Annotated in this window: 46 protein-coding genes (1 of these 46 running past the window's edge); 24 read left to right on the top strand and 22 right to left on the bottom strand. The window is 40.7% G+C overall.

Annotated features, from left to right (window positions below):
* Positions 1-174: the 3' end of a hypothetical protein gene (locus tag BUE31_RS28950; protein ID WP_073407375.1), read on the top strand. The gene continues 384 nt to the left of window position 1, outside the view; the window shows 174 of its 558 coding nt (coding positions 385-558); its start codon lies off the left edge, out of view; the stop codon is at positions 172-174.
* 4 nt (positions 175-178) lie between these two features.
* The gene (locus tag BUE31_RS28945; protein WP_073407374.1) at positions 179-757 is read left to right on the top strand and encodes a non-canonical purine NTP diphosphatase; all 579 of its coding nucleotides are present in this window, start codon (positions 179-181) and stop codon (positions 755-757) included.
* A gap of 9 nt (positions 758-766) precedes the next feature.
* On the opposite strand, the gene BUE31_RS28940 is transcribed toward BUE31_RS28945, so the two are convergent.
* On the bottom strand, positions 767-1,096 hold the full coding sequence (locus BUE31_RS28940; protein WP_073407373.1) for a type II toxin-antitoxin system RelE/ParE family toxin: 330 nt from the start codon (positions 1,094-1,096) through the stop codon (positions 767-769).
* Positions 1,086-1,292 (bottom strand): hypothetical protein, encoded by a 207-nt coding sequence (locus BUE31_RS28935; RefSeq protein ID WP_073407372.1) that lies wholly within the window; start codon positions 1,290-1,292, stop codon positions 1,086-1,088. The genes BUE31_RS28940 and BUE31_RS28935 overlap by 11 nt, the downstream gene beginning before the upstream one ends.
* A gap of 216 nt (positions 1,293-1,508) precedes the next feature.
* Here BUE31_RS28935 and BUE31_RS28930 point away from each other — a divergent pair, with 216 nt between their 5' ends.
* Positions 1,509-1,904, top strand: a complete 396-nt coding sequence (locus BUE31_RS28930) for a tautomerase family protein (protein WP_073407371.1) — start codon at positions 1,509-1,511, stop codon at positions 1,902-1,904.
* Between the two features lie 357 nt (positions 1,905-2,261).
* Here the strand turns inward: BUE31_RS28930 and BUE31_RS28925 are convergent, their stop codons facing one another.
* The gene (locus tag BUE31_RS28925) at positions 2,262-4,868 is read right to left on the bottom strand and encodes an OstA-like protein (protein WP_073407370.1); all 2,607 of its coding nucleotides are present in this window, start codon (positions 4,866-4,868) and stop codon (positions 2,262-2,264) included.
* Between the two features lie 50 nt (positions 4,869-4,918).
* On the opposite strand from BUE31_RS28925, the gene tilS reads away from it, so the two are divergent.
* A complete protein-coding gene (gene tilS / locus BUE31_RS28920) occupies positions 4,919-6,259 on the top strand; it encodes a tRNA lysidine(34) synthetase TilS (protein WP_073407369.1) in 1,341 nt (446 codons plus the stop codon).
* 125 nt (positions 6,260-6,384) lie between these two features.
* Entirely contained in the window at positions 6,385-6,867 is a 483-nt protein-coding gene (locus tag BUE31_RS28915; protein WP_073407368.1) for a hypothetical protein, read from the top strand.
* A 167-nt stretch (positions 6,868-7,034) separates the two neighbouring features.
* Here the strand turns inward: BUE31_RS28915 and BUE31_RS28910 are convergent, their stop codons facing one another.
* The 4 genes from BUE31_RS28910 to mutL form a co-directional block, all read right to left on the bottom strand.
* The gene (locus tag BUE31_RS28910; RefSeq protein ID WP_073407367.1) at positions 7,035-8,144 is read right to left on the bottom strand and encodes an endonuclease/exonuclease/phosphatase family protein; all 1,110 of its coding nucleotides are present in this window, start codon (positions 8,142-8,144) and stop codon (positions 7,035-7,037) included.
* Positions 8,134-8,991 carry a rhomboid family protein gene (locus tag BUE31_RS28905; protein WP_073407366.1) on the bottom strand — a complete coding sequence of 286 codons (858 nt, stop codon included), beginning with the start codon at positions 8,989-8,991 and terminating at the stop codon, positions 8,134-8,136. The genes BUE31_RS28910 and BUE31_RS28905 overlap by 11 nt, the downstream gene beginning before the upstream one ends.
* 107 nt (positions 8,992-9,098) lie before the next feature.
* Complete coding sequence (locus tag BUE31_RS28900) at positions 9,099-9,833, bottom strand: rhomboid family intramembrane serine protease (protein WP_073407365.1); 735 nt, start codon at positions 9,831-9,833, stop codon at positions 9,099-9,101.
* 28 nt (positions 9,834-9,861) lie between these two features.
* The gene (mutL, locus tag BUE31_RS28895) at positions 9,862-11,718 is read right to left on the bottom strand and encodes a DNA mismatch repair endonuclease MutL (RefSeq protein ID WP_073407364.1); all 1,857 of its coding nucleotides are present in this window, start codon (positions 11,716-11,718) and stop codon (positions 9,862-9,864) included.
* A 593-nt stretch (positions 11,719-12,311) separates the two neighbouring features.
* Here mutL and BUE31_RS28890 point away from each other — a divergent pair.
* The 4 genes from BUE31_RS28890 (at position 12,312) to BUE31_RS28875 (ending at position 17,206) form a co-directional block, all read left to right on the top strand.
* Complete coding sequence (locus tag BUE31_RS28890) at positions 12,312-13,943, top strand: amidohydrolase (RefSeq protein WP_073407363.1); 1,632 nt, start codon at positions 12,312-12,314, stop codon at positions 13,941-13,943.
* Positions 13,930-15,750, top strand: coding sequence for a serine hydrolase domain-containing protein (locus BUE31_RS28885; protein WP_073407362.1), 1,821 nt, complete (start codon positions 13,930-13,932; stop codon positions 15,748-15,750). Before BUE31_RS28890 ends, BUE31_RS28885 begins: the two co-directional genes overlap by 14 nt.
* A gap of 187 nt (positions 15,751-15,937) precedes the next feature.
* Complete coding sequence (locus BUE31_RS28880; protein WP_073407361.1) at positions 15,938-16,744, top strand: helix-turn-helix domain-containing protein; 807 nt, start codon at positions 15,938-15,940, stop codon at positions 16,742-16,744.
* Positions 16,745-16,825: 81 nt separating this feature from the next.
* Positions 16,826-17,206 (top strand): VOC family protein, encoded by a 381-nt coding sequence (locus tag BUE31_RS28875; RefSeq protein ID WP_073407360.1) that lies wholly within the window; start codon positions 16,826-16,828, stop codon positions 17,204-17,206.
* A gap of 133 nt (positions 17,207-17,339) precedes the next feature.
* On the opposite strand, the gene BUE31_RS28870 is transcribed toward BUE31_RS28875, so the two are convergent.
* Positions 17,340-19,802: a TonB-dependent receptor gene (locus BUE31_RS28870; protein WP_073407359.1), complete on the bottom strand. Its 2,463-nt coding sequence runs from the start codon at positions 19,800-19,802 to the stop codon at positions 17,340-17,342.
* Positions 19,803-19,915: 113 nt separating this feature from the next.
* Here BUE31_RS28870 and BUE31_RS28865 point away from each other — a divergent pair, with 113 nt between their 5' ends.
* The 3 genes from BUE31_RS28865 to BUE31_RS28855 all read left to right on the top strand — a co-directional run bounded on the left by BUE31_RS28865 (position 19,916) and on the right by BUE31_RS28855 (position 22,444).
* Positions 19,916-20,569: a metal-dependent transcriptional regulator gene (locus BUE31_RS28865; RefSeq protein ID WP_073407358.1), complete on the top strand. Its 654-nt coding sequence runs from the start codon at positions 19,916-19,918 to the stop codon at positions 20,567-20,569.
* A 174-nt stretch (positions 20,570-20,743) separates the two neighbouring features.
* Positions 20,744-21,886, top strand: coding sequence for an N-acetyl-alpha-D-glucosaminyl L-malate synthase BshA (gene bshA / locus BUE31_RS28860; protein WP_073407357.1), 1,143 nt, complete (start codon positions 20,744-20,746; stop codon positions 21,884-21,886).
* 69 nt (positions 21,887-21,955) lie between these two features.
* On the top strand, positions 21,956-22,444 hold the full coding sequence (locus tag BUE31_RS28855) for a hypothetical protein (protein WP_073407356.1): 489 nt from the start codon (positions 21,956-21,958) through the stop codon (positions 22,442-22,444).
* Between the two features lie 229 nt (positions 22,445-22,673).
* Here BUE31_RS28855 and BUE31_RS28850 read toward each other — a convergent pair whose 3' ends face one another.
* Positions 22,674-23,813 (bottom strand): lactonase family protein, encoded by a 1,140-nt coding sequence (locus BUE31_RS28850; protein ID WP_073407355.1) that lies wholly within the window; start codon positions 23,811-23,813, stop codon positions 22,674-22,676.
* 146 nt (positions 23,814-23,959) lie between these two features.
* Positions 23,960-25,477, bottom strand: coding sequence for a pseudouridine synthase (locus BUE31_RS28845; protein WP_073407354.1), 1,518 nt, complete (start codon positions 25,475-25,477; stop codon positions 23,960-23,962).
* A 234-nt stretch (positions 25,478-25,711) separates the two neighbouring features.
* Between BUE31_RS28845 and BUE31_RS28840 the strand changes: the two genes are divergently transcribed.
* Both BUE31_RS28840 and uvrA read left to right on the top strand, forming a co-directional pair.
* A complete protein-coding gene (locus tag BUE31_RS28840) occupies positions 25,712-26,524 on the top strand; it encodes a lytic transglycosylase domain-containing protein (protein ID WP_073407438.1) in 813 nt (270 codons plus the stop codon).
* Between the two features lie 208 nt (positions 26,525-26,732).
* The gene (gene uvrA / locus BUE31_RS28835; protein WP_073407353.1) at positions 26,733-29,579 is read left to right on the top strand and encodes an excinuclease ABC subunit UvrA; all 2,847 of its coding nucleotides are present in this window, start codon (positions 26,733-26,735) and stop codon (positions 29,577-29,579) included.
* A gap of 36 nt (positions 29,580-29,615) precedes the next feature.
* Here uvrA and BUE31_RS28830 read toward each other — a convergent pair whose 3' ends face one another.
* Positions 29,616-30,419: an SDR family oxidoreductase gene (locus tag BUE31_RS28830; protein ID WP_073407352.1), complete on the bottom strand. Its 804-nt coding sequence runs from the start codon at positions 30,417-30,419 to the stop codon at positions 29,616-29,618.
* A 194-nt stretch (positions 30,420-30,613) separates the two neighbouring features.
* On the opposite strand from BUE31_RS28830, the gene BUE31_RS28825 reads away from it, so the two are divergent.
* Both BUE31_RS28825 and BUE31_RS28820 read left to right on the top strand, forming a co-directional pair.
* Positions 30,614-31,597, top strand: coding sequence for a FecR family protein (locus BUE31_RS28825; RefSeq protein WP_073407351.1), 984 nt, complete (start codon positions 30,614-30,616; stop codon positions 31,595-31,597).
* A 170-nt stretch (positions 31,598-31,767) separates the two neighbouring features.
* On the top strand, positions 31,768-34,566 hold the full coding sequence (locus BUE31_RS28820; RefSeq protein ID WP_073407350.1) for a TonB-dependent receptor: 2,799 nt from the start codon (positions 31,768-31,770) through the stop codon (positions 34,564-34,566).
* A gap of 94 nt (positions 34,567-34,660) precedes the next feature.
* Here BUE31_RS28820 and BUE31_RS28815 read toward each other — a convergent pair whose 3' ends face one another.
* From BUE31_RS28815 to BUE31_RS28805, 3 genes are all read right to left on the bottom strand, one after another.
* A complete protein-coding gene (locus BUE31_RS28815) occupies positions 34,661-37,138 on the bottom strand; it encodes a M1 family metallopeptidase (RefSeq protein WP_073407349.1) in 2,478 nt (825 codons plus the stop codon).
* Positions 37,139-37,378: 240 nt separating this feature from the next.
* Positions 37,379-41,086 carry an ATP-binding protein gene (locus tag BUE31_RS28810; RefSeq protein WP_073407348.1) on the bottom strand — a complete coding sequence of 1,236 codons (3,708 nt, stop codon included), beginning with the start codon at positions 41,084-41,086 and terminating at the stop codon, positions 37,379-37,381.
* A 163-nt stretch (positions 41,087-41,249) separates the two neighbouring features.
* Positions 41,250-41,636 (bottom strand): hypothetical protein, encoded by a 387-nt coding sequence (locus BUE31_RS28805; RefSeq protein ID WP_073407347.1) that lies wholly within the window; start codon positions 41,634-41,636, stop codon positions 41,250-41,252.
* 118 nt (positions 41,637-41,754) lie between these two features.
* Here BUE31_RS28805 and BUE31_RS28800 point away from each other — a divergent pair, with 118 nt between their 5' ends.
* Positions 41,755-42,018 carry a hypothetical protein gene (locus tag BUE31_RS28800; protein WP_073407346.1) on the top strand — a complete coding sequence of 88 codons (264 nt, stop codon included), beginning with the start codon at positions 41,755-41,757 and terminating at the stop codon, positions 42,016-42,018.
* 205 nt (positions 42,019-42,223) lie between these two features.
* Here BUE31_RS28800 and BUE31_RS28795 read toward each other — a convergent pair whose 3' ends face one another.
* The 4 genes from BUE31_RS28795 to BUE31_RS28780 form a co-directional block, all read right to left on the bottom strand.
* Positions 42,224-42,412, bottom strand: a complete 189-nt coding sequence (locus tag BUE31_RS28795; protein ID WP_073407345.1) for a hypothetical protein — start codon at positions 42,410-42,412, stop codon at positions 42,224-42,226.
* Between the two features lie 172 nt (positions 42,413-42,584).
* Positions 42,585-43,472 carry an ACP S-malonyltransferase gene (gene fabD, locus BUE31_RS28790; protein ID WP_073407344.1) on the bottom strand — a complete coding sequence of 296 codons (888 nt, stop codon included), beginning with the start codon at positions 43,470-43,472 and terminating at the stop codon, positions 42,585-42,587.
* A 110-nt stretch (positions 43,473-43,582) separates the two neighbouring features.
* Positions 43,583-44,221: a GTP cyclohydrolase I FolE gene (folE, locus tag BUE31_RS28785; protein WP_073407343.1), complete on the bottom strand. Its 639-nt coding sequence runs from the start codon at positions 44,219-44,221 to the stop codon at positions 43,583-43,585.
* A 9-nt stretch (positions 44,222-44,230) separates the two neighbouring features.
* Entirely contained in the window at positions 44,231-44,647 is a 417-nt protein-coding gene (locus BUE31_RS28780) for a 6-pyruvoyl trahydropterin synthase family protein (protein WP_073407342.1), read from the bottom strand.
* 76 nt (positions 44,648-44,723) lie between these two features.
* Here BUE31_RS28780 and mqnB point away from each other — a divergent pair, with 76 nt between their 5' ends.
* The 6 genes from mqnB (at position 44,724) to BUE31_RS28750 (ending at position 50,007) form a co-directional block, all read left to right on the top strand.
* Entirely contained in the window at positions 44,724-45,443 is a 720-nt protein-coding gene (gene mqnB, locus BUE31_RS28775) for a futalosine hydrolase (RefSeq protein WP_073407341.1), read from the top strand.
* A gap of 107 nt (positions 45,444-45,550) precedes the next feature.
* A complete protein-coding gene (locus BUE31_RS28770; protein WP_073407340.1) occupies positions 45,551-46,435 on the top strand; it encodes a menaquinone biosynthesis family protein in 885 nt (294 codons plus the stop codon).
* Positions 46,436-46,527: 92 nt separating this feature from the next.
* Complete coding sequence (gene truB, locus BUE31_RS28765) at positions 46,528-47,247, top strand: tRNA pseudouridine(55) synthase TruB (RefSeq protein WP_234997930.1); 720 nt, start codon at positions 46,528-46,530, stop codon at positions 47,245-47,247.
* Between the two features lie 34 nt (positions 47,248-47,281).
* On the top strand, positions 47,282-47,656 hold the full coding sequence (locus tag BUE31_RS28760) for a GxxExxY protein (RefSeq protein ID WP_073407338.1): 375 nt from the start codon (positions 47,282-47,284) through the stop codon (positions 47,654-47,656).
* An 82-nt stretch (positions 47,657-47,738) separates the two neighbouring features.
* The gene (locus BUE31_RS28755; protein WP_073407337.1) at positions 47,739-48,671 is read left to right on the top strand and encodes a bifunctional riboflavin kinase/FAD synthetase; all 933 of its coding nucleotides are present in this window, start codon (positions 47,739-47,741) and stop codon (positions 48,669-48,671) included.
* A gap of 289 nt (positions 48,672-48,960) precedes the next feature.
* On the top strand, positions 48,961-50,007 hold the full coding sequence (locus BUE31_RS28750; protein ID WP_073407336.1) for a DUF2157 domain-containing protein: 1,047 nt from the start codon (positions 48,961-48,963) through the stop codon (positions 50,005-50,007).
* 63 nt (positions 50,008-50,070) lie between these two features.
* Here BUE31_RS28750 and BUE31_RS28745 read toward each other — a convergent pair whose 3' ends face one another.
* The 4 genes from BUE31_RS28745 to ileS form a co-directional block, all read right to left on the bottom strand.
* Positions 50,071-50,694, bottom strand: a complete 624-nt coding sequence (locus tag BUE31_RS28745) for a LysE family transporter (RefSeq protein WP_073407335.1) — start codon at positions 50,692-50,694, stop codon at positions 50,071-50,073.
* A 433-nt stretch (positions 50,695-51,127) separates the two neighbouring features.
* Positions 51,128-51,733, bottom strand: coding sequence for a lipoprotein signal peptidase (locus tag BUE31_RS28740; RefSeq protein WP_073407334.1), 606 nt, complete (start codon positions 51,731-51,733; stop codon positions 51,128-51,130).
* The gene (locus BUE31_RS28735) at positions 51,734-52,117 is read right to left on the bottom strand and encodes a TraR/DksA family transcriptional regulator (protein ID WP_073407333.1); all 384 of its coding nucleotides are present in this window, start codon (positions 52,115-52,117) and stop codon (positions 51,734-51,736) included.
* Entirely contained in the window at positions 52,118-55,498 is a 3,381-nt protein-coding gene (gene ileS, locus BUE31_RS28730) for an isoleucine--tRNA ligase (RefSeq protein WP_073407332.1), read from the bottom strand.
* A 517-nt stretch (positions 55,499-56,015) separates the two neighbouring features.
* Between ileS and BUE31_RS28725 the strand changes: the two genes are divergently transcribed.
* A complete protein-coding gene (locus tag BUE31_RS28725; protein ID WP_073407331.1) occupies positions 56,016-57,230 on the top strand; it encodes a Shedu anti-phage system protein SduA domain-containing protein in 1,215 nt (404 codons plus the stop codon).
* Positions 57,231-57,671: the final 441 nt, after the last annotated feature.

Genomic DNA, 57,671 nt, shown 5'->3' with positions numbered 1-57,671 from the left:
CAAAAACTACTCTTACTCGGCAAAGGCAGCCTGCCTGCAAGCATTGAAGCATTTGAGCTAAATAAACCATCGCAATTAAATGGCTGTCAGGTGCTGTTAACTTTTAGCTTTGACGAGATGATGGAGAGCGTTGAAAACAAAAAGGTGTTTTGGGAGCAAATGAAACAATTATAACAGCATGCACCAATTAGTTTTTGCAACAAATAATACCCACAAACTGCAGGAAGTTTCTGCCAAAATTGATGGGCAAATAAAATTATTAAGCCTTGATGATATTGGCTGCTTTGATGATATTGCCGAAACGGGGTTAACCTTCCGTGAAAATGCATCTATAAAAAGCCGTTATATCCGTGATAAATATAAGCTGGACTGCTTTGGTGATGACAGCGGACTTGAAATTGATGCTTTAAACGGCGAACCCGGTGTTTATTCGGCAAGATATGCAGGTGAGCATGGCAATCACGCAAATAATATTGATAAGGTGCTTAAAGGACTGCAGGATCAAACAAATCGCAAAGCACGTTTTCGTACGGTGATTTCCCTGATATGGAATGATGAGGAGCACTTTTTTGAGGGTACCGTTGAAGGTGCTATCCGCCATGAACGTTCAGGCAACGAAGGTTTTGGATATGATCCTATATTTCAGCCCGATGGCTACAATGTAACTTTTGCAGAAATGAGCCTGGATGAAAAAAACAAGATTAGCCACAGGGCAAAGGCAATGGAAAAGTTGGTGGAGTTTTTGGGGAGAGTGTAAGTTTTTTACTTAGTCAGACAATTGGCCGAGTAGTTCGTTAAGTTCTTTTTCTGTTATGTTTTCCTTTTCGGCCTTATCGTAAATCGTTAATAAGAAAACAATTTTTTCCTTAATTACGATATGTGTTATTACTCTTGCTCCGCCCGATTTACCTTTCCCTTTCGAGGCGATGGAAATTCGTATTTTATAACAATTATTGCCTAGTGAAATGCCTTGCTGCGGGTCTTTCTCCAGCTCGTTAATTAGTAAAGTATACTCGTTCTTTATAGACAAATACTTTTTTGCAAGCTTCTTTATATCACGTTTAAAGCGTGGGGTAGCAATTATATCATAACTCATTCAGCAGTTCTCTTGCGGGTATTCCTTTTAATTTACCTTGTTTAATCAGGTTTACTTCTTCAACTGCCTCCTTTATTCCCTCAAGCACATCAGCTTTGTAATTTGATAATGGGGTAGCCTTTACATCTTTGAAGTTTCTTAGTACTTCCAATATAAATGGCGCTTTTTCGTCTTTTATCTCTAATATTATTTTCATTGCATTACTCCTCAATGGTTTATTGGTATCGGCAAATTATAAATAAATATTTGCACCATATCGTAATAACAAATTTAACGGAAATTTTTCAGTTGATAGGGTTTATAATCTATCATTCTGATTTTTCATAGATGGGGATCTCTTTTTCACCTTTAACGCTAAACTTAATTTATTCAAATTTGTTATTCACTAAATAAAAAAATAATCCGCCGCCATATGCCATTTGTACAAATCTACCTGCCCGCTACTTTTACATCTGCACAAAAGAAAACTATCTCCGTATCTATCCAGGAAAGCCTGGTAGCTATTTTTAATGTCCCGGAGAAGGACTATTTCCAGGTGATCAATATTTTAAGTGACGGACACCTTATCCATTCAGATAGTTACCTGGACATTCCTCATACTGATCAAATGGTATACATTTATATTACATGCGCTTTGAGCCGCACCAAAGAAATGAAGCAGGCACTTTATGCCTCCATCGCTCAAAAAATTGCGGCCGGTGCAGCGGTCAATATCAATGATGTGTTTATTATACTAAATGAAATCCCATGGGAAAATTGGTCTTTCGGGCAAGGTAAAGCACAGATGATCCATAAAAGTACCGGTTGATTTTAGTGCGATTTCCTGTATTTCGGCGGTAACCCTGGTTAGGCGCAGGTTTTAAATCGGATACGTGATATGACAAGGTGAATTATTTTCCTTAAATATTAAAATTATGGAAACCACCCGCTCCTGTTTTCCGTAAAACAGGAAAATACCTATTCTTGAAAACAATTATAAAATTAAACTACATACATTTTTGTCCTTCGTGCGGTGAAGATTTTAACTGCAAAAAACATAGAGGCTGGTTTATTAAAACATTTTTATTTTTCCTGGAGATCAGGAAGTATTACTGCACTTTTTGCCGCAAAACATATATCGTTCATAAACGGGAAACTCAGAACGCATAATTGCTTTTGAGTTGCTCTAATTGTTAGGGTTCCCGGGCTTCTTAACCACTCCCGGCTTCACCCCAACACTATCCTTAACCGCTGGCAACTTAGTTGGTGTAGTTTTTAACAAACTATCTTTTACTGCTTTTAAAAGCGGCGATTTTGAAAGAGCCTTATTTAAGCTGTCGGCAGCCGCTTTTATACCCGGTAATTTTGCAGGCATTTTATTCAGGCTATCCTTAACGGTTTTTATACCAGGCGGTTTTGGCGGACTGCTACCGGTGCTATCCTTTACCGTTTTTCCATCCGGCAGTTTTTTATCCGTGACTTTACCAGCTTTCGCCTTATCCTTTGCTGCTTTTGCTGCTGCCTTTTTAGTGAATGATGGTATGATAGATTCTTTTGAAACCGGCCTTTCCTTTGGTTTCCATATAAAGCCTTTTAAGATCTTATCATCATCAACTACTTTAGCAATAGGTGTATATTTATGTTCGGGCTTAAGGTAAAAACCAATATTGGTGGCCTGGTTCTTTTCAAAATCAACACGGATACGGGTACTTAATGAGCGTTCCATACCGCTTACTTCGGTTTTTCCACTGTCGCGTGCAAAATATATACTCTCGGCATTGCCATCAATAAACATTCGGTGCAGCTTATCATCCTTAAAGTAGCCGCGCATTTTTTTTCCGGCAATCTGGTTAAAATGCACGGAATCGCCCTTCTCAATATTTACAATGAGGGCATGCGGAAACATAGTCATGTTATCCATCTTTTTATGCTTCATCTGTAAATAAATAGTATCGCCGGATAATTGCGAACCCTCCGTCCATATTAAGGGGTTAACAAAACAACGTATGGTTGAATCGCTGTTACTATAAAACATCGAGTCGGATTTTGCCTGCATATCCGATTTAAAAAGCTTAAAGTTATGGTGTGCAATAACAATCCTTATCCTTGCCGTATCGCTAGGCTCCAGTTTTTTGGCTATTGTAATTGAATCGTCAAGGCGTTTTTTTCGCACACTATCAGCCGCCAGTTGTTTTTTGCTTATAACTATCGGCGGCTTTTTAGCTTTGGGCTTTGGCTTTCCAAAAAATTCACGGTGGTGGAAAGTGGTATCCAGGGGTACACCCGCCAACTGACCTGTTAAAAATTTGGAATCGGGCTTTTTAGCTTTAGGCTTTGCCGTGGTATCCCTTATATGGGCCAACCGCTGTTTTTCCTGGTAGATCTTCAGATCTTTGTAAGTCAGGATCTGTGTTTCGATAGTGTCTGCCGACATATAAACCGAATCGCGTTTAATATGGCTGGTGTCCTTTACTGCCCTGGGTTCCTTTATATTTTTAGGCTGACCGCGCACCAGTGGACTGCTATCCTGTTTCTTAGTGTCTTTAGCCTTTGATTTGCCCGGAATTATTTGCGCCTGCACCGTTTTTAAATTGATATTTTTCATATCAACAGGCGGTTTCTTTATAACGGAATCAATTTTTTTATGAAGTGCATTTGTATCAACCGGCAATTTTTTAAGTACTGAATCAATTTTTGATTTACCATCCTTTAATAATGCCGGGTTGTATTTACGGGTATTAACAACAGAATCAGTTTTACCAGGGATGGTTTGCATTATCAGCCTGGCCATGTTCATTGTACTCTTATTTTTTTCAGGATTTATCCTAAACAAAGAGTCGGCTTTTCGTACAGAATCAGCTTTGGCTACAGAGTCGGCATTAGTGGTATCTTTTTGCTCGGTAACTATAATTATATAAGGGTCCTGAGTCATTACGGTCCGTTCCTCGGCTTTATAGTAAGTACCCAAATCGCCCTTTATGGTAGTTTTTTGTTCCCTGTCGGTAAAAGTAACATGCTTAACCGCGCGGCCATAGCCCTTAAGCTTATCATAAAATAAGCTATCGCCTTTTAATGATTTTGTTCCTGACGTATACAAATTATTTTTTCCGAATGCGGCCTGTTCAACTACCGTGTTATATGTTCCGTTCTCGGTATATAGGGTATCGTTATCCTTTTTATCCTTCTCTTTTTTAATGCCGTAAATATGGGTTGGCCCATAAAAATAAGAGATCTTATCTTTGGTGTTATACCGCATGGTATCGGTTTTTATCAGCGCATCAGGTGTGGTGAGCGATACATCATAGCGGAAATAAGAATCGTGTGAAAAGGCAAAGTAATAGCCGTTTTTACTCAGCAGCGTATTGTCTTTATTTACCAGCTTGCCACCATCTACATAAGTACCTATGCGCGTTGCGGTATTATAATTAAGATGATTAGTGGTTAATACAGCATCCTTATCAACCATCTTCACATTATCGGTAAGCAGGGCAATTTTTGTGTTACCGTCATAATGCAGCTTGTCTGAATAAATGTTTAAGGTATCGCCCTGGTTAATAACCACATGACCAAAGGCATCAACTAAATTCTCCTGCACATAAAAGTAGGCGCTATCAGAAGTGAGGGTCGAAAAATCCTGCCTGAATGTGCCCTGGTAAACCTTCACCAAATCCTTGCCATTAATTTTTACACCATAGCTTTCTTTTGATTTGATCAGGTTAACTACCGATTTTTTCTGGCACATAGCTGCCACTGCAATCAGTAATAAAAAAACAGATAAAACATATTTCCTCACGTTGGCAAAATTAGTTTTTTGTTGGGGTTTTAAATTAATAATTTTGACGGATGCTGCCGGTTAAAAATTTCGTTGATTTTATTGAGCAAAATAACCTTTTTAATCAGGGCAGTAAAATACTTGCTGCAGTTAGCGGGGGTATGGATTCTGTTGTTATGGTTCATTTACTTAAGGCAGCAGGTTTTAATTTTGGCATAGCGCATTGTAATTTCCAGCTTCGCGGTGATGAATCAACCAGCGACGAGCAATTTTGCCACCAGCTGGCCCAGCAACTTGATGTACCTTTCCACACCATCCGTTTTGATACTTTAAAACATGTTGCCGATAATAAAGTTTCAACCCAAATGGCTGCGCGCACGTTACGTTACCAATGGTTTGAACAGGTAAGGCAGCAAGCTGGTTATTCTGTTATTGCGCTTGCGCACCACCAAAACGATGCAATTGAAACAATATTGTTAAACCTTACCCGTGGTACGGGCATTGCCGGCCTGCATGGTATTTTGCCGAAAAACGGATTGCTGGTGCGCCCTATGTTATTCTTAAACCGGGATGAGATCCGGCATCTTATTGAAGAAGTACAGATAACATACCGCGAAGACAGTTCAAATACTTCGGTAAAATATGCCCGTAATAAATTACGGTTAGAGGTTATCCCAAAGTTAAAAGAGCTAAACCCCGACCTTGAGCGCACCTTTGAAAGCAACCTTAACCACTTTCGCGAACTGGAATTATTGTTGGCGCAAAGAATAACCGAATTGAAAGACAAGCTTTTTATCCCTCACGGGGATGAGATCCATATTTTACTAAAAGAGCTTAAAGAACTGCATCCCCAACACCTGCTGCTTTTTAACCTGTTACAGGAGTATGGTGTTAACGAAACGCTTATTAATGACCTGATCTCTGCCTTAGACAAACACCCGGGCAGGGTTTTTGAAACAGGAGAATTCAGGCTGATACTTGACAGGGAGAAACTCATCGTAACAAAAAAAAGGATTGAAGTTCAACAGGAAGTACAAATAAATTTAAACGACCATACAATTAACTACGGGAGCTATAAGCTGCAAATTTTGCATGATGATAGTCCGCTTATTGTAAAAAACAATCCGATGGCAGTTTCTGTCGATGCTGATTTGTTGATATATCCGTTAACTTTGCGCCGGTGGAAAACGGGCGACTATTTCTTCCCCTTTGGGATGAAGGGCCGCAAAAAGGTGAGCGATTTTTTTATAGATCAGAAAGTTCCCCTGCACCAAAAAGATGAGATCCCATTGGTAATAAATGGTAACGGCGGGATAATATGGATTGGCGGATACCGTTCTGATGATCGTTACAAAGTTACCGATAACACTAAAAAAGTAACTATATTCGAATTAACGAATTTGAAGATGTGATGATTTGGAGATTTGAAAATGCACTAATTTGAAGGACCAGGTTGAGTGATCACTAATCTTCAAATTTTCAAATCAACAAATTTTCAAATTGTTTTATCTTCAAATCACCAAATCTTCAAATCAAAATGAGCGATAAACCGGCTTTTATTGAAAAACAATACCTCGGCAGGGAATTTATTCCAATTACCATTCGCCTGGTTTTAGCTATGTTTTGCTTTGCGGCTTATTTTTTTACCGATGAGCGCGAACGCAATGGCAACCTGCTGATCGTAGTTGGCTTTGCTATTATCATCATTTCAATTATAATGGGTTTTTTGCTCCATTTTCGTACCCGGATTGAAAATAAAAGCATTTTACTAAACGGGTTATGGACAACCCGCCTGGTAAAAATAGACCTTAACAGCATTGTTAAAGCAGAAAAAGGCGTATACAGCAGGTATTTATTTAATAACCCGGTGTACAACCTGCACACAAAAGGAACCATCCGTTTTTACACCGCCGGTAATGACGCTATCCACCTAACCGACAGGGATGGCCTTATCTATATTATCGGCTCGCAACATGCAAACGAATTTTTAAGAGCGATAAAAGAAGAGGTGAAGAAGTAGGTTAGGCATTGGTCATTTGGCATTAGTCATTGGTGAATTATCTGAAAGGACAAACTTTGGCAATGACCATCATTATCAAACTACCCCACAAATGACTAATGACACAATGACCAATGATTATCATTAGCAAACTACCCCACAAATGACTAATGCCAAATGACCAATGATTACCGAAGAACCAGGTCACTCCGCACCGGATAATGATCTGAGAGCTTTTTTTCGATGATCTGGTAGCTGCGCACATCAAATTGCGGACTTGCCATGATATAATCTATCTGGTAATTTGGGAAATCACCATTATAGGTACGGCCAAAGCCGGCGCCGCCTTCACGGAAGGCATTCTTTAAACCTTTCGCCATTTGGTTAACGGCGTATGATGCCGGGGTATCATTAAAATCGCCGGATATAATATATGGATATGGGCACTGCGCCGCGTGTTCTTTTATTTTAACCACCTGGTCGCTCCGTTTTATAAAGGCGATTTTTAATTTGCCTCCCAGCCTGCGGGCTGATGAGCCTTCTGCCTTGCCCTGCTTGGCTATGCTGTTCAAATACTTATAATCTTCAGGATCAAACCGAATAGACTGCAGGTGTATGCTATAAACCCTGAACTGCTTGTTGCCTTTTTTTATATCGATATACAAACAGGCGTTCTCTCCCACCTTGTTGGCAAACGGAACAATGCCATGTGCAGTTATAGGGAACTTTGAAAAAATGGCCATGCCAATAGCCTCCTGGCTGTTAGCTGTAGCAGGCTCAAAATAGTACCAGGTGGTTCCCATTATTTTCAAAATGGAATCGCGCATATCATACTGCCCGGCTTTACGGGTATAAAACTCCTGGATCCCTATCACGTCAGGCTGATTTTCGTTAATTAGCTGGAGGATCTCGTGCTTGGTTGAGATATCATTATTTGAGCCATAACGCTTAAAATTATGCACATTATAGGTCATAACATTTATAACCGTTTGGCCTGGACCACTTGAGTAAGATGAAGGTCCGTGTAACTGGAAATTATTAAGCAACACATTATATCCAATGGCTATGCAAACCACAGATATCATAAAATACCAGCTTTTTCGCAGTGCCCAGTAAACGATGAAGATAAGGCTGATCAGTAACAATAAGGGATAAGCCAACCCAAAAAAAGCAATTATCCAGATCGTTTTGGGATCAACAACCGGAGCAAGGTAGCTGATCAATAATGCAAAGCACAACAGGCCGTTTAGCCATAGGATGATTTTATCAATAAAGGATAGCTTTTTTTTAACCTTCATTATTGCTGGCCCGGAATAATATTTCTTTTTCCTGTTTATTCAGGCTGTCATATCCCGATTGTGAAATCTTATCTAAGATAACATCTATTTCTTCTTGTCGCGGCTTTCCATCCGTTTTTCCTGATGAATTTTTTGAAACCACTTTTAATTTGGGCCTTGCTTTAAAAATATTTGCAATCCCGGCAACCCAGTCGTTACCTTTTTGCACCTGTTTAATATATACAAAACCCATTAGCGCGCCGCCCATATGTGCAATTTCGCCACCGGCATTTGGGCCCACTATTCCAAAAAAATCAATAAGCAAAATAAATAACGCAATCCATTTTAGTTTAACCGGTCCTATTAAAATTAAGGAGATGGTATAATTGGGCAGCAGGGTAGCTGTGCCAATAATTATGGCCATTACACTTGCAGAGGCACCTACCAGGGGCGCACTTTCACCGGCAAACAATGGCAAGGTATTATAACACAAAATAAATAAAAACGCACCTGCCAAGCCCCCCATAAGATACAAACCTACAGTTCGTTTTTTGCCAAGATATTCTTCAAAGATCTGCCCAAACCAGTAAAGCCACAGCATGTTGAACAGGATATGGAAAATACCCGCATGCATAAACATATAGGTTATGGGCGTCCAGAAATGAGTAAGAAGGACGCGTAAATTGGATGGTAATAAAAGATATTCCGTACTGTAAAATTCAATTATACCGGTTTTGAAAAAAAATTTACCTAAAGTGTCTGCAATATTTATCAGCAAAAAAACAAAAACATTGATACCAATAAGCAAGTTCAGTTTACTGTCAGACCGCAGCACTTTGTATTGTATATTTTGCCAGAGGGTGCTCATGATATTTAATCCTTATAGCTGATAACTAATATTTTAGAAAAAAGTTGTTGGCTATTTTCTATTTTACAATTTGTAAACAGTTAATGCCTTTATTTTGATTGAAAAAATTATTGGAGCCGCCGTAAGCCCCATGCTTTTATCAGGATAAAACCAAATAATGCGCCGCCTATGTGTGCAAAGTGGGCAACGGAATCGCCCGTGTTCTGTTTAAAGCCTAAATAAATTTCGAGTAGTAAATAAAAGGACACCAGGTATTTGGCCTTTATCGGGACCGGAATAAAAAGTATCATTAATTCCATGTTGGGATAAAGCATCCCAAAAGCAACCAATATCCCGAATATTGCCCCGGAAGCACCCACAAGTGGCGCCACATAGATGCCATAGAGTTTTTCCGCTTGGTAAACTTGCAGTGAATCGGGAACGCGAAGCTGACTGAGCAGATGCTTATCGGTAGCAGTGATAGTAAATGCCCCTACAATATTATGCACCTCAATAGCCTGAACAAACATTTGAAGCATGCCGGCACCGATGCCACAAATGAAGTAAAAGTTCAGAAACTTTTTTGGGCCGATTGAATATTCCAAAATAGGCCCAAATGAAAACAAGGCGAACATATTAAACAAGATATGTTCAAAGCCTCCATGCATAAACATATAGCTAATAAATTGCCATGGCCTAAAACCCGGTGAGTCAAAGTAAAATTCGCCGAATAGCTGAGTGACAGGCCCCCTAGATGATTGATGGTCAATCAGTAAATAGGCAAGAAAAAATATGATATTAATGATCAGCAGGTTTTTTACAACCGGTGTTAAATTGGCGAAAGGTGATTGCCTTGAATTCATAATATAAATATAGTATTAGGCCCCGGGGCTATTTTTCAAATCGTTCTAAAAGTTCGTTCAGTGTAAAAGTAGTAATTACCAGCTTACCGTTCAATGCAAGGTTTGGCATCTGGCAGGCAAAAAGCTGATCAATCAATATATTCATTTCTTCTAATGACATCTTTACTCCTGCTTTTGTTGCAGCGTTACGCGCCAGCGACCGTGCAAGGCTGTCGCGCTTATCCAGCTTTAATATCGACTGGTTATTTTTAAAGCCTTCCAGCAACTGTTCCAAGATCTCGTGTTCCGAGGCATTGTTTAAATCGGCCGGAATACCCTCAACCACTACCGTATTTTTGCCAAATTCCCTAATATCAAATCCCAGCGCACGAATATCGGGTAAAAGTTCTTTTAAAAGCTCAAAATCACTGCTATTTAATGTAACTGATTGCGGAAACAAGCTTTGCTGGCTAACCCCCGAATGATTTTGCAGTTGCTGTAAAAAACGTTCGTACAAAATACGTTCGTGTGCCGCCTGCTGGTGGATGAGCATAAAGCCCGATTTTATCTGCGAAAGGATAAACCGGTTCTGAATCTGGAAAAGCTGCCGCTCACTTGGTTTATTTATTTCCTGCTCATCCGCAACAATGCTTATTTCTTCATAAACCTGATGTTGTATGCTATCCTCTTTTTTACTGATCTCGTAAAGCGTATCCCAATTTTTAGGGATCGGTGAGCTGCGGTAATCGCCGTTGCTGCGTAAGGATGGCGCTTCCCGTTCTGCCCGGTTATCCGTATTAAAAGGATTAAAATCCGGGTTGAAGGTAATGGTAGGCGGAATAATTTCTTCCAATGGTTTAAGGGTAACCAGGTGCTCAATACTGTTTTCCTGGTCAAAGTCCAGGCTTGGCGTAATGTTATACCGTCCCAAAGAACGCTTTACAGCCGACCTAACTATAGCATAAATGGTTTGCTCATCCTGGTATTTTATTTCCGTTTTTGTGGGATGAACGTTAATATCAATCTTAGCCGGATCAATCTCCATAAACAATACATACAGCGGAAAGGTATCTTCAGGTAACAATTCCTTGAAGGCCATCAGTACCGCATGGTTTAAATAAGCATCCTTTATAAACCGGTTGTTTACAAAAAAGAATTGCTCGCCGCGTGTTCTGCGGGCAAACTCGGGTTTGCCAACAAAGCCCTGCAGCTTAACCACCATGGTATCTTCCTCAACCGGTACCAGCCGCTCATTATAATTATTGCCAAATAAATGGATAATGCGCTGTTTAACGGTTGTGGCTGGTAAGTGATAAACCTCCTGTCCGTTATGGTGCAGGGTAAAAAATACCTGCGGATTAGCCAAAGCTATCCGCTGCAGCTCATCAATAATATACCGCATCTCAACCGCATTACTTTTTAAGAAGTTGCGGCGGGCGGGTGTGTTGTAAAATAAATTTTTGATAGATATAGAAGTTCCCGGGTTAGCCGAGCAGGCCTCCTGGCTTATCACTTCCGATCCTTCAATAAATATGCAGGTGCCCAGTTCATCCTCTACCCTGCGGGTTTTTAGCTCAACCTGCGCAATAGCGGCTATTGATGCCATGGCCTCGCCCCTGAAACCCATAGTACGGATGGCAAAAAGATCTTCGGCCTTGCGGATCTTTGAAGTAGCATGCCGCTCAAAGCACATACGGGCATCGGTAACACTCATGCCACAGCCATTATCAATGATCTGGATCAATGATTTCCCGGCATCTTTTATGATCAGCTGGATCTTATCTGCCCCTGCGTCTATCGAATTCTCTATAAGTTCTTTTACCGCTGATGCCGGCCTTTGAACCACTTCGCCTGCGGCTATCTGGTTGGCAACGGAATCCGGTAAAAGCTGTATGATGTCTGACATTTCGTAAAAGTTCCCTTCAATTGCGTTTTCGGTGCTAAATTAATTATTTCACCGCATAACTTCAACGGATTAAAATCCGTTGCTACAATATTGGCCGAGGCTATGCCTCTGGATCGATCGCTTTATGAAATAAATCTAAACCCGAATCTAAAGAGCCCATAGGCCCCGGCATATTTTGTGACAACGGATTTTAATCCGTTGCAAACAAGGCATTCGGGATCTATGCCATATGATCAATGTCAATAATTTAATCATTTCCTTCTCTCTTTACCGTTTGCGGAAGAGAGGGAAGGTCCACGAAGCGTTGACCGGGTGAGTAAATTCTGCGAACGATATTCACACAATTGCATATACGCTACTGCATGTCGCAGAGTTGACTCACCCGACATTGCTTCGCTCGTCGACCTCTCTTCGCTGCGCGTAAAGAGGTAAGGAATTACCAGTTCCTGCTTCTTTAGCAAAGACGCCTCGAGCAGGTAACAACGCATTTTTCAACCCTAAATACCAAATTAATTATTTCACCGCATAACTTTATGTATTTGAATTTGTATATAGTTTTGTAGTTTACATGTTTTATTATTTAATCCGTCCCTATGAAGAAATTATGGCCCGTTCTTTTACTGCTGACACTTGCTTGTAAACAAAAAGATTATAACGCTGATCTGTTGGTTAAGAATGCATTAGTATATACTGTCGACAGCAAATTCAGTACAGCTGAAGCTTTTGTAGTAACTGCCGGAAAGATAGTAGCGGTTGGCAATGCGGATACTTTGGAAGAAAAATATTTGGCCCGCCAGGTTATTGATGCGGGTGGTAAAGCGGTGTATCCTGGTTTTATAGACGCTCATGCTCATTTTTATGAATACGGACTGAGTTTGCAGGAAGCTGATTTGGACAATACCAAAAGCTGGCAGGAGGTTATTGATTCTGTAGGATCATTCGCACGAAAAAATCCTGAAGGCTGGATAGTTGGCCATGGATGGGATCAAAATAAATGGACAGTAAAACAGTTTCCTGATAAGGCAAAACTTGATTCCATGTTCCCGGCAAGGCCGGTAATGTTAACCCGGATTGACGGGCATGCCATAATGGTTAACCAGGCAGCCTTAAATATAGCAGGAGTTAAACCAGGCCAAACCATTATAGGTGGTAAAATTGAAACTATAAATGGCAAGCTTACCGGTTTGATGATCGATAATGCAGAAGGCATAATCACCCGTAAAATACCACCGCCTACTGAACAGATCACTCAATCGGCATTTTTGGGAGCGCAAAAAAACTGCTTTGCAGTAGGCTTAACCACTATTGATGATTGCGGACTGCCATACGCCATGGTAAATACCATAGCGCAATTACAGCACAAAGGCGCATTAAAAATGCGGATGTATGTGATGCTTTCAGATGCCCCGGAGAACTACGAATATTTATTTAAACGCGGCGCTTATAAAACGCCATCGCTGGATGTACGAGCGTTTAAGGTTTATGCTGATGGTGCGCTTGGCTCAAGAGGGGCCTGCCTGTTGCAGCCCTATGCCGACCAAAAAAACTGGAGCGGATTTTTACTGAGCCAGCAAAAGCATTTTGAAGAGGTAGCAAAAAAGATAGCAGATCATGGCTTCCAGATGTGTACCCATGCCATTGGCGATTCGGCAAATCGGGTGATATTAAAGGTGTACGCAAGTGTGTTAAAAGGTAAAAACGATAAGCGCTGGCGCGTTGAACACTCGCAGATCATATCGCCGGAGGATGTTAAGTATTTTGGCGATTACAATATTATTCCCTCAGTACAGCCAACCCATGCTACATCTGATATGTATTGGGCCGGTACACGCTTGGGCAAAAAACGTTTAAAAACAGCATATGCCTATAAGCAATTGCTTGAACAAAATGGGTGGATGCCTTTAGGCACTGATTTCCCGGTTGAAAACATTAACCCTATGTATACCTTTTATGCAGCAGTTGAACGCAAGGACCTGAAAGGATACCCCGAAGGCGGTTTCCAAATGGAAAATGCGATTAGCCGCAAAGAAGCGTTACAGGGTATAACCATTTGGGCAGCCAAAGCAAATTTCGAAGAAAAAGAAAAGGGAAGTATTGAGCCCGGCAAATATGCCGACTTTGTAATATTGGACAATGATATTATGAAGGCAAAGGGTTCGGCCTTACCTAGTGTTAAAGTTTTAAAAACATTTATAAACGGAGAGCAGGTATATGAGAAAAAATAAATGGCGTTTATACCCATTAATAATTTTAACCGGATTCATATTATTTAATTCTGCCTGCGCACAAAATCCGCCATTCACAGGCCTGGCATATGTAAACGAAGAAAAGCTGGCCGAAAAAGCCACCGTATTATTAAACAACGCATCGTATTTAATCCCGCTGCAAAACCTGGAGGAGCAAAAAATTGCCAGCATCCATTTTACAAATTTGTATGCAGCGGGTTTTGATAGCCTGTTAAATAAATACGCTAAGGTTGCCATATATAAGGGCAGTGATTATTCAGGCTTAAAAAGCCTTGATGACCTGTCGTCTGACCTGAAATTTTACAATACCATCATCGTTCAGCTAAATGATGCCGATCTGAACAATCCGCAGGTTACAGACTTTATCAATACCAATAAAAAAGTTAAAAATGTAATTGTAGCCTTGTTTGGCAGCAGTAATGCCCTGGCAAAATTAACCAACGCCGGTGTACCGGTTGTGTGGTGTGAGCGGATCTCGCCTGTTACCGCATTTTATAGCGCCCAGGCTATATTTGGAGGTGTTGCGGTTACGCAGAAGTTAAGTAAGGATCTATCTCCGTTATACAAAAAGGGGATGGGTTTTATCACCTCAAAAATCCGTTTACAATATACTGTGCCGGAAGATGCCGGGATCAGTTCGTCAAATCTTATTGGCATTGATAATATAGCAAGCGAAGCCATGCTTAACCAGGCTACCCCGGGTTGCGTGGTTTTAGTTGCAAAAGATGGCAAAGTGATATTTAATAAGGCATATGGCTACCATACTTATAGCAAAACCCTGCCCGATAAGCTGACCGATATTTTTGATGTGGCATCAATGACCAAGATCTCGGCAACAACCATGGAAGCCATGATGTTAACCGACCAGGGTAAACTAAATGTTGACTCTACTGTTGGCAATTATCTGCCGCAGGCACGTAAAACCAATAAAAACGACATTAAAGTGCGTGAGATTTTGGAACACCAGGCCGGCCTGATCCCTGATATTCCAACCTTTGATAATATAAAACCAACAGACCATACTACAGATTCATCTACTCTTTTTCCAACCAGGGTTAATGACAATTATTTTTTGCGAAAAGACTATTTTAAAGAGGTGATGTGGCCTGAAATGCTGAACTCTCCGCTTAGAACAAGAGGACAGTACGTTTACAGCGACCTCAGCATGTGTTTTATGCAGCAGATTGAGGAAACACTCACCTCAACACCGCTAAATGTTTTTGTTCAGGAACAATTTTATGAACCACTAGGGATGCAAACTGCAGGTTTTTTACCCCTTTACCGTTTTACACCTGATCAGATTCCTCCAACCGAGGACGATAAAAAGGACAGGCATGCATTGCTTGATGGTTATGTGCATGATCCAACCGCTGCTTTAATGGGTGGTGTCGCCGGTCATGCAGGCTTGTTTGCCAGTGCAAATGACTTGGCTATTTTATACCAGATGATGCTGAACCGGGGTACCTATGGCGGTGTTGAATACATAAAACCCGGAACGGTAGATCAGTTCACAGCCAAACAATCAGCTGTAAGCCGCCGTGGTTTAGGCTTTGACAGATGGGACCCAATAGCCGACAGGCATTACCCATCACAATTGGCATCAACCGAGACCTACGGGCATACCGGCTTTACCGGCACTTGCGTTTGGGTTGACCCTAAATATAACCTGGTTTATATATTTTTATCAAACCGCGTACACCCGGATGTGAGCAGCAAGCTATCCAGCCTGAATATCCGGCCAAGGATCCAGGACGTGGTTTACCAGGCCATTCAGAAAGGAATGTAGAGGGGGGATTTCGGATGTTCGATTTCGGATTTTATTTTTGAACCATGATTTGCTTGATTAAAAGATTTCTTGATTCTCTTCAGCAACATGAATCAGGTAATCCTAAAATCCTTTAATCATGGTTCAAATAAGATTAGTAAATTTGAATAGATAAACCAATTTCCAAATCCGAAATCGAACATCCGAAATGAAATATAGCACCATCCCGCCCCCATTAACCCTAAAGCCTTATGTAAGGTGCTTTTGGGTGCTGGAGCATAATTTTGGTGCGGATGAAGATTCATACATCTACCGTTCAATTGCGGACGGTTGTGTAGAGATGGTGTTTCATTACCAGGCTGCGTTTGATGAGTTGATTACTAATGAGCCTGCACACAACTGGCAGTCGGGCATTCACTTTCAATCGAGTAAATACAGGCGGTTTGAAACCAGGCAAAGCTTTGGCATTTTTGGCGCATATATTTATCCTTTTGCTGTTCCTTATCTTTTTAATACTCCATCCGAAAAAACCAGTAATGAAATGCTCGACCTGGATACATTTTTAGGGTTGGCAGGCAAAGAACTCGAAGAAAAAATAATGACGGCCGGTAATAATAACAAAAGGGCCGAAATACTGGCAACATTCCTGGAGAAGCGTTTGCAACATGCCCGTTTAAAAGATGATACCATCGCAGCCTCAATAAAACACGTAATTCACTCCGGCGAAATAAGCTCGGTTGAGCAGCTGGCATACCGGTTTAACCTCTCCACCCGGCAGTTCGACAGGAAATTTAAGGAGTATGCGGGCTTTAGTCCCAAAATGTATATGCGGTTGGTACGTTTAGGCAATGCGCTGAAACAACAGGGGAACAATAAATCATTAAGCCGTATAGCCTATGAATGCGGTTATTATGATCAATCACACTTTATACATGATGTTAAGGCCTTTACAGGCTATCATCCCGGCTTTTATTTCTCAGGCAAAGCCGAAGGGACAGAATACTTATATGTTTAAAACGTCTGGTTTTTACAATTTATTTGATATTGGGTTTGATAAATTTGACTAAAATTAAATCCGAAATAAATCAAATCATTTATGAAAACAGTAAATATCCCCGAAGGCTATCAACAAATAATGCCTTACCTGATAGTTGAAAATGCAGCCGCATTTATCAGCTTTACCCAAAAGGTGTTTGACGCCACAGAAAAATTAAAAACCATGCGCGACGAGCATACCATTATGCATGCCGAAATAAGGGTTAGTGAAAGCGTAATAATGTTGGCAGACGCTACCGACCAGTTTAAACAACAAAACGCAGGTTTATTTATTTATGTAGACGACTGCGATACCGTTTTTCAAAAAGCTCTGGATAATGGCGCAACCACTGTAATGGAACCCGCAGACCAAAGCTATGGCCGCAGCGGTGGTGTTAAAGACGCCTTTGGCAATACATGGTGGATAACAAGCGTAGCCTGATTCCTGTACAATTGCCCAAATCGGAATTTATTAACCCTTTCGCCAGTTCAGGTGCCCCCGCTTAAATTAACTCATGGAGCATAATTAAGCGTGGGCACTTAAAAGGCGGGGCAGCATTTAACGTACTTTGTAATTAAAACGGCACAATTACTTTAAAACTAATGTTCCTGCCTATATTATAAATGCCTAAATGTCCATTTGGCGAAGCTGAATAATATTCAAAGTATTTTAACCGGTTTAAGTTGGATTGATAAACGATGTTAAACAGGTTATCGGCCTGTAAAAACAGTTCAAAAAGTGTTTTATCTGCCCTGTTTTTGATGGTGGCGCCTGTGCCAGCGTTAAACAGCGTATAGCCGGGGGTGGCAGTTTCTGTATGATCGAGGGCATAAAAATGATTTTGAGCTGCGTAAGCATCCATTTCTGCTTTGAAATAGATTTTTGAAAACGGGCCTAATGACCGCTGGAGTGTTGCCTTTATCTCTGACCGGGTATGTAGCGGAGGAATAAAAGGCAAATATTTGCCCGCACCGTTTGATACATCAACCAATTGCTGATTTTCATTGATACCTGCAACATAAGCCAGGCTGTTATTCAGGGCCAGCCATTTTATGGTATGCGGATGCAGGTTAATAGTCAGTTCAGCGCCGTAGAGGCGGGCTTTGGATTGCTGGTACTCATATGTGCTGTTGCCCGGCACAATCACTACCGGCGTACCGTTGGCATCGGTTAATTTAGCCTGGTAAATGTAATTATCAATATGGTTATTAAAAAGCTCCGCTACCAGGTCAACATCCTTTAAATAAGCGATAAACCCAATGTCTTCCTGTAAACTAAACTCAGGATTAAAGCTCCGGTTGCCGAGGTAAACTATATGGGCGCCTGGGTCAAGCCCGTTCGAGCCAATCTCCGTAATATTGGGCGCACGGTAACCGCGTGCTACGTTGGCTTTTAACAATAAGCGGTCGCTTATGTTATAAGTTAAACCCAGGCTACCTGAAAATCCCTGGTAAACATGTTTAAACGCCGGGAACTGTAAATGCGCACCCGAAGTGTCCGGCAGCCTAACCTGCTGCTCAAACCCATTTTGTGGATTGGGGCCCACGTAGAAATTGCTCCAGTGGATGTGCCGGTTATCATAACGGACCCCACCGGATATATCCACCTTACCTATAGTTTTCCTTGCAAAAAGAAAAGCGCCCGCATCAAATAAATTGTAATCCGGTATTGGAAAATCAGTTGCTGCCTTGCTGCGATTGGCCTGGTACATCCCGTTTATTCCAATGGTGCTTTCTATCCCGGTGATGGCCGGCAGGTTATACCTCAGGTCATAATTCAGCGTATTCAATACTACGTATAATCCGGCTTGCTCAGGTAAGGTTGGATGATCGTATTCCCTGCGGATGCTTTGCTGTAACCCGAGTGAGGCATTCAGGCTGCTTTCTCCCAATTTAATTTCGTTATGGCTGTAAATGCGATAATGCTGAATGTGCTGGTGCAGGGGCGATATGGCGTAGCTTTTAAATTCATTATTACTAACTATGGGGCGGTTTTTGATATCATCATTAGCAATTTCATTTACCTGTTTGGTAAACTGCCGGGTTAGCGAATCGCGGCTGCCATCGGGTATTTCCTGTTGATTGTCATAAAGTGTGGCGCCTACCTGGGCGTAACCCCACTTTTTATCTGTCCTGGCTATAGCCGAGAGGTTATATTCCCTGAAACCTGTATTGTAAACGGGACCGTCAATCTTATTGGAATAATCATAAGCCATTTTACTTGTAGCCCTGAAAGCATAGTTCCAGTCGTTGTTTTTATAGGATAAGCCAACTGAGGCACCGATCATACCGTTATTGGAGTGACGGTCGAAAACCCAGTCGCCCTTCAAAACGCCATCTTTGCCATTCGGGATAGCAGGGATAAGGTTAATAACTCCGGCAAGCGCATCCGATCCATAGGTTAAACTGGCTGGCCCTTTAATTACTTCGGCCCTGTTAATGGCATACTGGTCAATTTCTATACCGTGTTCATCGCCCCATTGCTGCCCTTCCTGTCTGATCCCGTCATACAAGGTGAGCACCCGGTTATAACCCAGGCCACGGATAAAAGGCTTGGAGATATTTGGCCCCGTGGTTACTGCGTTTACACCGGGCACACCTTTTACAATTGCATCAATGATGTTGTTATTTACGTTCTCATTCATTTCTTTTTTGGTCATTACCGCTATTGGTACCGGGTTACGGCGTAATTCTGTAGCCCTTGACACACCGGTTATAACCACCTCGCTCAGTTTTGAGCTATTCCCTTTCAGGTTAGCATTCAATAGGGTAACCAGCCCGGCATGGATCAGTATTTTAAATTTTTCGGCAGTATATCCTACTGCTGAATACATAACTTCACAAGTGCCCGGTGTTACGTTTTTAAGTTCAAAGTAACCCTTTTCATTAGCAGTGGTACCTATTGATGTGCCGGTTAACACCACAGTAGCAAAGGGAAGCGGCTCGCTGCCCGAAGTTATTACGCCCTTTAATGAACCATTTTGTGCAGAAACAATTGCGGGCAGGAATAATATAAAGTATAGATATAGTTTTTTCATTTTGTAACACATATATTAATAATTACACAAAACAAATAAATAAAATTAGGTATACCTAATTTTATTTATTTAAATTTATTTAATTACTTTTGTGATGAGTCAAATTAATCCGAATGAATACCTTTTCTGAAGAAAACTATCTGAAAGCGATCCTGCGCCTGTCACAAAAAACCGGTGAAAAGATCAGCCTGACAGCCATTGCGGAAGTACTGGGTAATAATGCTGCCTCTGTAGTTGATATGATCCGTAAACTGAGCGATAAGCAGCTAATTGAGTATGATAAGAAAAAGGGTGTCAGGCTAACACCCCAGGGATTAAAAGATTCTATACTTATTGTGCGAAAACACCGGCTCTGGGAAGTTTTTTTACTTGAAAAATTGGGTTACCATTGGGATGAGATCCATGACATTGCCGAAGAACTGGAGCATATAAGCGACGCAACGCTAGCCGACAGGTTAGACCAATTTCTTGGTTTTCCTGAATATGACCCGCATGGCGACCCTATCCCCAAAGCTAATGGTAAACTCCCTAAAACATACACTGTGAGCCTGGCCGATGCCAAAACAGGTGCTTTATGCAGGGTAGCTGCCGTTAGGGATACAAGCGCTTCCTTCCTGCAATACCTTGTAAAGTTGGGCATTGGTATCGGTACACAAATACAGGTATTGGAAAAGATTAGCTTTGACAATTCACTGGTCATCCGTATTAACGAACAGGAAAAAACTACCGTATCGCAAAAATTTGGGGATAATATTTTGATCAGTTAAGCTCCAATAAAAAAATCCGAGATCGAACATTCGGCATCCGAAATCAATCCAAATCATTTTACATCCGCATAACACTATTCCAATAAATTGCTGTTAAACTTGTACTAATGAATTAGCTTGGGCAAAAAACGTAAATTAGCTTAACGCTGGTTCATTATCACTTAAAAAACATCAATGAAAATTGGAATAGTTTGTTACCCAACCTTTGGTGGGAGCGGGGTTGTAGCCACTGAGCTGGGCAAAGCCCTTGCCGACCGTGGTCACCAGGTTCATTTTGTAACCTATAACCAGCCCGCAAGGCTGGACCTGTTCTCCGAAAATCTTTTTTATCACGAAGTTTCCGTATCCAATTACCCGCTTTTTGATTTCCCGCCCTATGAGCTGGCCCTTGCAAGCCGCCTGGTTGATGTGGTAAGGTTTGAAAAACTGGATATCCTGCACGTGCACTACGCCATTCCCCATGCTTCTGCGGCATTTATGGCCAAGCAGATCCTGATGACCTACGGCATTTATATCCCCGTAGTTACTACCCTGCATGGTACAGATATTACACTGGTAGGGAAAGACCGTACTTTTAAACCGGTAGTTACATTCTCTATCAATAAATCAGACGGAGTTACCGCTGTTTCCGAACACTTGAGGAATGATACATTTAACTTTTTTGAGATCGAGAACGATATTAGGGTGATCCCCAACTTTATTGATCTTAAACGCTTTAATCTTAAGGCTAAGGATCACTTTAAAAAGGCAATAGCTCCATCGGGCGAAAAGATAATTGTGCATACCTCAAACTTCCGCAAAGTAAAACGCACGCCTGATGTAATAAAAATCTTTGCTGAGATCGTTAAAAAGATCCCTGCAAAATTGCTGATGGTTGGCGATGGGGGTGAACGTTCCTATTGCGAACAACTGGCCCGCGACCTTAATGTATGCGATGAAGTACGCTTTTTAGGCAAGCAGGACGCCATTGAAGAGATCCTGTCAGTATCCGATCTGTTTTTGATGCCCTCTGAATCAGAAAGTTTTGGCTTAGCAGCATTAGAAGCTATGGCATGTAAGGTGCCTGTTATCAGTTCAAATGCAGGTGGCTTGCCCGAACTGAACATTGATGGCGAAACAGGCTTTTTAAAAGATGTAGGCGATGTTGACGGCATGGCCGAAAAAGCGATCTATATACTGGAAGATGAAGAACGCCTGAAAACTTTTAAAGAAAATGCCCTTACCCGTGCAAAAGTATTTGACCTGGCTGCTATTTTGCCGATATATGAAAATTACTATATAGAGGTGCTTGACCGCGTAAAGGAAAAAGCGGTATAATGAAAATTTTGAAAGCAAAAACTGATACTTTGGCAGGATTTATGCTTAGTCAAGTGAAATAAATATACAATGAAAAAATTAGTTCAATTTTCTTTTGCAGTTTTAGCCGTTACACTGATATTATCGGCCTGCTCTCCTTCTAAAAATGCAATAACAGGTGCAAGTAATGTTTCACGCGGCAAATTCACCGGTACGTGGACATTAAATAACGTTAGCTATGATGGTATTGTGCAGCAAGCCGTTCAAAATGTATTTGACCAGGCCCCACCACAGGGCTTTGTGGGCAGTACCTGGAAGCTGACTAACAGTGGCAACGGGATCTACACTTTACAAAACGGTACATCGCAAACTATATTCTGGTCAGTAAATAACAATTCGGGCAGCAATCAGTTGTTCCAGTTTAAAAAACTTTACCAGGGTGATAAGGCACAAAAAGTAACAGAAGGGTACCAACTGGTTGTAGCCGCTAATGACGGTAACAGCATGACCTTGAAATCGCCAATAGCTGTGGGCGATAAAACCGCTTATATTATTTACTCGTTTACAAAAACGCAGTAAAAGAGCTGAAAGCGAAAAGCCGAAAGCAAAAAGCTTATTTTACATTGCAATAGAAAAAGCATAAAGGAGAAAGCATAAAGCCGAAAGCATAAAGCTTATTTTACATTGCAATAAAAAGCATAAAGTCTAAAACCTAACCAGCTTTGGACTTTATGCTTTTTGCTTTTAGCTCCCTTAAGAAGCTTTAGTCTTTGTGCTTTTTCGCTTTCAGCTAAAAATTTCAGCTCCCTTACTCCGCGGCTGTAAACTTCAGGCAAACCGGATTTCCTATATCAAGGCTACCCTGGATCCGGAATAATTTACCGGTGGCTTTATTTATTTTATATATAAAAATGCTGTCGCTGTCTTGGTTGGCTACAATTAAGAAATTGCCGTTTGGGTCAATTGCAAAATCGCGCGGATTTTTACCAAAGCTCGAAATTTGATCCACCTGGGTAAGCTCGCCGGTTTCTTCATTTACTGCAAAGCCGGTAATATTATTGGTTTCTAAACGGTTTGACGCATAAAGAAATTTCCCATCTGGTGTAAAATGTATGGCAGCTCCTGCGGTTTGGCCCTTAAAGCCCGCCGGTAAAAACGAGATCTTTTGTTTTTCTTTTAACTTACCATTGTCATAATCAAAAACATGTACGTTTGATCCCATTTCGGTTATCAGGTAAACATGTTTTTTATCGTTCGAAAACACTAAATGGCGTGGGCCATCTCCCGGAGTTATGTTTACAAAAGGAGGCTTAGCATCTGTTAATGGGTTTTCCTTACTTGCCTTATAACGGGTTACATGCAGCTTATCAGTACCAAGGTCGGTATAAAGTACATATTTTTCATCCGGGGAGAGTACAGCAGTATGTACGTGTGCCGCTTCCTGTCTTTCTTTATTTATACCATGACCATCATCATGCATACTTTGAATACCGTTTGCCAATGATCCATCTTTGTTTATCGGCAGCACAGCTATGGATCCGCTGCTATAGTTTGCTATAAAAGCGTTTTTCTGGTCTTTATCAACCGAGATATAACAAGGATCGGCACCTAATGACGATTGTTTATTAATAAACTCCAGCTTACCTTGTTTGGCATCAAACTTAAATGCGCTAACCTCGCCCAGCTTACCATTTTCATTTACCGCGTAAACAAACTTGTTATTGCTGGCAACGGTAAGGTATGATGGATTACTTACGCCATCAATTTCATTTAAATAAGCTAAACGGCCTGTTTCTGCATAAAAGCGGTAAACATAAATACCTTTGCTTTTACCCTTTGTATAAGTGCCTATAAGTAAGTCGAAAGTTGAAGGGCCTGCCGGTTTCTTCTTTTGTGCATATATAAGCGCCGGAAACAGCAGCATAATCAGTATCAGGAATTTTTTCATTGCAGGATAAATTTGGTTACAGCCTGCAAGATAGTGATTGGAGGTGAAAGCGTAAAGCAAAAAGCTGAAAGCTTCGCCTTAACCGGCAACAACTTTCAGCTTTAACTTTTTGTGTTTTATAGCTTTGGCCTTTTAGCTTTCTGCTTTTAGCCTTGAATCAAGTGCTTCAACTGTATTACTTCTTTCTCCTCTAAAAATCTCCAGCGGCCGCGTGGAAGGTCTTTTTTGGTAAGGTTGGCATATACTGCCCTGTCAAGCTTTACAACTTCGTAGCCTAAATGTTCAAACATGCGGCGTACAATCCGGTTTTTTCCACTGTGGATCTGGATGCCTATCTCTCTTTTTGAACCACCGGCAACGTATGAGATTGAATCAGGTTTTATTAAACCGTCTTCCAGCTCAAGTCCGAAACCAATTTTGTTCATATCGCCCTGGGTTAAGCTCTTATTCAGCTCAACCTGGTATAATTTAACAATGCTGTTGCGCGGGTGTGAAAGTTTGTCAGCAAGATCGCCGTCATTGGTCATTAAAAGCAAGCCTGTGGTATTCCTGTCAAGGCGGCCAACCGGGTAAATGCGTTCTTTACTGGCTTTTTCAACCAGGTGCATTACGGTACGGCGCTCCTGTGGGTCTTCGGTAGTTGTTATATAGTCTTTAGGTTTATTAAGCAGCACATAAACCATTTTCTCGCGTTTCAGCAATTCGCCGTTATAGCGGATCTCATCTTTCTGCGGGTCAACCTTGTGCCCTAATTCATTTATCACTGTGCCGTTAACTGATACAACACCTGCAGCAATCAATTCATCAGCCTTACGGCGTGAGCAGATGCCTGCATTTGAAATATAACGGTTAAGCCTGATCAGGCCGGTATCTTTTGTTTCCGGGCCTTTTTTACGGCCACGCAAAGTTTTTGCGGGCGCATCCTGGTCCTTAGTTATTTTATCGTAACGTGGTTTTGAACGATGTGGTTTATCAGCGTCAAACGGTTTATCGCTGCTTGGTCTTTTAAAACCAGCACCTGTTGATGGTCTGTCGCCGAATTTTTTATCGCCTGTTCTTTCACCGCCAAAGCTTCTTTTTGGTTTGTCATCAGCATTAAATGAACCTGTTGATGATTTGCTGCGCGATGTAAAAGGCTTTTTATCACCTGTTCTTTCACTGCCGAAGCTTCTTTTTGGTTTATCATCAGCGTTAAATGAACCTGTTGATGATTTGCTGCGCGATGTAAAAGGTTTTTTATCGCCTGTTCTTTCGCCGCCAAAGCTTTTTCCTGGCCTTGGATCATTGTCAGCAATTCTGCCGGTATATGGCCTGCTCTTTGGCGCGAACGCTCTTTTCTCGCCTGATGACTCACCATCTGATGGCCTGCCGCTGTATGGCCTGCTTTTTCCGGTAAATGCTTTCTTTTCGCCCGGGCCGCCGCTAAAGCTGCTTGCCGGTTTGTCATAACTACTTTTTCCGGGTGACGAAAAAGATCGTTTTTCGCCGGAGCCTTCACTGTTATATTTTTTTGATGGACGGGAACTTTTGGTTTGATCAGAACCTGGTGTAGAATTTCCTCTTGATGAGGTTGATCTTTTGGGCCTGTCACCGGCCTTTGGAGCCCTGTTTGATGATCTGCCGGATTTGTCGTCGCGACTGTTCCCTGGTCTGTTAAATGCCATAATTTTTTCTTTTGCGCTTTCGCAGCGTGAGGGTCAAAGTTAAGGTTTTTTGAGGGATTTCTATAATTTTTTTATTGTAAACAAAATCGCCGTTTAAACGTTTTAAAGCCAGTTTTTGAACCGAAAACCAGGTTTTAAAAATGCGCTAAAAAGCTAAGTATTTGATAATCTGACTTGTATAACTTATCTTTGCAGCACATTCTACCAAATGTATAATTTATGGATAAAAAAGAAATGACAAAGAGACACCTAATTACGTGCTCCGTAATAGTGTTGCTGGTTATCATTTCGGTGTTCAATATTTGTGGTACAAAGGCTGTGCCAACTGCAAATATCAGCAACGCCAAGGCACCTTTACCCGTTAATAAAACGGAAAAATTAAGCCCCCGCATCTCATCATTCATTTACAAAACCGCAGAGGCTGTAAATGATTATACCTTCGCTAATGAAGCTATACCACTCAGAGATGCCAGTGTAACCCGCAAATTGAAGTATTCGCTTAGAAAGCATAGTTTTAAATGCGTTCAATCAAATGTTCTGCAAAATAAGGCGGAAAAATTATTCCCCATTATTGAGCCCATTTTAAAAGCGTATGGAATTCCTGACGATTTTAAATACATCCCTTTAGTGGAATCGGGTTTATGTGAAGGTACTTCTGCAAAAGGTGCAAGAGGCTTGTGGCAATTTATGCCGGGCACAGCACGCACTTATGGCCTTAAAGTAGGACATGGGGTTGATGAACGTTTAAATGTTCGCAGATCAACAACCGCTGCCTGTAAGTACATCAAAGAATTGTACACAGAGTTTAATAGCTGGACATTGGCTGCCGCTGCCTATAACAACGGATCTATTAAATTAGAAAAGGTTATTAATAAGCAAAATGAGGATAATTATTTCCGCATGCATTTAAACCGCGAAACCGGCGCTTATGTTTATAACCTGATTGCTATGAAAGCAATTATTACGCAGCCAAAAAAGTATGGCTATGATTATTATAAAGTAGGAAATAATGGCAGCGGAATACTTGAGCTGCTGGCTATTAACTAATACACGGATTTTAATCCGCACAAAGTAAAATTATATTACGGAGCACTTTGAGGCCGGCCTTCCTGATGGATGGTCGGCCTTTTTTTGCGTATATTTGTAGCATTGTAAGTTAATTGAGTTGATTAAGTGAGTGGTTGATTAAGTTGAGGGAAAATCTTAACCTAATCAACTTAATCTAACCCAATCAACCCAATCAACTAATTAAAACATGAACAAAACATCCATCGACCTGGGCGAACAAAACGAAGTTGAAGTATACGGGGCCCGGGTACATAATTTAAAAAATATTGATGTTTCTTTTCCGCGCAACCAGCTGGTGGTAATAACCGGTTTAAGCGGCAGCGGAAAATCATCGCTGGCATTTGATACCATTTATGCCGAGGGGCAGCGCCGTTATATGGAAACATTTTCGGCCTACTCACGCCAGTTTATGGGTGGCATGGAACGGCCTGATGTTGATAAAGTATCAGGCCTTAGCCCGGTTATTGCTATCGAACAAAAAACAACCAGCAAAAACCCGCGCTCAACTGTAGGTACTATAACCGAGATCTACGATTTTATGCGTTTGCTTTTTGCGCGTACAGGTGAGGCTTACTCCTATGTTAGCGGCGAAAAGATGGAGCGCATGTCTGAAGATCAGATCCTGAAAACTATTTCAGAAAAATTTAACGGCGAACCTGTAAATATTCTTGCCCCGGTTGTAAAAGCCAGGAAAGGCCATTACCGCGAGCTTTTTGAACAGATCCGTAAACAGGGTTACCTAAAAGTTTGGATTGATGGCGCTATGGCCGATGTTGAACCGAAAATGCAGTTGGATCGTTACAAGATCCATGATATCGATATTGTGGTTGACCGTCTTGTTGTTAGTGAAAATGACAGCAAGCGCTTATATACCTCCATACAGGCAGCTTTAAAAATTGCAAAGGGCATTATCCGGATAGGTGATAAAGACAATAATGTGGCTTATTACAGCAAGTATTTAATGGACCCGATTTCGGGCATCTCTTATGATGAGCCTCAACCCAATACCTTTTCTTTTAACTCGCCTTATGGCGCCTGTGAAAAATGTAATGGACTAGGTTATATTTTTGAGGTTGATGAAGCATCGGTTATCCCCAATCCAAAACTAAGCATCCTGAATGGCGGCCTTGCACCTTTGGGCGAATACAGGGAAACATGGATCTTCCAGGTATTAAAAGCGCTTGCCAAAAAATACGAATTCGCCTTATCAACCCCCATCGAAAAACTTTCAAAAGATCATTTGGATATTATCCTGAACGGATCAAATGAAATGATAACTGTTGCGGTTGAGTATAACAAGTGGAACGTACAGAGCTACCAGGTAGCTTTTGACGGAATTATCCGCATGCTGGAAGAACAGCAGGAACGCCGGAGTGAAGAAGGGATGGATGACATGGAAAACTACCGGGTTTTAAGAACATGCCCAACCTGTGACGGCGCCAGGTTGAAAAAGGAATCGTTGCATTTTAAGGTTGATGATAAAAATATTTTTGAGCTGGCCTGCATGGATATCCGTACCCTGCAGGATTGGTTTGCCAATTTGGAAGACCGTTTAACCGAACGCCAGAATGTTATTGCAAAAGAGATTTTAAAGGAAATAAGAGCAAGAATAGTTTTCCTGCTTGATGTAGGCTTAAACTATTTAACGCTTGATAGAACTGCAAAAACATTATCAGGCGGTGAGGCACAGCGGATTCGGCTGGCAACGCAGATAGGTTCGCAGCTGATGAACGTGATGTATATTTTGGACGAGCCAAGCATTGGCTTGCACCAAAGAGATAATGAGCGCTTAATTAACGCCCTGAAAAACCTGCGTGACTTGGGTAATACCGTATTGGTAGTTGAGCACGATAAGGATATGATATTGCATGCCGACCACGTGATTGATATGGGCCCGGCTGCCGGTGTACATGGCGGCGAAATAGTTGCGCAAGGCACTCCTGCCGAGCTAATGAAAGTTCACACGCTTACAACCAGTTATATTAACGGCGAGCGCAGCATCGCTATCCCGGAAAAAAGACGTGAAGGCAATGGAAAAACGCTGAGCCTCAAGAAAGCTACAGGTCATAATTTAAAAAAGGTATCGGTTGATTTCCCGTTGGGTAAACTGATAGGGGTCACCGGTGTATCAGGCAGCGGTAAATCAAGCCTGATAACTGAAACATTGTATCCTGTTTTAAATCATCATTTCTTTAGAGCTAAGAAACACCCGCTTCCTTATGAAAAAATTGAGGGACTGGAACATATTGATAAGGTTATTGAGATAGATCAAACTCCTATTGGCCGTACCCCGCGCTCAAACCCGGCAACTTATACAGGGGTGTTTTCTGATATCCGGAACCTTTACGTACAATTACCCGAATCAAGGATCAGGGGATATAAACCCGGTCGTTTTTCATTTAACGTAAAGGGGGGCCGTTGCGAAACTTGCCAGGGAGCAGGCTTAAAGGTTATTGAAATGAACTTTTTACCCGATGTGCAGGTGCCTTGTGAAGAGTGCGGCGGCAGAAGGTACAATCGTGAAACGCTGGAAGTACGCTATCGCGGTAAATCGATCAGCGACGTGCTGGATATGAGCATTGAGGATGCTACGCCATTTTTTGAACACATCCCGGCTATTTACCGTAAAGTAAAAACGCTGTTTGATGTGGGTCTGGGATATATCACATTAGGGCAATCATCAACAACACTATCGGGCGGCGAGGCTCAACGTGTTAAACTGGCTACTGAGCTCTCCAAAAAAGATACCGGTAATACTTTTTATATTCTTGATGAGCCAACAACCGGCCTGCACTTTGAAGATATTAACGTACTGCTGGGTGTATTACAGCAACTGGTTGATAAAGGAAACACCGTATTGGTAATTGAACACAACCTTGATGTTATAAAAGTGGTTGATCATGTGATTGACCTTGGCCCCGAAGGTGGTTCAGGTGGTGGTAAGATCCTGTTTAGCGGGACACCCGAAGGTTTGTGCAAAGTCAAAGAAAGCTTTACAGGGCAATTTTTGAAAAAGGAGATGGGGATAAAATAAGGGTAAAAAAACCATCTCATTATCAAACTTCATTTTTTATTTCGGGATAAGTTTCGGCGCAATCCTGGTAAACACACCTGGTGCAAACCTGGTTAGCCAAAGCGCAATCCGTTCACCACTGAATTTACCGATGTAAGATTCAAAGGAACCTCTTTTTATGGCTTTCAGGATTTGTTTGGCTGCGCGATCTGCCGGAAGGCCGTTTTCTATATTTTCAGACGGCTTACCCAAACCATAAGCATCACTGGTAAGGGCGAATAAGGAAATGTTGGTGCGAATATAACCCGGCGTAAGTATAGTTACTTTAATGTTATCAGCCTTTACTTCCGCCCGCAGGCAGTCGAAAAAACCATGCAGGGCGTGTTTGGCAGCTGCATAAGCCGACCGCATAGGCGTACCTATCTTCCCCATAACGCTGCTTGTAATTACAAAATGCCCATCTTTCCGCGCCATGAAATAAGGCAGCAGCGCCCTTGTGAGCACTACATAACTAAAATAATCCACCTCCATTACCCGGCGATGCACCTCCATTTCTGTTTTGACGACAAGTGACCTCTGAGTTATCCCTCCATTATGTACCATAATATCTATTTGCCCGAAACATTTAATTGCTTCTGTTACCTTGTTTTCCAATGAATGTGGATCTGAAAGATCTAATGGAAGCAAATGAACTTGTTCAGGAATTGTGCAATCTTGTTTAACCCGTTCCAGTTCCGGCAGCCTTCTACCGGATAATATCAGCTTTGCGCCACGGGCCGACATGGCATAGGCAAGGGCTTCACCAATTCCGGAAGAAGCGCCAGTGATCCAGATAATTTTATTTTTAAAGTGGTTGTTCATGCTAATTATTCTTCTCAATTATGAAGGCCAGTACTTTGTCCTAATTTAATAAAATTTCGGACTGGAAATATAGTCTCATCAAAAACAGAAAATAACCCACATTAAAAAAAGGAAATTACACTCTTGTAAAATATTTTCATTTCTTATGGTACCATTCCCCATCTCATCCGACTATTGGCAAAATGTAAGGTACCATGAGCCGGAATGATATTGAAGAACTATTAGATCGCTACTTAAATGGAGAAGCATCGCCAGAAGAAAATGAGCGGGTTGAAACCTGGCTAAATAATAACGGGAACATTAATTCCGAATGGCAGCAATTGGACAAAGCCGATAAAGACCAATGGCTTTCAGGCTTATTTAATGAGATCCGGGGCACTATAAACAATCCTAAAGTTATTGCATTACCAAAGCGTAACCCTTTATGGAAATACATAGGTGCTGCAGCAGCTGTGCTGGCTATATTTTTTACTGTTTATCTTGAATGGCCTGTGTTGCAAAACCGGATGCACCCGGTACAGTTAACAGCGTTGCATGTTCCGCTAAATCAAAAAAAGCAGATCACATTGGCCGATGGCAGCCAGGTTTGGGTTAACGCCGGTTCGGAGTTAAAGTATCCTGTAGCATTTAATGCCAAAACAAGAGAAGTTTACCTTTCGGGCGAGGCTTATTTTGATATCAAACATGATGTTTCAAAACCTTTTATCATTCATACGGGCAAAGTGGTCACCACCGTTTTGGGTACAGCCTTTAATATTAAGGAAGACAAAAATCAACATACGGTAGTTGTTACGGTAACCCGCGGCAAGGTAAGCGTTGCTAATGGCGATGAGCCATTGGGTATTATTACCCCTAATCAGCAAATAAGTTTTAATATACAAAGCAACAAAGCCATTCAACAGGCTGTGGATGCAACCCGGGCGATTGCCTGGCAAAAAATCGATCTTCATTTTGAGGATCAAACATTTGCAGAAGTGGCTAAACAACTGGAACAGCGTTTTAATGTAAAGATAGGCTTCAGTAACGACAGGATTAAAAATTGCCGGTTTACCGGCGCTTCATTAACCGGGGAAAAGCTGGAAAAAGTATTGAAAACCATCTGCGATTTTAACAATGCCACCTATAAAACCCAGCCTGATGGCAGCATTACTATTGACGGGCCCGGCTGTGATAATTAATATCAAATCAACAAGCAAAAATGATCCACATAAAATAAGGTAATACCACGGTTTTATCGCAAGGCGAAAGAAACTAATAATAAACCTGCAAGCCGACTGGCATCGGCTTACAGGATCCCGGGGTACCCGGGGTTTTAAATCATTCGGAAATAACTAAAACATTTAAAATTATGAATTTTTCTGCAAAAATGCGGAAACCGGGAGAGCTATTTGCTAACCTGCCCGGTATTATAACAGCTAATAAAACTTTTATCCGTCAATTAATGCGTATAAGTGTACTGGTAACTTTAATATTATTAACCACTTTCCAACTGCTGCTGGCTACTGCCAGTAAGGGGCAGGATATTACTACCGAAAAGGTTACCCTGGGCCTTAAACAGCAAAGCGTGGAAACCGCCATTAAGGCAATGGAGCGGCAAACCTCTTTTGTTTATTATTACCGCAAGGCCGATCTTAAAAAACTCACCAACATAACCCTGCCCTACGGCACCCGCACCGTTGAACAAACGCTGCAGGAATTATTGAAAAATACTTTTGTTTCATACAGGCAGGTTAATCAAAATATCTTTATCGAAAAGCAAACAAAACAAACAGCTTACGAAATAAAGGGTAGGGTTATAAACCTTGCCCGTAAACCGGTTGATTTTGCGAATGTAAGTATCCAAAAAGCTGATTTTGGAAAAGTCCTCCAGTCGGTAATAACGGATACCGGTGGGTACTTCAAATTAAATTTAACGGAGAAAGGGAATTACCTGCTCAAAATTTCGGCAGTTGGAATGGATAGTATTTCGGTAGCAGTTTCTTTGGCTGATCTTAAAACAATCCAGCTGCCTGATATCGTGCTCGGCACAAAAACCACAAATTTAAAAGAAGTTACCATTATAAGTAAAAAGCCTCTTATTGAGCAAAAGATTGACCGTACAGTTGTTAACGTAGATGCGCTGATCAGCAATGCGGGCACAACCGCGCTTGAAGTATTGGAAAAATCGCCCGGGGTGCAGGTAGATGAACAAAACGGGAGCATAAGCCTGAAAGGTAAAGCAGGAGTAGCTATTTATATTGATGATAAGCCCACCTACCTTTCGGGCGATGACCTTCAGAATTACCTGCGTTCGCTGCCATCCTCCACGCTCGACCAGGTAGAGATCATGACCAACCCGCCTGCCAAGTATGATGCCGCCGGAAATTCGGGTGTGATCAACATCCGAACAAAAAGAAACAAAGCCAGGGGCTTTAATGGTGGATTGAGCCTGGCATATGTTCAGGGAGTAAAAGCAAAAACCAACAACAGCTTCAACTTTAATTATCGGGATAATAAATTTAATTTTTTCGGTACCGTAAGTTATAATGTTCAAAACGGTTTTAATTACCTTGATATTAACCGCAGGTATGAAAATGCCGATGGCAGTACCAGCTCTTATTTTATGCAGCATAACGATATTACCAATAACGGACAGGCGGTAAATACGAAGATAGGGATGGACTATTACCAGTCTGATAAAACAACCTGGGGAATTGTGCTGAATGGTATGTACCGGCCATCAACCAATAATTTTTCAAATACCAGCAGGCTTTTAGATGCAGGCAGCCAGCTCGATTCACTTATTTTGGCGCATAACAGGGAAAGCGATCATTTTAAAAATGGCGGGATCAACCTTAATTACAGGCACGAATATGATAAGAACGGGAAGGAGCTTACAGCCGATTTTGATTACATAGTTTACCGCAATAACAGGAACCAGCAATTTAATAACGAGAGTTATTTGCCCAATCAAACATTGATTTCAAAGGATCTGTTAACAGGTACGCTCCCGTCTGATATTCATATCTATTCTGCAAAAACAGATTATACCCACCCTTTAGCAGATGGATGGAAGCTGGCCGCAGGCCTAAAATCAAGCTATACCAAAACTGATAACCTGGCTGTTTATTCAAATACGGTAAATAATGTAACCACACCTGATTATGACAAAAGCAATCATTTTATTTACAAGGAAAATATAAATGCGGCATACCTGAATTTGAATAAGGATTTTAAAAAGCTTTCTATCCAGGCCGGACTAAGGGTTGAAAACACAGGTTCAGACGGGCACCAGCTTGGTAATGCCATAAAGCCGGATTCTGCCTTTAAACGCAATTACACTAATCTTTTCCCAACTTTTTATCTTCTATATAAACTGGATACCGCCGGGAACAATCAATTTGGACTAAAATATGGGCGCAGGATAAACCGCCCGTATTACCAGGACCTTAATCCATTCATCACTCCTTTGGATAAGTTTACTTATTATGTAGGTAATCCCTTGCTGAATCCTGCGTTTACAAATAACATTGAGCTTTCACATACCTTTAAAAACAGGATCACAACCACTATAAGCTATGGAAAAACAACAAATGACGTTGATGAAACCATCCAGATCCTGAATGGTATTTATTACAGCAGGCCCGGTAATATTGGCAGCACCATAAGCAAAACTATTTCTGTTGATGCCAGTTTTGATCCTGCAAGCTGGTTTAATTTTCACATCTACGCCGAGGTTGGTAATAACGAATATAAAAGCAACTTTTATACCGGCCCACTTGATACTAAAGGAACCTACGTTTACATTCAACCTATCCTGCAATTCAGCATCAGCAAAACCTGGAACGCCCAGCTCGACGGATATTATCAGAGTAAAATAACCTATGCACAATTTGTGTTGGGAAACCGCGAGCAGGTAAACGGGGGTATCTCTAAAAAACTGTCGGCCAGCACCACGCTCAAGCTTACAGTAAATGATATTTTTTATATATACAGAAACACAGGGGTGATCAACAACCTGGCGCTTGCCGAAGCATCTTATCATAACCGTAATGATACCAGGCTAGCCGTTTTAACGTTAAGTTACAGATTTGGTAAAGCCATTACCAACCAGCGCCAGCACGAAGCCAATGGTGCAGAAAGCGAAAAAAACCGGGTTAAAAATTGATTTTAAAAATATTTTATGCTTCGTTCTTTATAAGATCAGTTAATAAAAAGCACCTGGCATAGGTGCTTTTTTATTATTATGAAATATTCCCCCTTTATTTTGCGTCATTTATCTGCTGAATAGCATCATTGGCTGCTTTTGCAGAAATTGTATCATTCAATTTCGCACGCTGTTCCTTAATAGTATTCAGGAATTTGATCATGTAAGGAGCAGCACCGGAGCCTTTATAGTTGATGCCCAGCTGTTTCAGCTCGTCAATACCGTTTTGTACCTCTTTAGGTTGTGTTAAACGACCAATCATGCCAGCAAACCTCATAGTGAGATGTACCTGATCCTGGAAATTAGCCTCCTTATAGTGGTTGTACACAAATGGCCACTGGGCCTCTCCGCCATTGGTGGCATACACACTTATAATAGCTTGAGTTAAAGCCCCCTCATTGTCATTTTCAAAGCTCTTTGCGTAAGTCATACCCAAGGTAGGGTCTAACTGTATAATACCATTTAAAGCGGCACCGGCTACCAAATATGACTGGCTGTTTAACGCTTGTTTAAACACATTCATATTAACCGGGTCTTTCAATACTGAGAGGGTGTTAATGGCAGCAGCCTGAACCTGCGTATTAGTGTCTGTTTTGGCAAGTTCAATTAATATTGGAATAGCTGCGTTTCGTAAATCATCGTCAGCATTTCGTATATCTTCGTGCTTCATGTTCAACACGCCGATAGCTTTAAGGCGCAAACCCGGAAACTTATCTTTCAATGCAGCGATGAGCACTTTTCGTGCACCTTTCTCTGACTGATTTTTCGCAGCAACCTCAATCGCTTCATCCCGGTCAAGATATAATGGCGCTTTAAAATATTGAAAAATGTACTCTTCAAGTGTTTTATTATCTGTTTTTTTGGTGACCAGGATTTTATCTGCATCCACATTAACCAGGTCGGGTTTTGATGCTGCTTTAAAAATTAATGTGTCCGCTTTGTTGCGCAGCCATACCTTATGCCGTTCCTTTGAACCTTTCGCATAAAGATCAATAGCAACAGGTAATACAAAAGGGATTCCGTCCTGTGCTTGTTGCAGGTAAACGGTTTCCGTTTTTGTTGTATCGTCCCATTTATAGCTGATGTTTAGTTCCGGATGCCCGGCGCCATAATACCACTGGTTAAAAAACCAGTTCAGATCAAGGCCACTGGCTTCCTCCATGGCAATTCTTAATTGCGGCACTTCCGCATTTTTAAAAGCATATGTGGTTAGGTAAATATGTAACCCTTTATAAAAAGCAGCATCACCTAAATAGTTTCGCAGCATATTTAAAATACGCCCGCCTTTTGAATAGGTGATACCAAATGGATCTTTGGGATTTTTATAATAAAAAGTGACCAGGCTTTTTGTTCGTGCATCGCTGCTGCCCAGGTAATTCTGCAAACCTTGTTGTACATGTTCATCTGCGGCATCTTTGCCATATTTATGTTCCAGCCAGATGATCTCTCCAAAATCCGCAAAGGATTCATTCAGCGTAATATTGCTCCAGCTTTCTGCGGTCACATAGTCGCCAAACCACTGGTGGAACAATTCATGTTCAATACCTGCATTATACCAACTGTCAATTAATTCTCTTTTGGTTGATTGACCACCAAATATAGCCGCTGTTGTATTTTCCATGGCCCCGCCTACGTAATCGCGCACAACCACCTCCGCATATTTGTTCCAGGGAAAGTCAACCCCAAGTGTTTTGGAGAAAAACTCCATTGCTTCAGGTACAAGGCCAAACATATCTTTGGCATAGGGCGCGTATTTTGGCTCCATGTAATAGCTTACCTCTTTTCCGTGCCAGCTATCTTTGTAGATCTTAAAATCCCCAACAGCCATCATAAAGAGGTACGGCGAATGCGGCAACTCCATTTTCCAGGTATCAGTACGGGTGCCATCTGCATTGTTTTTTTGCGAAGCCAACCGGCCATTGGATAGTGTAGTATACTTTGAAAGGGTGGTTATACTAATCTCTCCGGTAGTTTTTTGATTAGGCTTATCAATAGTTGGAAACCATGCTGAATTGTTTTCCGGCTCCCCCAGCGTCCATATTTGAGTAGGCTTGTCTTTTTCAGCCCCATCGGGTTTAACAAAATACAACCCATGCTCATTATTTTTCCTCCCTTTTAACTCTTCGGGCTTTGAAGTATAATTAATGTACAGAGTGTAGGCTTCTTCAGGCTGATAGATCTTATTCAATTTAATATTTAAGCTCAAGCTGTCGTATGAAAAATGCAAAGGCACGCTTTTACCATTTTTTATGATCGCAATAGTATGGATCTCCATCCCTTTAGCATCCAGCCTAAGTGTATCAGTGGGGTAAAAATGAGGGCGGAGGGTAACCCACTCCTTACCATATAAATAACGTTTTTTATAATCAAACCGAACATCCAGTTTGGTATGTACCAAGTCATTGATCCTGGGAGCTGTTTCATGATAACCTTTAACCGGAAATTCTGATTTGAGGTCCTGAGCGAAGAGTGGAATGAACAGTACATTGGCCAATATCAGTCCGCAAAGTAAGGTGGCGCTAATTCTTCTCATTTCAAGTATTTTTAATTTATTCAAATATAGTACTATTTATAACATAGTACTATATTATTACAGTTAATTATTTTAATTACAATACTCAATTGTCATAAAATGCTTGTAATCAACACAATATCAATTAAACATTGAAAAAAAGACAATAATTTACTCGTAGCTCGCGGGGTTGCTTTACTTTTAGGAATGTTTATTAAATGTTTAAAGAGTTGGTCAAGGCTAAATCTGCCTCAAAAAACGCTACACCAAAGCCGAAGGCAGGCTAAAGTAAAAGGTGGTACCATGGCCAAGCTGGGTTTCAAACCAAACTTTACCACCGGCATTTTCAACGGAGTTTTTAACAAAGGCTAATCCAAGCCCGGTGCCGGAACTTTTTGTAGTAAAATTGGGCTCAAAGATCTTTTCGCGTAAATTTTCGGGAATGCCATTGCCATTGTCTTTTATGGTGAGCAAAATATTTTTATGGGTTACCAGGTAATTAATTTCAATTACGCCATACCTATCTGCAGGCGCTGCCTCAATAGCATTTTTTAATAAATTATTAAAACAACGCAGGAGCTGGTCGCGGTCGGCGTTTATGATAAAAGGATTTTCAGGGCTATGAAATACAATTTTAACATTATCCATTTGTTTAAAAATGGTAACGGCCTGGGTTAATACGTCAAAAATGTTTATCTGCTCAAGCTTGGTATCGGGCATCTTTGCAAAAGCCGAAAACTCAGAGGCGATGTTCGATAAGCTTTCTATCTGTTCAACAAACGATTTGCTGAACCGTTCAAACTTCTGGTCAAACTTAGGATCTTTATCCTTCCATGATTTATCCAGCAATTGCAAGCCAAGCTTTAGTGGTGTTAAAGGGTTTTTAATTTCGTGGGCCACCTGTTTTGCCATTTCGCGCCAGGCGCTTTCCCTTTCGCTCTGGGCCAGTTTTTGCGCACTGTTTTCCAATGCGGCTATCATTTTATTATACTCCTTTACCAATGCGCCAATCTCGTCATTACGATCCCAGCGGATAGGCTCGTTCTTTTTGCCATAAGTTGTTTTACTTAGGCTGAACTGTATGAAACTTAATGGCGCAGTTATTTGCCTTGCAATTATCACTGCAAACAGCCCGATGGCTATAAAAATTAAAGCATAAACATTTATCATTATGTTTAATAATGATCCGATCCGCTCCTTATAGTCGGCCTCATTACTGAAATACGGCAGCTGTAAATAAGCTATTGTTTTGTTTGAATTTCGCACCGGCACATAAGCGGCTTTATAGTTTAGCTTACCTATAATTTCGTCATTAACAAATTCCGATTTTTGAAACTTGCTGAGGTATATATAAGCCTTGGCATTCATTCGCCTGGCTTGCAGACCGAATTCATAAATTTTGGGCTGGGTATTAATCAGTTCAACGCCTTCAGGATTAAACAGGGTAAGGTCGGCTGCGTAAGTGTTGGCAAATTCGTTAAAATCAACCTGGCTTTCTTCGTTAATGTTTGATAAATATTTGTTGTAGGCGCTGTTTTCAAATGCACTGGCTATCCGGGTGATCTTTTCCCTGATGATTTTGTCCTGCTGGGTTTGATACTGCGTACTTATTGAAAAGAAGGTAATAAAACCAACTGCTATTAATGTAGCTACCACAGCAAATATCATTGAAAACTGGATCCGTGTTTTGTAGAGTATCAGGTCAAAATTCAACTTAAAGCCCCACCCTATCCGGTTATTTTTAACATTAAATATTTTTATCCTGATCCATAACCACCCAATTAACAATACTAAAACGCTAAACAACAAAAACACTACAAAAAAGAAGGTGATTGAGGTAATGCCTATAAACAGTAAATTTTGCTCCCTGCTTACTACAATTAAATTACGCTCGCTGGGTTTATAAATTAAATGGTCGTAGTTTGTAAAGTGCAAATACCATTGCGGATTATTGCCCCTTGTTGTTATTGATCTGTATTGTTTTACCGCTCCCTGCAAGTCTGTGTTTTCCAGGTCATATATATAGGTGCCGCTTTGCGTTACTAATTTATCATCTATATAAAAAGCATATGAATAGTTTCTGAACTCGTCCTCGCGATTTATCTGCCCGTCTATCAGCAAATCGGGAAATGAAGCAAATGTTTGCAGCGGTTTCGATTTTAACTCGATAACGATAGTGCCGAGGCTTTTGCCATTTTTGGCGATTGGCAGAATCGCAAAATAGTTTTGATAACCAAACGATTCATTTACCCTGTAAAAATAGTCTGAAACCTTAAATGAGCTATAAAGCACAAGGTCTTTAAATACGCTCAATGAATAGCTTTTATCTGCCGAAAGAGGGTTGTTACTGTTATCAAATTCGTGTACGTTAAAATCGTATTTTGATAAATATCCGTTAAAGTATAATTTCTGCAACCGGGTTTTTACATAATTGGTATTGTGTACACTATCGATAAAATATTGTGTTATGGAGGCATCGGCAATTATTTGCCGTTCAACTTTTTTAAATATCACATCGGCATTTGCATCATTAGGCACTTCTAATTTCTGAACGAATGCCTTACGGATCTCCTTCTCTTTAACCGACTCGAAATGGTTGAGCTTTATGGCTGAGATAAGCGCACAAATTAAAATCATGAAGGATAGCGAAATAGCATTTAGTTTGCCGCTGTTAAACCTGTATGAATAGGCTCTTGTAAATACCAGCATAGCCCATAAAAAATAAAACAGGGTAAAGTCCTCGTAGTAAGCCGCAACAATGCTTGCTAAAACAACACCCGCACCCAGTATTAAAGCCTTGTTTAAATTTGAAACAGGAAGTTTAGCCGATATTGTTAAAAAAACTTCATTTAACAGGTAAAATATCAGGAAGCTAAAACACAGCATTATTACGCCCAGTACACTAAAAAAAGAAAGATTAAGCACATTGGTTACATCAAAGCTTATTTTAGAATTCATTATTAGCCCATAAAAGATATTTAGCAACAGCGTTGATACGGATATCAGTATTAATGTACCGCTTACTAAAATCAGGTAACCGACTGCTTTATTAGGGCTGTTTTTGACCACCTGCCGCCGCCGGGAATATAAAAAACATACAAACCAGCAGATAAATAATATGTTAATGCACAAGTCGCCGAGCGAACGGTAGGCAAAGCTTGATGCATACAATGCCGGGTCAAAAATATCAAGGCGATAAGTAAATTCGGGCCAGTTAAAATATAAGTTTATCCATCGAACAGAAACAATAAAGCAGGCTAATACAAGTAACGAGAGGATTAGATACCCCTTTGATGCTATATAATTACAAACGTTGTTAACCAGTATGCAAAAACATAACAGGGTTAACAGCCATATGGTTATCTCATAATAAAAAAATGAATGACTAACCTCGCCTTGTTTTATTTTAACTGCAAACAGGTATGTACCGTTGGTGCTGCGTACTTCATAAACACTTTTATCGGTAAAATCGGCTATTTCAATATTATTATCCTTACTTAAATCGGTCGCAAACGTGTTTTGAAGATATTCGTTTTGAAATGTGTAATTTATTTTTACCGGGATAAAAAAGATCGCAGTAAAATTGCCTTCACTCTTTTTTATAACCTCATAGTATCCGTTTGGTTCTTTATGGAACGAGTATCCTTCTTTTATGGAGCCTGGATGTTCAGGTATTACTTTTATACCGCTCCAAAAACTCAGCTGGTTATGGGTTAATGTTATAAACCAGATATTTTTTTCGGTAGTAAATTCTTTGATCAGGTCTACGGCGAAATAAGGGTTATTTTGAAGGCTCTTTAATTTATTAAAGCTGCTTTTGTTATTGATAAGGTCATTTACATAGCCTTCTTTTTTTTGCAGGTTGTCTTCAAGTACTTTAGCAGTTTGATCGAGGTTGTTTACAGTGGTGTATGTTTTACGGACAATTACTGCCGTAAAAAACAAGCTGGCGCATAATAGAGTCAGCATTAACCGTATTTTCCCTGATGGAGCCAATGGAATATTCAATTGATTTCAAATGTAACCAAAATTACAGTCGGAAGTTTTTAGTCCTAAGTCTAAAGTTGAAAATAAAAGTAAGAATATCGAAATTGGCGAGAAATATAAATTAAAATAGTAGAAAAATTATAGTTTACGTTCTTGCTCTGTTAATTACAGTTTTAGCCAAATCCTTAATAAGTTGCACTCTTTCCTTGTATTCCTGAATATGGCTAGAGTTAAATTTCTCAGCCATAAATAATCCAAAAATGTTTACTTCTTCAATAAGTTTAAGCTGAATCTTACTGTTTTCATCCAGTAACATAACAATTACCCATGTACTCTCTGAAAGACTGATAAGAGTGTTTACATCGTTGTCCTCTACTCGAATAGACAGTGTTAAAAATCTAGCTATTTCAGACCTAAAATCTTCAATCCATTTTGCTCTTTTGGTCTTTCGAGTTTGTTTGGATGCTAACCAATAAGAAGAAATCACAGTTATAACAAGGACTATTAAGGTAATCCAATCTTTTGCTTCCATGAATTTTGAGTTGTGATTCTTTTATCGCTATTAACTGTTTATGAGTAATCCTTGCAGTACTTGTGATGTCAATTAGTTCCTCAAATCTATAACAATCTTTTGTCTTACTATTGTACATATGGAAATATTTCAGTTAAGAAACCTAACGGTTTTGGTGAAGAATATAAAAAACGCAGACAGCAAAACTGAAAATATCCATAGTCAGCTTAATGTTATTAATGCCAATAAGGCATACCCGATGGTGTTTAATAACGCTAATAGTAAAGAGATTAAATTTTACATGGATGCAAGTGCTAAAGCTAAGCTGGTTAAGATTACACTTCCTTTATCTGTGGTAATTGTTCAATACTCAAATATCTTTTTCAGTAGTGATAAACTATAATCCGTTATACGAGAAAATAAATAAGATAATTTATATACAAAAAAAACTTATGTAATTATTGATAAGGTGGACAATGTACTGAAAACATGCGGCGATGCTTATATGCGTGAATATACAGGAACTTTGGAGCCCTATATGTTATTATACTATTGAAAAAAACAATCAATAAGAAAGCCCCTTGTTCTCCACAAGGAGCTACTTTTGATTATTTCGTAAGTAGAAATATTACAGCATATCTATAAGCCGTGTCAGCAGGCTTTATAACTGGAACAATTTGCGCTATTACATAGCCATCTTCTAAATATTCCTTTAATTTAGGATATTCTGATTCTTTAAAGTCTTCGCCTTGATTTATAATATCGTAGCGGCTTGTAACAGTTACAATCTTTTGCATGGTACTTTTTTATTGTAAGATACATTCATATTTTACAATAAAAAATAATTATTGTAGAATTTCTAGCTTATATGAATTTTCACCTCAACTCCGATATTATTACCCCAATAACTATAGACTTGTTGGCAAGTCTTTAGTCAAAAGTTGTTTTTTGTCCGTTCTTGCTTTCGACTCAGGATTCTATAACCGCGCTTTCAGTTGGCATGTGCCGGTCTACCTTTTTAACCAGCCCCTGTAATACGCTGCCTGGCCCAACTTCGGTAAATGATGTTGCACCATCTTCCAACATGTGTTTAACGGTTTGTGTCCAACGCACAGGGCCTGTAAGCTGGGCAATTAAATTGTGTTTTATTAAAGCCGGATCGGTATACGGCTTGGCATCAATATTTTGATATACCGGGCAGATAGGTTCTTTTATCTCCGTATTTACTATAGCGTGTTCCAGCTCAATTTTTGCTGCTTCCATTAATGGCGAATGGAATGCTCCCCCTACATTTAGCTTCAATGCTCTTTTAGCACCTGCTTCAGTCATCAATTCGCAGGCCCTGTCAATACCGGCTATGGTACCTGAAATTACCAATTGCCCGGGGCAGTTATAATTAGCGGGCACAACAATATCACTTATACGATGGCAAATATCTTCAACGGTAAAATCATCCAGGCCTATAATGGCCGCCATGGTTGATGGCTGGATCAGGCAGGCTTTCTGCATGGCATTGGCACGTGCAGCTACCAAACGCAGCCCATCTTCAAATGATAATGATCCGCAGGCAACCAATGCCGAAAACTCGCCAAGAGAATGGCCTGCCGCCATTTCGGGTTTAAAGTCATCGCCCAAAACACTGGCTAAAATTACCGAGTGTAAAAATATGGCCGGTTGGGTAACATTGGTTTGCTTAAGGTCTTCATCAGTACCTTCAAACATCAGGTCGGTAATGCGGAAGCCAAGGATCTCATTAGCCTGTTCAAATAAGGTACGGGCCTGTTCTGATTTTTCATACAGATCCTTACCCATGCCAACAAACTGGGCGCCTTGCCCCGGGAAAATATATGCTTTCATTGTGTGGTTATAGTTGATTAAGTTAGATTACGTTGATTGAGTTGACTAAGTTATAATATGTTGATTAAATTGTTTAATTTCTGTTCAACTTAATCAACCACTTAACCTAATCAACCTAACTTAGCTGATATTAGATTTAAAAACTCCGTCCTTGTTTTTTCTTTTAAAAATTCGCCGGTAAATGCCGATGTAGTGGTAACCGAGTTTTGTTTTTGTACGCCGCGCATGCTCATACACAGGTGGCGGCACTCTATAACAATACCCACACCCCAAGGGTTTAAAGTATCCTGGATACAATCGCGGATCTCGTTGGTCAGTCTTTCCTGCACTTGTAAACGCCTTGCAAAAACATCAACTACTCTTGGTATTTTACTTAAGCCAACCACGTGGCCATTAGGAATGTAGGCTACATGCGCTTTGCCAAAAAACGGCAGCATATGATGCTCGCACATGGAATATACTTCAATATCCTTTACTATCACCATCTGGCTGTATTCTTCCTTAAACATAGCCGAGTTAAGGATCTGTTTGGCATCCAGGTCATAGCCCTGGGTTAAATACAACAAAGCCTTGGCTACACGTTCAGGCGTCTTCAATAAGCCTTCACGCTCGGGTTTTTCGCCAATTTGTTTTAAAACTTCGTGATAATGACCAGACAGGCTGGCGATCAATTCCGGGTTATAACGGTCAATCTTTACGTAGCCGTCAATATCTTCATCCCTGTCAGGGATATGGTTTTCGTTACTCATTTTTCAGGATTAATCACCAAAATACTCGGCAGAGTTATTTTCAGTTTCGTACAACTTAACCGAATGTAAAAACACACCTTCGTACGCTTCAATTGGTTTTTTCAGCTGGTTAAAGATCTCTATACAAAGCAACTCGGTTGATGCCATTTTGCCGGCCATAAAAGGCACGTCTTTATTGATGTTTTTATGGTCGAGTTTTTCAATCACATAATCATTTATAATAATCTTCAACTCTTTCAAATCAATCAAATAACCGGTTGCATGAGTGACCTCGCCTTTTACGGTAACAAACAGGTTGTAATTGTGGCCATGCCAGTTAGGGTTGGCACATTTGCCAAAAACTTCTGCATTTTTCTCTTCGCTCCACTCCTCGCGGTACATTCTATGTGCCGCATTGAAATGTTCTTTGCGCGTAATATGTATCATCATAACTAATAATGGTGCAAATATACAAAACAAAATCAGGCGTTATGTTTTATCTTAGCTGTCAAAAAAATGCAATATGCGGATATTGGTTGTTGTTGCTACGGAGTTTGAAGTTGCCCATGTTATTTCGGAGTTCGGAATTTCGATTTCGGAATTTTTTGGAAGCGCAAAAGCAGATAAAAAAAGTATTGACACGGAATTATTTAATACTATATCCGAAATCGAACATCCGAAATTCGAAATCTCTTTACTCATAACCGGCGTCGGCATGGTAGCCACTGCTTTTGCGTTGGGTAAACATCTTTCAGCAAACAAATACGACCTCGTACTTAACCTGGGCATAGCCGGCAGCTTTGACCGCAATATTGCTTTAGGTGATGTGGTGGAGATAACTGAAGATACCTTTGCCGAACTGGGTGCCGAAGATGATGCTGATTTTTTATCGATTGATACAATGGGTTTTGGCGAAGGCAAATTTTATCCGTCAAAAAAACTTACCGATCTTTATAACCTCTTCAACACGTTTAACTTAAAGCAAGCTGCCGCAATAACAGTAAATACTGTTCACGGTAACGAAGCATCCATTAAAAAAGTGACTGAAAGATTACATCCGCAGGTGGAAAGCATGGAAGGCGCAGCCTTTTTTTATGCCTGTAAACAAATGGATGTCCCCTGCCTGCAGATCAGGGCTGTGTCAAATTATGTTGAAAAACGCAACCGCGATAACTGGAACATAGGGCTCGCCATAAAAAATCTGAATACCTTTGCCATTGAATTTTTGAAGCTTTATGCTTAAACAATAAAATCTGTCATTGCGAGGTACGAAGCAATCGCGAACTTGCAAATCCGCTCTGTATAGCGTGCGATTGCTTCGTACCTCGCAATGACATAGCATTATTTACCATGAAACTAACCCTCGGCTTTTCGCCCTGCCCCAACGATACCTTTATTTTTGATGCAATGATCCATCATAAAATTGACACCGAAGGCCTCGACTTTGAAGTGTTTTACGATGATGTGGAAACCCTTAACCAAAAAGCCATGCGCGGTGAGCTGGATATCACCAAGCTCAGCTACCATGCATTTGCTTACGTAGCCGATAAATATGTGCTAATGGATGCCGGCAGCGCCCTGGGATTTGGAGTTGGCCCTTTACTAATTTCGGATATCGAAATTTCGATATCCGATTTACAAAGCGGAATAATCCGAAATGGAAAATCCGAAATCCGAAATCCTTTGATTGGCATTCCCGGTAAATACACCACCGCCAACTTTTTATTGGGAACCGCCTTCCCGAACGCTACCAATAAAGTTGAGCTGGTATTTTCTGACATTGAAAATGCCGTGCTTGAAGGCAGGGTTGATATTGGCCTGATCATCCACGAAAACCGCTTTACCTACCAGGATAAAGGCTTAAAAAAGATCATTGACCTGGGCGATTACTGGGAAAAGGAAACCGGCTGCGCCATCCCCCTTGGCGGCATTGTGGCTAATCGCAGGCTGCCTTTGGATGTTCAGCATAAAATAAATAGGGTGATCCGCCGGTCGGTAGAGTTTGCTTTTGAAAACCCAAAATCCGGACTGGAATTTATTCGCTCGCACGCACAGGAAATGAGCGAAGAGGTGATGTACAAACACATTGATCTGTATGTAAATAAATATTCGGTAGATTTGGGCGCAGAGGGGAAAAAAGCGATCAGGCTGCTTTTTGATAAAGCATTGAAGAGTCAGATCATTCCGGAGGTAAAACAGGAGATTTTTTTGTCTGAACCGGGATTAAAGGATTAATGGATTCTCAGGATGAACGGTTAATAAATGATAAAGCGACAAGCATCAGAAAATCCTTTAATCAAGAAAATCATGGTTCAAAAACATAAATAGTGAAATCAATTTTTAAAAATATAGAAGAATTTGCTGAGGGCCAGCTACTATTAGTCAACAAGCCTTATAACTGGACCAGCTTTGATGTGGTGGGCAAGATCCGCAATTCGTTTAAGCCGTTAAAACTAAAGGTTGGCCACGCCGGCACGCTTGATCCGCTGGCTACCGGGCTGCTCATCATCTGCACCGGGAAAATGACCAAACAGATAGACACCTTCCAGGCGCAGGAAAAAGAATATACCGGCACCATGATACTGGGCGAAACCACACCTTCCTATGATATGGAAACCGAAGCCGATCAAAAGTTCGATATCATCCACATTACCGAAGAACAAATAAAAGCAACCTGTGCGCAATTTATTGGAGATATCCAGCAATACCCGCCTGCACACTCCGCTATAAAGATTGATGGTGAACGTCTTTATGAAAAAGCCCGCAGGGGTGAGGATGTTGAGCTCAGGCTACGCAACGTTACCATTACTGAATTTGAAATAACCGGCATTACCCTGCCCGAAATTGAGTTCAGGGTGGTGTGCAGCAAAGGCACCTATATCCGCTCATTAGTGAACGATTTTGGGAAAGCGCTTAACAATGGAGCATATCTTTCAAAACTAAGGCGTACGAGATCCGGAGAATATAAAGTTGAGGATGCATGGGAAGTGATGGAACTGGTAAATACGATTAGAGAGTTAAAGGTGATTTCACCGATTATAGAATAACGATTTCACCGATTTTTTGATTTGATGATTAATAATGGAGCATTTTGAACATGATGAACTAACTCAAAAAATTATTGGTTGTTGTTTTGAGGTACATCGTCTATTAGGACCAGGGTTTGTTGAAAAAATTTATGCTAAAGCATTAGAGCATCAACTGAAACTTGAAAACCTGAGCTTTGTTGCTGAAAAGGAATTTAACGTGATTTTTAAAGATCAGTTTGTCGGTAAATTCAGATGCGATATTTTTGTAGAAGGCAAAGTAATAGTTGAACTCAAATCGGTAACCGGGTATATTCCTAATTTATTCAAGGGCCAACTACTCTCATACCTAAAAGCAAGTAAAATAAAAACCGGTTTATTAATAAACTTTGGCAACGCAAGCTGTGAAGTAAAACGTATATCAGTTTAAAAAAATATAAGAATTGGTGAACTCACAAATCAAAAAATCGGTGAAATCACTCCTAGTAATCAGTGTAATCACAAATTAATAAATGAAAATCTATCATAGTATTGACGATTTTGTTAGATTAAATAACGCCGTAGTTACTATCGGCACTTTTGATGGTGTACATACCGGTCACCGTAAAATTATAGCTGACCTTAAAAACCTTGCTGCAGAAACGGGTGGCGAAACGGTACTGCTTACTTTTTTTCCGCATCCGCGGATGATCTTGCACCCGGAAGATGATAGCATAAAAATGATCAACACCATTGATGAAAAGGCCGAAATGCTGGAACAGCTTGGGATAGACCATTTGATCATTACCCCCTTCTCGCGCGACTTTTCAAATCAAACCGCTGAGGAATATATCCGCGATGTGCTGGTAAATAAGATCGGCACAAAAAAAATAGTAATAGGCTATGACCACCGCTTTGGCAAGGACAGGCAGGGCGGCCTTAATGATCTGTTGCGCCTTGGGCCGGTATACGGTTTTGATGTGGTTGAAATCCCTGAGCAGGACATTTACGAAGTAGCCATCAGCTCCACAAGGGTACGCGAAGCACTGCTGAACGGTGCAATTGAGCTTGCCAATACTTTCTTAAGCTACCCGTTTTTTATTACCGGCACCGTTATCCGCGGTGACCAGCTAGGACGTACAATTGGCTACCCAACCGCCAATATTGTAATAGAAGAAAAATACAAACTGATCCCCCTTGATGGCATTTTTGCGGTTAAGGTTAAAACCGGTGATGTGGTTTACAAAGGCATGGCCTATATAGGCAGCCGCCCAACCGTTAACGGCCATACCCGCAATATTGAAGTGAATATTTTTGACTTCGATAAAGAGATCTATAATCAGCAGATCCGCATGGAGTTTTACAATTTTGTGCGCGATGATATGAAATTTGATTCTCTTGATGAGTTAAAGGAACAGATCCGCAAGGATAAGCTGGATGTGGAAGCATTGTTAGAGAATGAGTAAGTATCTCATTTTGTCATTGCGAGCAGAGCGTGGCAACCGCGAACTATGCATTTCAGCTTTGCAGGTTCTACACCATTCTATCCGCTCTGTAAAGTATGCGGTTGCCGCGCTATCGCTCGCAATGACAAAGGGGTTTGTTTTTTTCTCTAACCAAAAGCATCAATCGCTTCACTATCAATGTTACCCTCATTTTTTATTTCAAAATAACTATCTTGCCTAAGCGTTGTTATTAAAATAAACCAACGCCCGGATCACTATCCCCATGATCTATGAACCATGAGCACTAAATATGGCCAAACTCAACCTTGATAAACAGGAAAGCGAATTCTTAAATCGTTCCATAAAATATTGGGAGGAGGAGGAATTAATTGATGCCGGTACTGCCGAAAGTTTGCGCAGCTCGTACGAGGTTAAAGGGTTCGACTGGATGCGGCTGGCTAAATACTCGTTTTGGATTGCCTTGTTTTGCGGTATTATAGCTGTTGGTTCATTAATTATTGATGATACGGTTATCAGGTGGCTAAAAAAACTTTACTATACGCCTGATATTGTAATTAGTGTTATATCAGCAATTATGGCCATTGTGTTGTTTTACTTTGGCCGGCGCTGGGAAAAGAAATATCCTGAAAAGATCTTCAGTAACGAGGCTATTATTTTTACCGGTGTGTTATTTACCGCCTGCTGTATTGCCTACCTGGGTAAAACCTTTGATAACGGATCGGGTCATTATTCTTTACTGTTTTTACTCTCGGTATTTGTATATGGCATATTAGCCTGGAGGATGGATTCAAGGCTCATCTGGCTTTTTACATTGGTATCATTAGGCAGTTGGTTCGGCACCGAAACAGGCTATCAAACCCGCTGGAGCGATTACTTTTTAGGGATGAACTACCCGCTAAGATTTGTGCTGTTCGGTATGGTATTGTTAAGCAGTATTTATATCCTTAAAAATCGCAAATGGTTTGAGCGCTTTTGGGAACTTACCTATGTGGCCGGGATGCTTTACCTGTTTATGTCGCTTTGGTTGCTGAGCATATTCGGTAATTTAGGCAGCATAGATAGCTGGTGGCATATCAGGCAGATCAGCCTGTTTTACTGGGGCATTATTTCAGCCATTGTTGCTTCGGGCTTTTTGTTTTACGGCTTAAAAAGCAAAGATGTAATTGCCCGCGAATTTGGCATCACCTTTCTCCTTATATTCATCTACACCAAATACTTCGAATACTTTTGGGACCATACCAATAAAACATTATTCTTTGCCATACTTGGCGCATCATTTTGGCTGATAGGGCGAAAGGCTGAAAGGATCTGGAATTTTAAGAAGGTTCATAGTTAATGGTTCATAATAGCTATGGTGAAAAACTTACGAAGTTTTGAAAACTTCGTAAGTTTAATTTCCTCACCTATGAACCGTTAACAAATACACCTGCTTCACCACATGGTAAGCCGCAAACGCAAAGAACAAAATGGCAATACTGGTATTCACTAACCTTGTGCTTAAGGCAAACTTACTTTGAATATATTGGGCAAATTTAGCGTATAGGAATAGGGCCAGGAATGCGCCGGCAGCCGCACCTATGCTGAATATTACTAATGCTATTTGTCCGTCAATAATCCATTCGTGGGTTATTAAATAGGTACCGGTTATCATCCAGAATGGAATTTGCATAGGGTTTAAAAAACCAAGCAAGATGCCGTATCTTATGCTTTCGCGATCAGAGTAACTTGTTTCGGGTGGTTTTTTCCGGTGAATCCAGGTAATAATGCCCATCACACCAAACAGTACAACCATTATCCAGTCGATAATAGTATCCAGCCGCACCTCGGCGCTGAGCCATTTGTCGGCATGCATTATAAAGTAGGTAAAGAAGAATTCTACAGCCGAGAATGATGTGATAAACATCAGGGCTTGTTTAAGCCCGCGGTTTATGGTGATCTGGACCAGGGTAAGGTTAATATTCCCGGGCGGTACATAGCCAATAAAGTTCGCTATCAACCCGATAAAAAATGTTAAAAATATCATTAATTAAAAGTAACAGGTTTATTAAACGTGTTTAATAGCGTTGCTCCAGAGGAGCAAAATATTGGTAGAAAATAAGTTTTGTATTTATTAGCATGCCGTAGGTATGCAACCCCGCGCGGAGTTACGTACCTACGGCTAATATCATTAAGTTAAGGAATAATACAAATGTAATCCTCCCCAAAAGCTTAGTAGCCCCCTCTAAATCTCCCCCGGTAGGGGAGACTTTAGCTTCGCGCTTCCTTAAGTCCTCCCTACCGGGGAGGATTTAGGTGGGGCTACCGGACGTTGTTATGTGGTTAGTTATAACCAACCTTCTCTTAACTTAATGTTACGTACCTACGGTACGTTGTGTATTGTTATTGTTTTTCTACCAATATTTGACCCCGATGGGGTCGAAAAATGGACAAAAAACTAATCTCTAATTAACTAACCCCTAATCCTCAACCATCTCACTATTCGGACTGCTCACTTCCGGTACTTCATGTTTAAAGTAACGTTTCTGGAAGATCAGGATAGCTATCACTCCTACCGAAATAGATGCATCGGCAAGGTTAAAGATCGGTTGAAAAAATTCAAAGTATTGCCCGTGCCATACCGGGAACCATGACGGATATGTGCCCTTAATTAAAGGGAAATAAAACATATCAACCACACGGCCTTCAAAAATATGCCCGTTTTGGTATAACAAACCGTAAAAAGTGGAATCAATGATATTACCCAGCGCACCGGCAAATATCAGGGCCACGCACATGATCAATCCGCGGTGATATTTATGTTGTACCAGGTAAACCAGGCCATAGCCAATGCCACAAACGGCAACAATGCGAAACAGTGTTAATACCAGCTTTCCTATTTTACCGCCTAATTCCCAGCCGAAGGCCATCCCGTTATTTTCGGTATAGCGCAGCATGCCATGCTGCCCAAGGAAATGGATCTCGGAATTAAAATCCATATGTGTGCGTACCCAGGTTTTTATCACCTGGTCAATCAACACAATAAAAGCAGCTACAAGAAAGGGTTTTAAGTAGGCTGCCTTCATTTATTGCTTCAATTTTGCTTCCATACTTAAAGTAGTATGCGGTACAGCGCGTAAACGCTCCTTAGGGATCAGCTTACCGGTTTCGCGGCAAACGCCATAAGTTTTGTTTTCAATACGTACCAAAGCTGCTTCAAGCTGCTCAATAAATTTTTTCTGACGGGCCGCTAACTGGTTTATTTGTTCCTTTTCAAGCGTTGCTGATCCGTCTTCCAGTGTTTTATAAGTACCGGCTGTATCATCAGTGCCGTTAGCATTAGGCGAACTCAATGACGTTGCCAGGTTGTTCAATTCTTCTTTGGCGCTGCTTAGCTTTGCCAATAAAATACTTTTAAATTCCTGCAGGTCTGATTCAGAGTACCTGGTTTTTTCGTTTTCTTGTTTCATTTATATTTTACTTATAGCAATCAAAATTTCATTTCCATCAATCTCAACTAATTCACCCTCATTAAACTCATTATCAAGCAAAATGCTATCCGCTAAAATTTCGGCGCAAATATATGATAAATTATTATTTACTGCTTTGCTTATAAAATGGTGGTTACTTAGTTTAACATTTATCTTATCGGTTACTTCAAATTCTTTTCCCTTACGCAGATTCTGGATCCGATTGATAAGCTCGCGCGATATACCTTCCTGTTTAAGTTCATCGGTTATAGTAACATCTAAAGCCACCGTTAGTTTTCCTAAATTTGCTACCTGCCATCCAGGAACGTCTTCGGCTATAATTTCAACATCGGTAAGGCTTATCAAATGCTGGGTCGGCAGTAATAAATCGCCGTCGTTTTCCAGCTTTGCAATATCATCCTGGCTTAAGTTACCAATAGCTTCAGCAACAATTTTCATATCCTTACCCACTTTAGCGCCAAGGGCTTTAAAGTTTGGTTTTATCTTCTTTTTGATAAAGCCCGCAGTATCGGTTATGTATTCAATACCTTTTATGTTGGTTTCAGAAAGGATCAGGTCTTTAACCTGCTCAATCTGGCCCTTAAACTTTTTATCCAGTATCGGCAGTAAGATTTTGCTTAATGGCTGCCTTACGTTAATGCCTACTTTTTTACGTAGTGATAATACTAGTGATGAGATATCCTGCGCCATCTGCATTCTTTCTTCCAAAGCGGCATTTACCAAATCGGTATGATACTCCGGGAAATAGGCAAGGTGAACTGATTCAAATTCCTCTTTTTTGGTGATGCTGTTCAAGTCGGTATACAAACGCTCTGCAAAGAACGGCGCAATTGGCGACATCAGCTTTGCGATAGTTATTAAGCAGGTATACAGCGTTTGATAAGCTGACAGTTTATCATCAGAATTATCCGACCTCCAGAAACGGCGGCGGCTTAACCTTACATACCAGTTGCTTAAATGCGCATCCACAAAATCCTGGATGGCGCGGGCGGCTTTGGTAGGCTCAAAATCAGCATAAAAAGCGTCAACCTCTTTGCTCAGGGTATTCAGCAAGCTGATGATCCACTGGTCAATTTCCGGGCGGTCTTTTAAAGCTATCTCTGCTTCGCTGTAAGTAAACTGATCAATGTTTGCGTACATCACAAAAAAGGTATAGGTGTTGTACAAGGTACCAAAAAATTTACGTCTAACCTCATCTATTCCTTCCGGGTTAAATTTAAGGTTATCCCATGGCGCGGCGTTGCTGATCATGTACCACCTTGGCGCATCGGCACCAAATTTTTCAATGGTTTCAAACGGATCAACACCATTGCCCAAACGTTTCGACATTTTGTTGCCGTTTTTATCCAGCACCAAACCGTTCGAGATCACATTTTTAAAGGCAACGCCTTTATTGCCAACTTCTTCGTTTATCTTTTTAACCTCGTCGCTGGTTTCGCTCAGCATAACCGCTATGGCGTGCAGGGTAAAGAACCAGCCGCGGGTTTGGTCAACGCCTTCGGCTATAAAATCAGCCGGGTAGGCATTTTTAAACGCATCTTTATTTTCAAACGGGAAATGCCATTGCGCGTAAGGCATGGCGCCGCTGTCGAACCAAACGTCAATCAGGTCCGGTTCGCGGTACATTGGTTTTCCTGTTGATGAAGTTAAGATCACATCATCAACATATGGGCGGTGCAAATCATCAATAACAAAACCAGCCGGCATTAAACCTGCTGCTATTGATTTCTCAATTTCAGCGGTAAGGTCAGCTATCGAGCCGATACATTTTTCTTCGCCGCCATTTTCCTCGCGCCAGATTGGCAGCGGGGTACCCCAAAAGCGGGAGCGCGAAAGGTTCCAGTCCACCAAATTTTCCAGCCAGTTGCCAAAGCGGCCTGTCCCGGTTGATTCCGGTTTCCAGTTAATGGTCTTGTTCAATGCAACCATTTTATCCTTTACGGCAGTGGTTTTAATAAACCAGCTATCCAACGGATAATATAAGATCGGCTCATCGCTCCGCCACGAGTGCGGGTAGCTGTGCTCGTATTTTTTTACATCAAAGGCTTTGTTCTCTGTTTTTAATTTGATAGAGATCAAAACATCTGTTGCCTTAAAGCCGGGCACTTCGCGTTCTTCTTTGCTGTAGTATTCTTCTTTTACATAAAGGCCGGCAAAGTCGGTAACCTCGTCAACAAATCTGCCCTGCTTGTTTACCAGCGGTACTTCCTTGCCAAACTCATCCGTCACCATCACCGATGGCACACCATTTTCCTTACAGGCCCTGAAGTCATCCGCACCAAAGACAGAAGCGGTGTGAACGATACCGGTACCGTCCTCAGTAGTAACAAAGTCAGCCGGAATTACGCGGAATGCATTCTTCTCCAGGTCTTCGTTGGTTACATAAGGCATCAGTTGCCAGTAATGCAAACCCAAAAGCTCCGAACCTTTGTAAGTTCCTTTTACTTTCCAGGGGATGATCTTGTCGCCGCCTTTGTAATCTTCAAACGAAGCGTTTTCACCCTCTGTCTTAAAGTGCTTACCTACTAAATCCTTAGCCAGTATTACAGTAATCGCGTCGTAGGTGTAGGGGTTAAAGGTGCTGATCTTTACATAGTCAATTTTTTCACCAACAGCTAAAGCACAGTTGGCAGGCAGGGTCCACGGCGTGGTTGTCCATGCCAATATGTACAGGTCTGTGTTGATGTTCTCAAACAAAAATTCAGAATCCTGATCTCTTTTCAGCTTAAACTGGGCTGTGATGGATGTATCCTTCACCATTTTGTAGGTTCCCGGCTGGTTCAGCTCGTGCGAGCTTAGGCCGGTACCTGATTTTGGCGAATAAGGCTGTACAGTATATCCTTTATATAATAATCCTTTGGTATGAAACTCTTTCAGGATCCACCAAAGTGATTCAATGTATTCGTTTTTGTAGGTGATGTATGGATTCTCCAGGTCAACCCAGTAACCCATTTTTTCTGTCAGGTCGTTCCAGATATCTGTATAGCGCATTACCTCTTTGCGGCAGGCATCGTTATAATCTTTAACCGAAATCTTTTTGCCGATATCGTCCTTTGTTATGCCCAAAGCCTTTTCAACAGCCAGCTCAATAGGCAAGCCGTGGGTATCCCAGCCGCCTTTGCGTTTTACCTGGTAACCTTTTAGGGTTTTGTAGCGGCAAAAAATATCTTTTATGGCGCGCGCCATTACGTGGTGAATCCCGGGCATCCCGTTTGCACTCGGTGGCCCCTCGTAAAATGTGTACGGGTTATTGGCCGGGCGACTGCTGATGCTTTTTTCAAAGATGTTGTTCTGCTTCCAGAAATCAAGTACATCTTTGCCTGTCTGCGATAAGTTTAACTGCTTATATTCCTTGTACATCCACCTCAAATTTTAGAGGTTGCAAAAATACGGATTTTTACGATAAATAGTATGATATTAAGCATTATTTGGCGGTTTGAATGGTGAAATGACGGAAAGATTGTTTTGGGGAGAGAGTAGTCTGGAGAAAACTTACGAAGTTTTAAAAACTTCGTAAGTTTGGATGATGTGTACAATTTGTCTGAACCGGGATTTTGGGGATTTTGGGATTGGGTTGATGGGGAGCGGGGGTTTGGAAGTAGGATTTTATAATAAAGGATTGGTAGTTTTATTTATTTGTGATTGATCTACTGGCTACCGATCGCTTTGTTACCTAAACGCGGGGCACGAGAACTCCACCTCTTTGGGCCTGCACTGCATTCTCACGCCAGACGGTGGGAATTAACGTTTCTAATAATTTAGAGATATACAACCCTTTTTAAGATAGCTCTTTTATGAGCTTTTAATCCCCTTGATTAAGCATGTTAAATTTCTGACAATCACTATATTTACGTATATTTGAGTAGAAACAAGGTGTATGAAAATACTGATAAACGATAGTATAAAAAACAAAGAAAGATTAGTTAAAATTTTCCTCAATGGTGGTTATGAAAGAAATAATTTAATTTTTGTTCATTCTTTTGATGAATGTAAAGTATTTTTCGAAAACCAACTCGAAAAAGAACAAGTTAATATAGACTTGATTATAACAAATAACAATAATGAAGGTGGTCCTAATCCATTTCAAGCTACTTCTCTTGTTCTTTTAAAGAATTCTCTCAACAGTTCTTACTCTAATAGAAGCTTTAGAATTAACTCTATCCCGATAATTTTGTATTCTACTGCAGATGATAAGTCCGATCTTAAAAATTCAGGATTTGATGCAATCGTTAAAAAAAATGAGGGGTCTGAACATCCATATTTTATAAGAGTTGTAGAAGAACAAATAAGAAAATGGCGTGAAAAATTAATTATTGATTTGGATAATATTGGCTTGCCTCTTTCAAGATATCCTTATTTTAAAAACAAACCCGAAGAACAAGGTTACTTTAAGTTTTATGGCCATAATTTTGAAAAAACTTTTACATCATACACATCTATACTTTCAAAGGAGTTTATTGCTCAACCTAAATATTTGGATTATGATTGGTTAAGAATGAATTCGGAAGATCTTGAATCTGCAATCAGTGGTTTTCGTAAAATGTATCTATATCATATTAAATATGATAGAAAAAACAATGAGAGAACTATAATACACCGTTATATTCAAGATAATAAAACCATATTGGAAAGAGATGTTTACTCAAGTCATCTATATGAACAGCCTTTATATCAAATAAAGAGTAGTGAAAGTCAGATTTGCGATTTTATCCTTCAGCCAAATATGCCAAATTATCAGGATACAACATTTTTTGAAGTTAAGAAGGAGGATGTACAACTAATGGTCAAGAAGACCAAAAAGAGACCACAATTCAGTTCTGATATGCATTCTCATTTATATCAAATAAGTGATTATCAAAGTTACTCGCAATCGCCTGGAAATTTAAAAGAATTATCTAAAAAACTAGGATACAAGACCAGACACTTTTCTTATCAATTACTTGCTGGTCGTTCTGAAGAAAAAGAAGAAATTAAGGATGTTTTTAGTGAACATTTAGAAAAGCATTTTTCCGGTATTGAAGTATTAACATTTGAGGAATTTGAAGAATTGAACCATACTTATATAAGTAAATTCTCCAGACTAAAAGTATAGCGGTTTCTTCATCCCCTGCTGTCGCAAGTGATTTTCCGCTAGCAAGGTCCAGCCTTGTGGTAAGCGTTTAGGTAGCCCGCTTTGCTAACGAAGCGAACTAATTTGACAAATAGAGGAATTTATACCTTAAGTTGTGGTTGACTAAATAGTTTGCGACTTGTCGCCTGGTTACTTGTCAGCGAGCCACAAGCCGGGAGGCTTGCGGCAGCGATAGGACAAAAAGCCGCAAACAATCATGCGGCATCCTGTAAAACACAAACATCATGGGTTGTTGGTGACAACACCAACAACGGCGGGAGAGACCCGGCGGAGACGGGAGTGTAAACCCAAAAGCGGACAAGCCTCCATGGAACGCATGAAGAAAAGCGAAACACGCTGATTATAAACCAATTACATAAACCCATCAAGAAATATTCAATTACGGAACGCTTGATTACCAGG

This window comes from Mucilaginibacter sp. OK098 (assembly GCF_900142915.1).
Taxonomy (GTDB): domain Bacteria; phylum Bacteroidota; class Bacteroidia; order Sphingobacteriales; family Sphingobacteriaceae; genus Mucilaginibacter.
This window is presented reverse-complemented; position numbering and strand designations above follow the sequence as displayed.

Coding starts and splice junctions, on each gene's coding strand:
- BUE31_RS28815 (WP_073407349.1), bottom strand. CDS start 37,138: ATGAGAAGAATTAGCGCCACCTTACTTTGCGGACTGATATTGGCCAAT.
- fabD (WP_073407344.1), bottom strand. CDS start 43,472: ATGAAAGCATATATTTTCCCGGGGCAAGGCGCCCAGTTTGTTGGCATG.
- BUE31_RS28725 (WP_073407331.1), top strand. CDS start 56,016: ATGAAAATACTGATAAACGATAGTATAAAAAACAAAGAAAGATTAGTT.
- BUE31_RS28820 (WP_073407350.1), top strand. CDS start 31,768: ATGAATTTTTCTGCAAAAATGCGGAAACCGGGAGAGCTATTTGCTAAC.
- BUE31_RS28900 (WP_073407365.1), bottom strand. CDS start 9,833: ATGAATTCAAGGCAATCACCTTTCGCCAATTTAACACCGGTTGTAAAA.
- BUE31_RS28735 (WP_073407333.1), bottom strand. CDS start 52,117: ATGAAACAAGAAAACGAAAAAACCAGGTACTCTGAATCAGACCTGCAG.
- tilS (WP_073407369.1), top strand. CDS start 4,919: ATGCTGCCGGTTAAAAATTTCGTTGATTTTATTGAGCAAAATAACCTT.
- BUE31_RS28845 (WP_073407354.1), bottom strand. CDS start 25,477: ATGGCATTTAACAGACCAGGGAACAGTCGCGACGACAAATCCGGCAGA.
- BUE31_RS28905 (WP_073407366.1), bottom strand. CDS start 8,991: ATGAGCACCCTCTGGCAAAATATACAATACAAAGTGCTGCGGTCTGAC.
- BUE31_RS28885 (WP_073407362.1), top strand. CDS start 13,930: ATGAGAAAAAATAAATGGCGTTTATACCCATTAATAATTTTAACCGGA.
- BUE31_RS28875 (WP_073407360.1), top strand. CDS start 16,826: ATGAAAACAGTAAATATCCCCGAAGGCTATCAACAAATAATGCCTTAC.
- folE (WP_073407343.1), bottom strand. CDS start 44,221: ATGAGTAACGAAAACCATATCCCTGACAGGGATGAAGATATTGACGGC.
- mqnB (WP_073407341.1), top strand. CDS start 44,724: ATGCGGATATTGGTTGTTGTTGCTACGGAGTTTGAAGTTGCCCATGTT.
- BUE31_RS28780 (WP_073407342.1), bottom strand. CDS start 44,647: ATGATACATATTACGCGCAAAGAACATTTCAATGCGGCACATAGAATG.
- BUE31_RS28865 (WP_073407358.1), top strand. CDS start 19,916: ATGAATACCTTTTCTGAAGAAAACTATCTGAAAGCGATCCTGCGCCTG.
- BUE31_RS28910 (WP_073407367.1), bottom strand. CDS start 8,144: ATGAAGGTTAAAAAAAAGCTATCCTTTATTGATAAAATCATCCTATGG.
- BUE31_RS28930 (WP_073407371.1), top strand. CDS start 1,509: ATGCCATTTGTACAAATCTACCTGCCCGCTACTTTTACATCTGCACAA.
- BUE31_RS28940 (WP_073407373.1), bottom strand. CDS start 1,096: ATGAGTTATGATATAATTGCTACCCCACGCTTTAAACGTGATATAAAG.
- BUE31_RS28915 (WP_073407368.1), top strand. CDS start 6,385: ATGAGCGATAAACCGGCTTTTATTGAAAAACAATACCTCGGCAGGGAA.
- BUE31_RS28890 (WP_073407363.1), top strand. CDS start 12,312: ATGAAGAAATTATGGCCCGTTCTTTTACTGCTGACACTTGCTTGTAAA.
- BUE31_RS28945 (WP_073407374.1), top strand. CDS start 179: ATGCACCAATTAGTTTTTGCAACAAATAATACCCACAAACTGCAGGAA.
- BUE31_RS28750 (WP_073407336.1), top strand. CDS start 48,961: ATGGCCAAACTCAACCTTGATAAACAGGAAAGCGAATTCTTAAATCGT.
- BUE31_RS28745 (WP_073407335.1), bottom strand. CDS start 50,694: ATGATATTTTTAACATTTTTTATCGGGTTGATAGCGAACTTTATTGGC.
- uvrA (WP_073407353.1), top strand. CDS start 26,733: ATGAACAAAACATCCATCGACCTGGGCGAACAAAACGAAGTTGAAGTA.
- BUE31_RS28805 (WP_073407347.1), bottom strand. CDS start 41,636: ATGGAAGCAAAAGATTGGATTACCTTAATAGTCCTTGTTATAACTGTG.
- BUE31_RS28800 (WP_073407346.1), top strand. CDS start 41,755: ATGGAAATATTTCAGTTAAGAAACCTAACGGTTTTGGTGAAGAATATA.
- mutL (WP_073407364.1), bottom strand. CDS start 11,718: ATGTCAGACATCATACAGCTTTTACCGGATTCCGTTGCCAACCAGATA.
- BUE31_RS28810 (WP_073407348.1), bottom strand. CDS start 41,086: ATGCTGACTCTATTATGCGCCAGCTTGTTTTTTACGGCAGTAATTGTC.
- BUE31_RS28795 (WP_073407345.1), bottom strand. CDS start 42,412: ATGCAAAAGATTGTAACTGTTACAAGCCGCTACGATATTATAAATCAA.
- BUE31_RS28880 (WP_073407361.1), top strand. CDS start 15,938: ATGAAATATAGCACCATCCCGCCCCCATTAACCCTAAAGCCTTATGTA.
- BUE31_RS28935 (WP_073407372.1), bottom strand. CDS start 1,292: ATGAAAATAATATTAGAGATAAAAGACGAAAAAGCGCCATTTATATTG.
- BUE31_RS28850 (WP_073407355.1), bottom strand. CDS start 23,813: ATGAAAAAATTCCTGATACTGATTATGCTGCTGTTTCCGGCGCTTATA.
- BUE31_RS28830 (WP_073407352.1), bottom strand. CDS start 30,419: ATGAACAACCACTTTAAAAATAAAATTATCTGGATCACTGGCGCTTCT.
- BUE31_RS28870 (WP_073407359.1), bottom strand. CDS start 19,802: ATGAAAAAACTATATCTATACTTTATATTATTCCTGCCCGCAATTGTT.
- BUE31_RS28825 (WP_073407351.1), top strand. CDS start 30,614: ATGAGCCGGAATGATATTGAAGAACTATTAGATCGCTACTTAAATGGA.
- BUE31_RS28855 (WP_073407356.1), top strand. CDS start 21,956: ATGAAAAAATTAGTTCAATTTTCTTTTGCAGTTTTAGCCGTTACACTG.
- ileS (WP_073407332.1), bottom strand. CDS start 55,498: ATGTACAAGGAATATAAGCAGTTAAACTTATCGCAGACAGGCAAAGAT.
- BUE31_RS28760 (WP_073407338.1), top strand. CDS start 47,282: ATGGAGCATTTTGAACATGATGAACTAACTCAAAAAATTATTGGTTGT.
- BUE31_RS28740 (WP_073407334.1), bottom strand. CDS start 51,733: ATGAAGGCAGCCTACTTAAAACCCTTTCTTGTAGCTGCTTTTATTGTG.
- BUE31_RS28770 (WP_073407340.1), top strand. CDS start 45,551: ATGAAACTAACCCTCGGCTTTTCGCCCTGCCCCAACGATACCTTTATT.
- BUE31_RS28755 (WP_073407337.1), top strand. CDS start 47,739: ATGAAAATCTATCATAGTATTGACGATTTTGTTAGATTAAATAACGCC.
- BUE31_RS28840 (WP_073407438.1), top strand. CDS start 25,712: ATGACAAAGAGACACCTAATTACGTGCTCCGTAATAGTGTTGCTGGTT.
- bshA (WP_073407357.1), top strand. CDS start 20,744: ATGAAAATTGGAATAGTTTGTTACCCAACCTTTGGTGGGAGCGGGGTT.